This is a genomic window from Mitsuaria sp. WAJ17 (genome assembly GCF_014174515.1).
Lineage (GTDB): Bacteria > Pseudomonadota > Gammaproteobacteria > Burkholderiales > Burkholderiaceae_C > Roseateles_B.
Genome location: NZ_JACJUG010000013.1, coordinates 55,390 through 111,369 on the forward strand (window position 1 = coordinate 55,390; position 55,980 = coordinate 111,369).

53 protein-coding genes and 1 tRNA gene (2 of these 54 cut by a window edge) are annotated in these 55,980 nt (G+C 67.4%); 43 read left to right on the forward strand and 11 right to left on the reverse strand.

Annotated elements, in window-relative coordinates; genetic code table 11:
• The 5 genes in view from H5407_RS12295 to H5407_RS12315 are tightly spaced (at most 50 nt apart) and all read left to right on the forward strand, a layout consistent with a single transcriptional unit that may run on beyond the window.
• Nucleotides 1-399, forward strand: the end of a protein-coding gene (locus tag H5407_RS12295; RefSeq protein ID WP_183104741.1) for an acetyl-CoA C-acyltransferase. The gene continues 777 nt to the left of window position 1, outside the view; 399 of the gene's 1,176 nt are visible here — the last part of the coding sequence; the start codon falls outside the window, past its left edge; it ends in the stop codon at nt 397-399.
• Between the two features lie 50 nt (nt 400-449).
• The gene (locus H5407_RS12300; RefSeq protein WP_183104742.1) at nt 450-866 is read left to right on the forward strand and encodes a PaaI family thioesterase; all 417 of its coding nucleotides are present in this window, start codon (nt 450-452) and stop codon (nt 864-866) included.
• 36 nt (nt 867-902) lie between these two features.
• A complete protein-coding gene (locus H5407_RS12305; RefSeq protein WP_183104828.1) occupies nt 903-2,729 on the forward strand; it encodes an acyl-CoA dehydrogenase in 1,827 nt (608 codons plus the stop codon).
• Nucleotides 2,730-2,763: 34 nt separating this feature from the next.
• Nucleotides 2,764-3,555 carry an SDR family oxidoreductase gene (locus H5407_RS12310; RefSeq protein WP_183104743.1) on the forward strand — a complete coding sequence of 264 codons (792 nt, stop codon included), beginning with the start codon at nt 2,764-2,766 and terminating at the stop codon, nt 3,553-3,555.
• Between the two features lie 24 nt (nt 3,556-3,579).
• Nucleotides 3,580-4,041, forward strand: a complete 462-nt coding sequence (locus tag H5407_RS12315; protein WP_183104744.1) for a PaaI family thioesterase — start codon at nt 3,580-3,582, stop codon at nt 4,039-4,041.
• Between the two features lie 41 nt (nt 4,042-4,082).
• Here H5407_RS12315 and H5407_RS12320 read toward each other — a convergent pair whose 3' ends face one another.
• Nucleotides 4,083-4,940, reverse strand: coding sequence for an ABC transporter substrate-binding protein (locus H5407_RS12320; RefSeq protein ID WP_183104745.1), 858 nt, complete (start codon nt 4,938-4,940; stop codon nt 4,083-4,085).
• Nucleotides 4,941-5,456: 516 nt separating this feature from the next.
• Here H5407_RS12320 and H5407_RS12325 point away from each other — a divergent pair.
• The 25 genes from H5407_RS12325 to H5407_RS12445 all read left to right on the forward strand — a co-directional run bounded on the left by H5407_RS12325 (nt 5,457) and on the right by H5407_RS12445 (nt 32,998).
• Nucleotides 5,457-6,473 (forward strand): NADP-dependent oxidoreductase, encoded by a 1,017-nt coding sequence (locus H5407_RS12325; RefSeq protein ID WP_183104746.1) that lies wholly within the window; start codon nt 5,457-5,459, stop codon nt 6,471-6,473.
• Nucleotides 6,473-6,949, forward strand: coding sequence for a GNAT family N-acetyltransferase (locus H5407_RS12330; protein WP_183104747.1), 477 nt, complete (start codon nt 6,473-6,475; stop codon nt 6,947-6,949). Before H5407_RS12325 ends, H5407_RS12330 begins: the two co-directional genes overlap by 1 nt.
• Nucleotides 6,950-6,953: 4 nt before the next feature.
• Nucleotides 6,954-7,850 carry an SDR family oxidoreductase gene (locus H5407_RS12335; protein WP_183104748.1) on the forward strand — a complete coding sequence of 299 codons (897 nt, stop codon included), beginning with the start codon at nt 6,954-6,956 and terminating at the stop codon, nt 7,848-7,850.
• A gap of 68 nt (nt 7,851-7,918) precedes the next feature.
• Nucleotides 7,919-9,199: a TIGR03862 family flavoprotein gene (locus H5407_RS12340; protein WP_183104749.1), complete on the forward strand. Its 1,281-nt coding sequence runs from the start codon at nt 7,919-7,921 to the stop codon at nt 9,197-9,199.
• A gap of 83 nt (nt 9,200-9,282) precedes the next feature.
• Nucleotides 9,283-11,613: a Tex family protein gene (locus H5407_RS12345; RefSeq protein ID WP_183104750.1), complete on the forward strand. Its 2,331-nt coding sequence runs from the start codon at nt 9,283-9,285 to the stop codon at nt 11,611-11,613.
• 134 nt (nt 11,614-11,747) lie between these two features.
• Nucleotides 11,748-13,946, forward strand: a complete 2,199-nt coding sequence (locus H5407_RS12350) for a TonB-dependent siderophore receptor (RefSeq protein ID WP_183104751.1) — start codon at nt 11,748-11,750, stop codon at nt 13,944-13,946.
• A 37-nt stretch (nt 13,947-13,983) separates the two neighbouring features.
• A complete protein-coding gene (locus tag H5407_RS12355) occupies nt 13,984-15,069 on the forward strand; it encodes a patatin-like phospholipase family protein (RefSeq protein WP_183104752.1) in 1,086 nt (361 codons plus the stop codon).
• Between the two features lie 95 nt (nt 15,070-15,164).
• Entirely contained in the window at nt 15,165-15,692 is a 528-nt protein-coding gene (locus tag H5407_RS12360; protein WP_183104753.1) for a glycine zipper 2TM domain-containing protein, read from the forward strand.
• A gap of 261 nt (nt 15,693-15,953) precedes the next feature.
• Nucleotides 15,954-17,861, forward strand: a complete 1,908-nt coding sequence (gene thrS, locus H5407_RS12365) for a threonine--tRNA ligase (RefSeq protein WP_183104754.1) — start codon at nt 15,954-15,956, stop codon at nt 17,859-17,861.
• Nucleotides 17,862-17,932: 71 nt separating this feature from the next.
• Complete coding sequence (gene infC / locus H5407_RS12370) at nt 17,933-18,478, forward strand: translation initiation factor IF-3 (protein WP_183104829.1); 546 nt, start codon at nt 17,933-17,935, stop codon at nt 18,476-18,478.
• A gap of 312 nt (nt 18,479-18,790) precedes the next feature.
• A complete protein-coding gene (rpmI, locus tag H5407_RS12375; RefSeq protein ID WP_183104755.1) occupies nt 18,791-18,994 on the forward strand; it encodes a 50S ribosomal protein L35 in 204 nt (67 codons plus the stop codon).
• A gap of 24 nt (nt 18,995-19,018) precedes the next feature.
• Nucleotides 19,019-19,375 carry a 50S ribosomal protein L20 gene (gene rplT / locus H5407_RS12380; protein WP_058934277.1) on the forward strand — a complete coding sequence of 119 codons (357 nt, stop codon included), beginning with the start codon at nt 19,019-19,021 and terminating at the stop codon, nt 19,373-19,375.
• Nucleotides 19,376-19,505: 130 nt separating this feature from the next.
• Complete coding sequence (gene pheS / locus H5407_RS12385) at nt 19,506-20,549, forward strand: phenylalanine--tRNA ligase subunit alpha (RefSeq protein ID WP_183104756.1); 1,044 nt, start codon at nt 19,506-19,508, stop codon at nt 20,547-20,549.
• Nucleotides 20,550-20,611: 62 nt separating this feature from the next.
• Nucleotides 20,612-23,035, forward strand: coding sequence for a phenylalanine--tRNA ligase subunit beta (gene pheT, locus H5407_RS12390; RefSeq protein WP_183104757.1), 2,424 nt, complete (start codon nt 20,612-20,614; stop codon nt 23,033-23,035).
• A gap of 14 nt (nt 23,036-23,049) precedes the next feature.
• Complete coding sequence (locus H5407_RS12395; protein WP_255501217.1) at nt 23,050-23,418, forward strand: integration host factor subunit alpha; 369 nt, start codon at nt 23,050-23,052, stop codon at nt 23,416-23,418.
• Nucleotides 23,419-23,452: 34 nt separating this feature from the next.
• The gene (locus H5407_RS12400; RefSeq protein ID WP_183104758.1) at nt 23,453-23,923 is read left to right on the forward strand and encodes a MerR family transcriptional regulator; all 471 of its coding nucleotides are present in this window, start codon (nt 23,453-23,455) and stop codon (nt 23,921-23,923) included.
• Nucleotides 23,924-23,952: 29 nt separating this feature from the next.
• Nucleotides 23,953-24,029: transfer RNA gene (locus tag H5407_RS12405), tRNA-Pro, on the forward strand.
• A gap of 668 nt (nt 24,030-24,697) precedes the next feature.
• Nucleotides 24,698-25,672, forward strand: coding sequence for a DUF5694 domain-containing protein (locus tag H5407_RS12410; RefSeq protein WP_255501218.1), 975 nt, complete (start codon nt 24,698-24,700; stop codon nt 25,670-25,672).
• A 57-nt stretch (nt 25,673-25,729) separates the two neighbouring features.
• Nucleotides 25,730-26,134 carry a 50S ribosome-binding protein YggL gene (locus tag H5407_RS12415; protein WP_183104759.1) on the forward strand — a complete coding sequence of 135 codons (405 nt, stop codon included), beginning with the start codon at nt 25,730-25,732 and terminating at the stop codon, nt 26,132-26,134.
• Nucleotides 26,135-26,303: 169 nt separating this feature from the next.
• Nucleotides 26,304-26,735, forward strand: a complete 432-nt coding sequence (locus tag H5407_RS12420) for a cytochrome c (protein ID WP_183104760.1) — start codon at nt 26,304-26,306, stop codon at nt 26,733-26,735.
• Nucleotides 26,736-26,750: 15 nt separating this feature from the next.
• Nucleotides 26,751-28,202: a cbb3-type cytochrome c oxidase subunit I gene (locus H5407_RS12425; protein ID WP_183104761.1), complete on the forward strand. Its 1,452-nt coding sequence runs from the start codon at nt 26,751-26,753 to the stop codon at nt 28,200-28,202.
• A gap of 25 nt (nt 28,203-28,227) precedes the next feature.
• Entirely contained in the window at nt 28,228-29,043 is an 816-nt protein-coding gene (locus H5407_RS12430) for a CbbQ/NirQ/NorQ/GpvN family protein (RefSeq protein WP_183104762.1), read from the forward strand.
• A 119-nt stretch (nt 29,044-29,162) separates the two neighbouring features.
• Nucleotides 29,163-30,236, forward strand: a complete 1,074-nt coding sequence (locus H5407_RS12435; RefSeq protein ID WP_255501219.1) for a 4Fe-4S binding protein — start codon at nt 29,163-29,165, stop codon at nt 30,234-30,236.
• A complete protein-coding gene (locus H5407_RS12440) occupies nt 30,236-32,095 on the forward strand; it encodes a nitric oxide reductase activation protein NorD (RefSeq protein ID WP_183104763.1) in 1,860 nt (619 codons plus the stop codon). The genes H5407_RS12435 and H5407_RS12440 overlap by 1 nt, the downstream gene beginning before the upstream one ends.
• 204 nt (nt 32,096-32,299) lie before the next feature.
• Entirely contained in the window at nt 32,300-32,998 is a 699-nt protein-coding gene (locus H5407_RS12445; protein WP_183104764.1) for a Crp/Fnr family transcriptional regulator, read from the forward strand.
• On the opposite strand, the gene cobA is transcribed toward H5407_RS12445, so the two are convergent.
• Nucleotides 32,983-33,816 carry a uroporphyrinogen-III C-methyltransferase gene (cobA, locus tag H5407_RS12450; protein ID WP_183104765.1) on the reverse strand — a complete coding sequence of 278 codons (834 nt, stop codon included), beginning with the start codon at nt 33,814-33,816 and terminating at the stop codon, nt 32,983-32,985. The two genes, H5407_RS12445 and cobA, sit on opposite strands and share 16 nt — an antisense overlap.
• Nucleotides 33,817-34,026: 210 nt before the next feature.
• Here cobA and H5407_RS12455 point away from each other — a divergent pair, with 210 nt between their 5' ends.
• From H5407_RS12455 to H5407_RS12495, 9 genes are all read left to right on the forward strand, one after another.
• Entirely contained in the window at nt 34,027-35,760 is a 1,734-nt protein-coding gene (locus tag H5407_RS12455) for a nitrite reductase (RefSeq protein WP_183104766.1), read from the forward strand.
• Between the two features lie 78 nt (nt 35,761-35,838).
• On the forward strand, nt 35,839-36,144 hold the full coding sequence (locus tag H5407_RS12460; RefSeq protein ID WP_183104767.1) for a c-type cytochrome: 306 nt from the start codon (nt 35,839-35,841) through the stop codon (nt 36,142-36,144).
• A gap of 6 nt (nt 36,145-36,150) precedes the next feature.
• Complete coding sequence (locus H5407_RS12465) at nt 36,151-36,519, forward strand: cytochrome c (protein ID WP_183104768.1); 369 nt, start codon at nt 36,151-36,153, stop codon at nt 36,517-36,519.
• Nucleotides 36,516-37,736 (forward strand): cytochrome D1 domain-containing protein, encoded by a 1,221-nt coding sequence (locus tag H5407_RS12470; RefSeq protein ID WP_183104769.1) that lies wholly within the window; start codon nt 36,516-36,518, stop codon nt 37,734-37,736. The genes H5407_RS12465 and H5407_RS12470 overlap by 4 nt, the downstream gene beginning before the upstream one ends.
• The gene (locus H5407_RS12475) at nt 37,733-38,800 is read left to right on the forward strand and encodes an Lrp/AsnC family transcriptional regulator (RefSeq protein ID WP_310737642.1); all 1,068 of its coding nucleotides are present in this window, start codon (nt 37,733-37,735) and stop codon (nt 38,798-38,800) included. Before H5407_RS12470 ends, H5407_RS12475 begins: the two co-directional genes overlap by 4 nt.
• Nucleotides 38,793-39,299 carry an Lrp/AsnC family transcriptional regulator gene (locus H5407_RS12480; RefSeq protein WP_183104770.1) on the forward strand — a complete coding sequence of 169 codons (507 nt, stop codon included), beginning with the start codon at nt 38,793-38,795 and terminating at the stop codon, nt 39,297-39,299. The genes H5407_RS12475 and H5407_RS12480 overlap by 8 nt, the downstream gene beginning before the upstream one ends.
• On the forward strand, nt 39,296-39,829 hold the full coding sequence (locus H5407_RS12485) for an Lrp/AsnC family transcriptional regulator (protein WP_183104771.1): 534 nt from the start codon (nt 39,296-39,298) through the stop codon (nt 39,827-39,829). Before H5407_RS12480 ends, H5407_RS12485 begins: the two co-directional genes overlap by 4 nt.
• A 2-nt stretch (nt 39,830-39,831) precedes the next feature.
• Entirely contained in the window at nt 39,832-41,079 is a 1,248-nt protein-coding gene (nirJ, locus tag H5407_RS12490) for a heme d1 biosynthesis radical SAM protein NirJ (RefSeq protein WP_183104772.1), read from the forward strand.
• Entirely contained in the window at nt 41,076-42,674 is a 1,599-nt protein-coding gene (locus H5407_RS12495) for a nitrite reductase (protein ID WP_183104773.1), read from the forward strand. Before nirJ ends, H5407_RS12495 begins: the two co-directional genes overlap by 4 nt.
• Before the next feature lie 137 nt (nt 42,675-42,811).
• Here H5407_RS12495 and H5407_RS12500 read toward each other — a convergent pair whose 3' ends face one another.
• The 3 genes from H5407_RS12500 to H5407_RS12510 all read right to left on the reverse strand — a co-directional run bounded on the left by H5407_RS12500 (nt 42,812) and on the right by H5407_RS12510 (nt 46,671).
• Complete coding sequence (locus tag H5407_RS12500) at nt 42,812-43,294, reverse strand: hypothetical protein (RefSeq protein ID WP_183104774.1); 483 nt, start codon at nt 43,292-43,294, stop codon at nt 42,812-42,814.
• A 135-nt stretch (nt 43,295-43,429) separates the two neighbouring features.
• Complete coding sequence (locus tag H5407_RS12505) at nt 43,430-44,281, reverse strand: J domain-containing protein (RefSeq protein WP_183104775.1); 852 nt, start codon at nt 44,279-44,281, stop codon at nt 43,430-43,432.
• Between the two features lie 164 nt (nt 44,282-44,445).
• Nucleotides 44,446-46,671, reverse strand: coding sequence for a sodium-translocating pyrophosphatase (locus tag H5407_RS12510; RefSeq protein WP_183104776.1), 2,226 nt, complete (start codon nt 46,669-46,671; stop codon nt 44,446-44,448).
• 272 nt (nt 46,672-46,943) lie between these two features.
• On the opposite strand from H5407_RS12510, the gene ppa reads away from it, so the two are divergent.
• A complete protein-coding gene (ppa, locus tag H5407_RS12515) occupies nt 46,944-47,483 on the forward strand; it encodes an inorganic diphosphatase (RefSeq protein WP_183104777.1) in 540 nt (179 codons plus the stop codon).
• A 76-nt stretch (nt 47,484-47,559) separates the two neighbouring features.
• On the opposite strand, the gene H5407_RS12520 is transcribed toward ppa, so the two are convergent.
• Complete coding sequence (locus tag H5407_RS12520; protein ID WP_183104778.1) at nt 47,560-48,744, reverse strand: GNAT family N-acetyltransferase; 1,185 nt, start codon at nt 48,742-48,744, stop codon at nt 47,560-47,562.
• A 97-nt stretch (nt 48,745-48,841) separates the two neighbouring features.
• On the opposite strand from H5407_RS12520, the gene H5407_RS12525 reads away from it, so the two are divergent.
• The gene (locus H5407_RS12525; RefSeq protein WP_255501220.1) at nt 48,842-50,887 is read left to right on the forward strand and encodes an NAD(+) synthase; all 2,046 of its coding nucleotides are present in this window, start codon (nt 48,842-48,844) and stop codon (nt 50,885-50,887) included.
• A gap of 55 nt (nt 50,888-50,942) precedes the next feature.
• Entirely contained in the window at nt 50,943-51,281 is a 339-nt protein-coding gene (locus H5407_RS12530) for a P-II family nitrogen regulator (protein WP_183104780.1), read from the forward strand.
• Nucleotides 51,282-51,344: 63 nt separating this feature from the next.
• On the opposite strand, the gene H5407_RS12535 is transcribed toward H5407_RS12530, so the two are convergent.
• From H5407_RS12535 to H5407_RS12555, 5 genes are read right to left on the reverse strand one after another with little or no spacing between them, the layout of a single operon-like run.
• Nucleotides 51,345-51,722, reverse strand: a complete 378-nt coding sequence (locus H5407_RS12535; RefSeq protein ID WP_183104781.1) for a diacylglycerol kinase — start codon at nt 51,720-51,722, stop codon at nt 51,345-51,347.
• Entirely contained in the window at nt 51,719-52,234 is a 516-nt protein-coding gene (locus H5407_RS12540; RefSeq protein ID WP_183104782.1) for an RDD family protein, read from the reverse strand. The genes H5407_RS12535 and H5407_RS12540 overlap by 4 nt, the downstream gene beginning before the upstream one ends.
• Nucleotides 52,235-52,237: 3 nt before the next feature.
• Nucleotides 52,238-53,113, reverse strand: a complete 876-nt coding sequence (locus tag H5407_RS12545) for a DUF3106 domain-containing protein (RefSeq protein WP_183104783.1) — start codon at nt 53,111-53,113, stop codon at nt 52,238-52,240.
• On the reverse strand, nt 53,073-53,543 hold the full coding sequence (locus H5407_RS12550; protein ID WP_183104784.1) for a DUF3619 family protein: 471 nt from the start codon (nt 53,541-53,543) through the stop codon (nt 53,073-53,075). The genes H5407_RS12545 and H5407_RS12550 overlap by 41 nt, the downstream gene beginning before the upstream one ends.
• Nucleotides 53,540-54,106, reverse strand: coding sequence for an RNA polymerase sigma factor (locus tag H5407_RS12555; RefSeq protein ID WP_183104785.1), 567 nt, complete (start codon nt 54,104-54,106; stop codon nt 53,540-53,542). The genes H5407_RS12550 and H5407_RS12555 overlap by 4 nt, the downstream gene beginning before the upstream one ends.
• A gap of 263 nt (nt 54,107-54,369) precedes the next feature.
• Here H5407_RS12555 and H5407_RS12560 point away from each other — a divergent pair, with 263 nt between their 5' ends.
• A protein-coding gene (locus tag H5407_RS12560; protein WP_183104786.1) for an acetolactate synthase 3 catalytic subunit crosses the window boundary here: on the forward strand, nt 54,370-55,980 show its 5' portion. Its footprint extends 180 nt past the window's final position; 1,611 of the gene's 1,791 nt are visible here — the first part of the coding sequence; it begins with the start codon at nt 54,370-54,372; the stop codon falls past the right edge of the window.

The following is a 55,980-nucleotide window of genomic DNA, read 5'->3' on the forward strand; positions in this document are numbered from 1 at the left end:
GAGCGCTACGCCCAGCAGCAGGGCCTCCAGCCCCTGGGCCGCTTCCTCGGTTTTGCGGTGGCTGGCTGCGAGCCCGATGAAATGGGCATCGGCCCCGTCTACGCCATCCCCAAGGTGCTCAAGCGCCTGGGCCTGGGCGTGCACGACATCGACCTCTGGGAGCTCAACGAGGCCTTCGCCGTGCAGGTGCTCTACTGCGCCGATACCCTGGGCATCCCCATGGAGCGGCTGAACGTCAATGGCGGTGCCATCGCCGTGGGTCACCCCTACGGCATGTCGGGCCAGCGCCTGACTGGCCATGCCTTGCTGGAAGGCCGCCGACGCGGCGCCAAGCGGGTGTGCGTGACCATGTGCATCGGCGGCGGCATGGGCGCCGCGGGCGTCTTCGAAGTGCTCTGACGCCCCCCTGATGCCTCGGGACCGCGCGGACGGCCCGGACTGGAGCTGCCATGGAACTGGACCTCGCCACGCTGCAGGGCTTCATCGCCCGCTCTCCCTTCATGGTCGAGCTGGGCGTGCAAGCCGTGGCCGTGGAGCCCGGTCGCGTGCGTACGCGCCTGGCCATCCGCGAGGGCCTGTGCCAGCACACGGGTCTGGTGCATGCCGGCGTGCTGGCCTCGCTGGCCGACCACAGCATGGGCTCGGCCGCCCAGACCCTGGCGCCCGCAGGCCAATGGGTGCTGACGGCCGAGCTCAAGACTAGCCTGCTGCGCGGCGCCCGCGGCCTGGAGCTGGACTGCGAGGCCTGGGTGATCAAGGCCGGACGAACGTTGAGCTTCACCGAGGCCGAGGTCCATGCCGTGGACGGCGAGACCCGCACCCTCGTGATGAAGGCCTCGGCCACCATGGCGCTTACCGCGGCCTGAGCCGCTGCTCGCACCGCATCGCAACGACTGCCGGAGATCGCCATGCGCGACACCCTCGACTTCCTGCTCTACGACTGGCTCCAGGCCGAGACCCTCAACCAGCGCCAGCGCTTCTCGGACCACAGCCGCGAGACCTTCGATGCCGTGCTGGACACCTGCGAGCGCATCGCCCGCGAGAAGTTTGCTCCCGTCAACCGACTGCTTGATACCCAGGAGCCCCACTTCGACGGAGAGCGCGTGCACCTGCCCGAGGCCACGCGCGAGGCGCTGGATGCCTATGTCGAGTCCGGCATGCTCAGCGCCGCACAGGACTACGGGCACGGCGGCATGCAGCTGCCCTGCACCGTGGAGATGGCCGCCAATGCCTTCTTCAGCAAGTCCTGCATCGCCCTGGGCGCCTACGCCATGCTCACCAACGGCAACGCCAATCTGCTGATGGCGCATGGCACGCCGCGCCAGCGCGAGGTCTTCGCGCGGCGGGAGTTCGAGGGGCGCTGGTTCGGCACCATGTGCCTGTCCGAGCCGCAGGCGGGCTCCTCGCTGTCCGACGTGGCCACGCGGGCCGAGCCCGATGGCATCGACTTCGAGCACGATGCCTTGGGCCCGCGCTACCGCCTGCGCGGCCACAAGATGTGGATCTCCGCTGGCGAGCATGAGCTGCGGGAGAACATCGTCCACCTGGTTCTGGCCAAGATTCCCGGCCCCGATGGCAGGCCGGTGCCCGGCGTGCGTGGCATTTCGCTGTTCATCGTGCCCAAGTGGCTGGTCGATGCCGGAGGCCAGCTCACCGGTGAGCGCAACGACGTGGTGCTGGCCGGCCTCAACCACAAGCTGGGCTACCGCGGCACCACCAATTGCCTGCTGAACTTCGGCGAGGGCCGCCACCAGCCGGGAGGGCAGGGCGGGGCCATCGGTTATCGAGTCGGGGCGCCCGGCGAAGGCCTCAAGGCCATGTTCCACATGATGAACGAGGCCCGCATCGGCGTGGGCCTGGGCGCCACCATGCTGGGCTATGCCGGCTACGAGGCCAGCCTGGCCTACGCCCGCCAGCGGCCGCAGGGCCGGCCCATGACGCCAGCGGGCAAGGACGCCGCCTCGCCCCAGCGGCCCATCATCGAGCACGCCGACGTCAAGCGCATGCTGCTCGCACAGAAGAGCTATGTGGAGGGGGCGCTGGCCCTGGAGCTGTTCTGCGCCCGCCTGGTCGATGAGCAGCACACGGCCGAGGCCGAGACCGCGGGCCGTGCGCGCCTGCTGCTGGAGGTGCTGATCCCCATCGCCAAGAGCTGGCCCAGCGAGTGGTGCCTGGAGGCCAACTCGCTGGCGATCCAAGTGCTGGGCGGCTACGGCTACACGCGGGACTTCCCGGTCGAACAGCACTGGCGCGACAACCGCCTCAACATGATCCACGAGGGCACGCACGGCATCCAGGCCCTGGACCTGCTGGGCCGCAAGGTGGTGATGGAGGGCGGCACGGCGCTGATGGCGCTGGCCCGGCGCATCAATGAGACCATCGCCGCGGCCGGTCAGGTGCCAGGTCTTGCCGAGGCCGCGAACCAACTGGCCCAGGCCCTGGCCCAGGTCGGTGCCGCCACCAAGGCGGCCTGGTCCACCGGTGAGCCCGAGGCTGCGCTGGCCAATGCCACGCCCTATCTGCAGGCCTTCGGCCACACGGTGCTGGCCTGGATCTGGCTGGACGTGGTGCTGGCCCTGGCGCCTGACGACACCAGCGACTTCGCCCAGGGCAAGCGCGCCGCCCAGGCCTATTTCTTCGCTTACGAATTGCCCCGCATCACGGCCTGGCTGGCCGTGGTGCAGCGGCGCGAGGCGCTGTGCAGGCAGATGCAGGACGCCTGGTTCTGAGCGTCCTCGATTCCAGACGACAAGGAGATTTCCCATGAGCACCAAGGTGCAGAACTTGTTTGAGCTCAGCGGCCAGGTGGCCCTGGTTACCGGCGGCTCGCGCGGCCTGGGGCTGCAGATCGCCGAAAGCCTGGGCGAGGCCGGCGCGAAAATCATGCTCAGCTCACGCAAGGCGGCTGACCTGGAGGTAGCCGTGGCGCATCTGCAGGCCCGCGGCATCGATGCCCGCTGGATCGCCGCCGACGCCGCCGACGAGTCCCAGGCCCGTGGCATCGTGGACCAGACGATGGAGCGCCTGGGCCAGATCGATATCCTGGTCAACAACGCCGGCGCCACCTGGGGGGCGCCGGCCGAGGACCACCCGCTGGAGGCCTGGGACAAGGTGATGAACCTCAACATCCGCAGCCTCTTTGTGATGAGCCAGGCGGCGGCCAAGGCCAGCATGATCCCGCGCCGCCACGGTCGCATCATCAATGTGGCCTCCATCGCGGGCCTGGGCGGCAACCCTGCCCTGATGAAGACCATCGCCTACAACACCAGCAAGGGCGCGGCCGTGAACTTCACCCGCGCGCTGGCCGGCGAATGGGGGCGCTACGGCATCACGGTGAACGCGCTGGCTCCGGGCTTCTTCCCCAGCAAGATGACGCAGGGCCTGCTGGCCGCGGTGGGGGAGGACAAGCTGGCCGAGGCCGCTCCCCTGCACCGCCTGGGCGACGAGGACGACCTCAAGGGGGCGGCCCTGCTGTTCGCCTCTCGCGCCGGCAAGCACATCACCGGGCAGGTGTTGGCGGTGGACGGCGGCGTGTCCGCCATCCATGGCGCCTGAATCGGCCGCCGCTAGACTGCGCGCATGAAACGCACGCCGCCCTTGTCCTTTCCCGTCCGCATTCCCTTCGTCGAGCAACTGGGCTTCGAGCTTCACAGCCTGGGCGACGGTCGCGCGGAGCTGCGGGTGGACGTCCGTGAAGGCCACCTCAATTCCTGGGAGGTGGCGCATGGCGGCGTGCTGATGAGCCTGCTGGACGTGGCCATGGCCCATGCCGCGCGCAGCATCCACATGCACCAGGAAGGCATGGGCCCGGGGGTGGTCACCATCGAGATGAAAACCAGCTTCATGCGCCCCGCCGAGGGCGAGCTGCGCGCCCAGGGCGAGCTGCTGCATCACACGGCCACCATGGCCTTCTGCGAGGGGCGGGTGCTGGGCGAGGACGGCCGGCTCTGCGCTCACGCCACCGCCACCTTCAAGTACCTGCGCGCTCTGCCGGGGCAGGGGCGCCAGCTCAAGTCTTTGCAGCGCCGCCAGGCGGACTGAGGGCGGGGCCGCTCGCTCCAGGAACCGGCGCGCGACGGCCTTCAGCGCGCCAGCGCTGGCGGCGTCATCTCCGGCCAGGGAGATTTGAGCTCCAGCACGCGGCGGCGCTCGATGGCCGCACGGGTCCAGTCGCGGCCCTGGTGCTGGTCCAGCAGCCGGCGGAAGCTGCCATCCTGCTGCGCGAGCTGCAGGCCGCGTTGCAGGCGTTGCAGCAGTGGCTGGCGGTCTCGGCGCGCCATGAAGTAGACGGGCCAGGCGTAGTGCAGGGCCAGGCGCGGCTCCACCATGAGTTCGTCCGAACCGCCGAAGCTGGCCAGCTCTGCATAGGCCTCGGAGACGCCGCGCTGCAGGTAGTCGAATCGCTGGGCGCGCAGCATGGCCAGCAGGGCCTCGGTGCCTGGCCCGGCGACCACGGGCAGTCCATTGGCCTCAAACACGGCCAGGTCGGCCCACTGGCGGCCAAAGCCGCCCACGAGGTCACGCAGCTGATCCAGGGACTGGACGCGGGCGAAGCGCGCAGCGTCCGCCTTGCGGATCAGCAGCAGGCGGTAGCCCAGGCGACCGGCATGCAGGTCGAAGGGCAGGGCGGCGAATTCCGCCAGCCGAGCTGGGCTGGGCGGCAGGTAGACCAGGTCCACCTCGCCATTGCGCAGCAGCTCCAGGCAGCGCTCCTGCGAGGGGTCCGCGCCCTGGCCATGACGGACCAGGGCAATGGGTTCGCCGCGCTGCGCGGTCTTTTCCAGCAGGAGCCGGGTCAGCGCGAGCCGGTAGTCGTAACGCGGGGATTCGGTCTGGCAAAGGCGCAACTGCTGGGCCTGGGCCTGCAGCAGGGCCAGGCCCAGCAACACAGCCAGCCCTAGACGCAGGGGCCGGCATCGAGTCAAGGCAGGGAGCAACACGGCCGGCAGTCTATGCCAGGGCCGCGGGCCCTGCGCGTTGAGCAATCGATTCCAAGGCCGCGGGCGGCCGGCGATCCGTGACGGAAGCCGCAGGCAGGCGGCCAGGGATGGGGCCTGCCGCAGCCCTACGCCTCACCTGGCGGGCCAGCGGCACGGCGCCGCCCAGACGCAAGGCAGCGCAGGGACGGCGAGGGTGCTCGACGGGGCCTCCTGCCACGGCTAACAGAGCCCTGGCCAGCCTGGTGCCCAGGAGGCGCATGCCAATCTTGAAGTACGTGAACGGCATGGTCTCTCCAGCGCGGACACTCGGTGCGCCCCTTGCTCCACGGCATGGGTGCCTTGGGCTCTCGGTACTTTCCCTGATGTTTGTAATCCATTGCAAGTGATTTTTCTAGGAGTGGATGCGAACGATCGTTCGTTTTTGTCGCCACTGAGACGAGCGTCACGAATGGGCCATGATTCAATCCGTTCCATCGGGGCCCATGCAGGGCCTGTCCAACAGACAAAGAGGAAGCCATGAGCATCAACCGCCAAATCCACCTGGTGTCCCGCCCCACCGGCGAACCCTCGACGGACAACTTCCGTCTGGTCGAGGCACCCCTGCCTGCCGTGCAGGACGGCCAGGTCCTGGTGCGCAACCACTACCTGAGCCTCGATCCCTACATGCGCGGACGCATGAGCGACGCCAAGAGCTACGCGGACCCCCAGCCCCTGGATCAGGTCATGATGGGTGGCACCGTGGGGGAGGTCGTGGAGTCTCGCAATGCGGCCTTCAAGGTGGGTGACCAGGTTGTGGGCATGGGCGGCTGGCAGGAATACCAACTGGTCGATGCCGGTCAGCGCGGCGTCCTGCAAAAGGTTGATACCACCCACATCCCCCTGGCGGCCTACCTGGGCGCCGTGGGCATGCCGGGCGTGACGGCCTGGTACGGCCTGACCCAGATCATCAATCCCAAGGCAGGCGAGACCGTGGTGGTCAGCGCCGCCAGCGGTGCCGTGGGTGGCGCCGTGGGTCAGCTTGCCAAGGCGCGTGGTGCGCGCGCCGTGGGCATCGCCGGCGGCCCCGACAAGTGCCGCTACGTGGTCGAGGAACTGGGCTTCGATGCCTGCATCGACTACAAGGAGCACCGTGAGCTGAAGTCCCTGCTTGCTGCGCTGAAGCAGGCCTGCCCGCAGGGCATCGACGGTCACTTCGAGAACGTGGGCGGCATGATCCTGGACGCCGTGATGATGCGTGCCAACGCCTTCAGCCGCGTCGCCATGTGCGGCATGATCTCCGGCTACAACGGCGAGCCCATCCCGATGATGGCGCCCCAGCTGATCCTGGTGAACCGCATGAAGATCGAGGGCTTCATCGTCTCCGAACACATGCAGCTGTGGCCCGCGGCCCTGAAGGAATTGGGCATGATGGTCGCCACCGGCAAGCTCAAGTACCGCGAATCCATTGCCGACGGCCTGGCCGCCGCGCCCGAGGCCTTCCTGGGCCTGCTCAAGGGCCGCAACTTCGGCAAGCAACTGGTGAAGCTCGTCTGATGGGCCCGCTGTTCTGGTCCTGCCTGCCTCTGCAGGCCCTGGATGCCGAGGGCGTCTACGAGATGCTGGCGCTGCGCAACGAGGTCTTCGTCGTCGAGCAGCGTTGCCTCTACCAGGACACCGACGGCCGCGACCGCGACTGCCTGCACGTCATGGGCCGCGACGCTGCGGGGCGCCTGCTGGCCTATGCCCGCCTGCTGCCGCCAGGGCTCAAGGGGCCGCAGCAGCGGCGTGTCGCCATCGGCCGCGTGCTGACCTCGTCGGCCTTGCGCGGCCAGGGCCAGGGCCGGCCCCTGGTGCGTCAGGCCCTGCGCGAGTGCGAGCAGCGCTGGCCCGGCGTCGGCCAGGAGCTCAGCGCCCAGGCCCATCTGCAGGACTTCTATGCCAGCCTGGGTTTCCACGCTGTCTCGCCGGTCTACGACGAGGACGGCATCCCCCATATCGACATGTGCCGCGACGCGGCGCCCGTGGAGTGAAACGATGAAGCAGTACCAAGGCCGCACGGCCGTGATCACCGGCGCTGCCTCGGGCTTTGGCCTGGAGGTCGCCCGCCTGGCCGCGCAGCGCGGGATGAACCTCGTGCTCTGCGATGTGCAGGCCGACGCCATGGACCGGCTGCATGAGGAGTTCGGCGCCCATCCGCTGCTGCTGCGCCAGGTCGACGTGGCCAAGGCCGACCAGATGGAAGCCCTCGCCGGGGCGGTGCAGGCCCGCTTCGGAGCCCCGCATTTCGTCTTCAACAACGCCGGTGTGGGGGCGGGCGGGCTGGTCTGGGAGAACAGCCTGTCCGATTGGGAATGGGTGCTGGGCGTCAACCTGATGGGCGTGGTGCACGGCGTGCGCCTGTTCACTCCCATGATGCTGGCCGAGGCCGAGGCCGATCCTGCCTACGAAGGCCACATCGTCAACACCGCCTCCATGGCCGGCATGCTCAACCCGCCGAACATGGGCGTCTACAACGTCAGCAAGCATGCGGTGGTGAGCCTCAGTGAGACGCTCTATCAAGACCTGACCCTCGTCACCGACCAGATCCGCTGCTCGGTACTGTGCCCCTACTTTGTGCCCACCGGCATCTCGCAGAGCCACCGCAACCGCACGCCGGACCATCCCATGGACAAGCCCAGCAAGAGCCAGTTGGTCTCCCAGGCCATGACCGACAAGGCGGTGAACGCGGGCAAGGTCACGGCGACCGATGTGGCGGCCCTGGTCTTCCAGGCCATGGACGAGGAGCGCTTCTACATCTTCAGCCACCCCCAGGTGCTGGGCGGCGTGCAGACGCGCCTGGAAGACGTGCTGCAGCAGCGCAACCCGACCGATCCCTTCCAGGACAAGCCGGCCCTGCGCGAGCAGCTGGTGGCGGCGCTGCGCAAGGCCTGAGGCAGGGCCGGGCCCGCGTGGCCGGCCACTTCTGGCACACTGCCGGCCCCGCCTGCTGAAGTCCCGCCATGTCCTCCAAAGCCTCCACCCCTGCACAAGCCCTGGTCATCGGCGGAGGCCCCGCGGGCCTGATGGCGGCCGAACGCCTGGCAGCGGCGGGCCTGCGCGTCGATCTCTATGACGCCATGCCCACCGTGGGCCGCAAGTTCCTGCTGGCCGGCAAGGGCGGGCTCAACCTGACGCATTCCGAGGCGCGCGAGGCCTTCGAGCAGCGCTTTGCCGAGCGCGCGGACGCTGTGCGGCCCTGGCTGGATCGCCTGGATGGCCCGGGACTGCGCCAGTGGGCGGCGGGACTGGGGATCGACACCTTCGTCGGCAGCTCCGGCCGCGTTTTCCCAACCGACATGAAGGCCGCGCCCCTGCTGCGGGCCTGGCTGCAGCGGCTGCGGGCTGCGGGCGTGCGCTTGCACATGCGCCAGCGCTGGCTGGGCTGGGACGCTGAGGGCGCGCTGCGCTTTGCCGCGCCCAATGGAGAGCACACCGTGCCGGCACCGGCAGCGTTGGTGCTGGCCCTTGGCGGCGCCTCCTGGCCGCAGCTGGGCTCCACCGGACAGTGGCAGGGCCTGCTCCGCGAAGCCGGGGCCGAAATCGCCCCACTGCGCGCGGCCAACTGCGGCTTCGACCTCGGCCGGCGCCGCGAGGGCGTGGCCGAGCCGGGCTGGTCGTCCTTCTTCATCGAGCGATGGGCTGGCCAGCCTGTCAAGCCCGTGCGCCTTGTCTTGGAAGGCCGCAGCGGCCGCCGCTTCGAGCGCCAGGGCGAGTTCGTGATCACCACCAGCGGCATCGAGGGCTCCCTGGTCTATGCCGCCTCGGCCCTGTTGCGTGAGGAGATCACCGAGTTCGGCGAGGCCCTGCTGCACCTCGACCTGCTGCCCAACCATAACGAGGCCCAGGTGCTGGCCGAGGTGCGGCGCCCGCGTGGCCCCCGCTCGCTCTCCACGCACCTCAAGAGCCGCCTGGGCATCGAGGGCCTGAAGGCGGCCCTGCTGCACGAGGTGCTGGACAAGAGCGAGATCCAGGATGCCGAGCGCCTGGCCCGCACCCTCAAGCGTCTGCCTTTGCGCCTGGTCGCCGCTCGTCCGGTGGCGGAAGCCATCAGCACCGCTGGCGGCGTGCGGCTGGAGAGTCTGGACGAGCACCTGATGCTGTCCCAGCGTCCCGGCGTTTTCTGCGCCGGCGAAATGCTGGACTGGGAGGCGCCCACTGGCGGCTACCTGCTGACGGCCAGCATGGCCAGCGGCTGGGTGGCGGGCGAGGGTGCCGCGGCCTTTGTGATGCGAGCTGCCTGACCCTCGCTGAAACGCACCGAAACGCGCCCGTACGGGGCCTGTGGCACACTCGCGCGCTTTCAGCATTTCCCTCTCCAGACGTCTTGGACAAGATCCTGCTTCAGATTGCCGCCGAGCTGAATGTGCGCCCGGCCCAGGTCAACGCGGCCGTGCAACTGCTCGATGGCGGCGCCACCGTGCCCTTCATCGCCCGCTACCGCAAGGAGGTCACCGACGGGCTGGACGACAGCCAGTTGCGCGAGCTGGAGTCCCGGCTGGGCTATCTGCGCGAGCTGGAGGATCGCCGGGCCGCGGTGCTCAAGAGCATCGAGGAGCAGGGCAAGCTGAGCCCCGAGCTGCGCGCTGCCATCGAGGCAGCGCCCACCAAGCAGGAGCTGGAAGACCTCTACCTGCCCTACAAGCCGAAGCGCCGCACCAAGGGCATGATCGCCCGCGAGGCCGGCATCGAGCCCCTGGCCGACAAGCTCTTCGCCGACCCGTCCCTGGATCCGCAGGCCGAGGCCCAGTCCTTCATCAACACCGAGGCCGGCTTTGCCGATGCCTACGCGGTGCTGGACGGTGTGCGGGACCTGCTCTCCGAGCGCTGGGCCGAGGACGCCGTGCTGATCGGCAAGCTGCGCGAGTGGCTGTGGGAAGAGGGCCTGTTCAAGTCCAAGCTGATGGAAGGCAAGGACGAGACCAACGCCGATGTCGCCAAGTTCCGCGACTACTTCGACTACGCCGAGCCCATCAAGACCGTGCCCTCGCACCGCGCGCTGGCCGTCTTCCGCGGGCGCACGCAGGAGTTTCTGGACGCCAAGCTGGTGCTGGACGAGGAGATCCTCCCCGGCCAGCCCTCCCTGGCCGAAGGCCGCATTGCCCGCCACCTGGGCTGGAGCCATGGCAAGCGCGCATCCGACGAGCTCATCCGCAAGACCGTGGCCTGGACCTGGAAGGTCAAGCTCTCCATGAGCCTGGAGCGCGACCTCTTCGCCCGCCTGCGCGAGGAAGCCGAGAAGGTGGCCATCAAGGTCTTCGCCGAGAACCTGCGCGACCTGCTGCTGGCCGCGCCGGCCGGCAAGCGCGTGGTGATGGGCCTGGACCCGGGCATCCGCACTGGCGTGAAGGTGGCCGTGGTGAGCGACACCGGCCGCGTGCTGGATACCTCCACCGTCTACCCCCATGAGCCGCGCAAGGATTGGGAAGGTTCCATCCACACCCTGGGCCGCCTGTGCGCGACGCATGGCGTGAACCTCATCGCCATCGGCAACGGCACGGCCTCGCGCGAGACCGACAAGCTGGCCGCCGACCTCATCAAGCGCATTCAACAGCTGGCGCCGGGCACCCACATTGAGAAGGTCGTGGTGAGCGAGGCTGGCGCCTCGGTCTACTCGGCCTCGGAGTTCGCCTCCAAGGAACTGCCCGAACTGGACGTGAGCCTGCGGGGCGCCGTGTCCATCGCCCGCCGCCTGCAGGACCCGCTGGCCGAGCTGGTGAAGATCGACCCCAAGAGCATTGGCGTGGGCCAGTACCAGCACGACGTCAACCAGAGCGAGCTGGCCCGCACGCTGGACGCGGTCGTCGAGGACTGCGTGAACTCGGTGGGCGTGGACCTCAATACCGCCTCGGCGCCGCTACTGTCGCGCGTCTCGGGCCTGTCGGCCACGGTGGCCGGCTCCATCGTGCGCTGGCGCGATGCCAACGGCGCCTTCCGCAACCGCCAGCAGTTGCTGGACGTCACCGGCCTCGGCCCCAAGACCTTCGAGCAGGCGGCCGGCTTCCTGCGTATCCGCGACGGCGACAATCCGCTGGACCTCTCCGGCGTGCACCCGGAAACCTACCCGGTGGTGCAGCGCATCCTGGAGAAGGTGGACCGCCCGATCACCGAGGTCCTGGGCAAGTCGGACGTGATCCGCGCCCTGCGCCCAGAGGCCTTTGCCGACGAGCGCTTCGGCGCCATCACCGTCAAGGACATCCTGGCCGAACTGGAGAAGCCCGGCCGCGATCCGCGACCGGATTTCAAGGTGGCGCGCTTCAACGAGGGGGTCGAGGACATCAAGGACCTGGCCGAGGGCATGATCCTCGAGGGCACGGTGTCCAACGTGGCGCAGTTCGGCGCCTTCGTGGACCTGGGCGTGCACCAGGATGGCCTGGTGCACGTGAGCCAGCTGTCCAACAAGTTCGTCAACGATGCCCGCGAAGTGGTCAAGACCGGCGACATCGTCAAGGTCAAGGTGCTGGAGGTCGATCTGGCCCGCAAGCGCATCTCCCTGACCATGAAGCTGGACGCTGCCGCGCCGCGCGGTGCGGGCAAGGCGGACAACAGCTTCCGCCCTCCGGCCCGCAACGAGCGCCCGGGCCGTGCTGCGGCTCCTTCTGCACCGGCCGGCAATGCCATGGCCGCGGCCTTCGCCAAGCTGCAGAGCAAGCGCTGATTCCGGCATTTCGGCACCGGCACTGACGAGTGGCGACATTGAAACCGCCGCTGGTCGCAGCGGGGCTGACAGTGCGCGCCAACGCCGCTATCGTGCGCTCAGTCCGAAGAACAGGACGCAGCCCAGGAGTTTTCGTGCGCCTTCACCCCATTGCCGCCGCTGCGGCACTTGCCCTTGCCTCCCTGGCGACCACGCCCTCGCTGGCCCAGGAAATGCCTCAGGGAGCGGATCCCCAGGGCCGCCCCCAGCAGGGCAACAAGCTGGAGCGCGTCGAGATCAACGCCCGCCCGCAAAGTGACACCGAGCTGCGCCGCCGCGCGCCCGTGGCCAAGCAGATCTATGGCCGCGAGGAGATGGACAAGTACGGCGACAACAACCTCGCCGACGTGCTCAAGCGCCTGCCTGGCGTGGACATGCAGGGCGGCGGGCCCCGCATGCGCGGCCTGGGTGCGGGCTATACCCTCATCCTGATCAACGGCGACCCCGCCCCCCCGGGCTTTGACTTCGCACAGCTGAACCCGGCCCAGGTGGAGCGCATCGAGGTCACCAAGGGCCCCACCGCCGACCAGAGCGCGCAGGCCGTGGCCGGCGCCATCAACATCATCCTGAAGGAAGCGCCCAAAACCACGCAGAAGGAGCTGCGCGTGGGCTTCGGCTACACGGCGGTGCGGCCCACGCCGGGCGCCAGTTTCACCTATGGCTCGCGCCAGGGCGGCTTTGCCTATTCGCTGCCGGTGTCCTTGTTCGAGTGGCGCGGCCAGAACAGCGCCCGCAATGCGCGCCACATGCCTGGCGCCGACGGTTTCAGCTCGGACTCGCTGCAGGACAACGAGCAGGCCTTCTGGGGCCATGGCTTCAACACCGCCCCGCGCATCAACTGGAAGATCTCCGACGAGGAGAATGCCAGCCTGCAGGCCTTCATCCAGAAAGGCTTCTGGAACAACCGACAGACCTATGTCACCGAGTCGGCCACGCCCAACGCGGTGCTGGATGACGATGCCCTGAACAAAGGCACCTGGCACAACATCCGCCTGAATTCGCAGTGGTCGCGCCGCTTCAATGACACGCAGAAGCTGGAGCTCAAGCTGGGTGCCGGTGATTCCGGCGGGGACTTCCGCAGTCAGACTTACCGTGACCGCGCCGAGCGCCGCCTCATCACGGGCACCAACGAGGACCGCAGCGTGACCCAGGCCGGCAAGTTCGGCCAGCTGATCGGGGATGCCCACAGCCTGACCCTGGGCTGGGACCTGGAATGGCGCCGCCGCGACGAGGAGCGCACGGTCTCCGAGTTGGGCCATCCGCAGCTGCCGGACTTCGATGGCCAGGCCTTTGGCGCCCGCATCCAGCGCCAGGCCCTGTTCATCCAGGACGAATGGGAGCTGTCACCGCAGTGGTCCACCTATCTGGGCCTGCGCAACGAGCGCATCGTCACCGAGAGCCGCGGCCTGGACAGCACCATCCGCAACACGAGCTCAGTGCTGACGCCTCTGTGGCACCTCAACTACAAGCTGGACCCCAAGGGTCGCGACCTGATCCGGGCCAGTCTGACCCGCAGCTACAAGGCGCCCGAGCTCAGCGCCATGCTGGCGCGGCCCGGCATCAGCAGCCTGTTCCCGGATGTCAGCAAGCCCAATACCGAGCTCTCGCCAGACCGCCTGGGCAACCCCCTGCTCAAGCCCGAGCTGGCCACCGGCCTGGACCTGGCCTACGAGAAGTACTTCACCGGCGGCGGCATGCTGAGCATCGGCGTCTTCCACCGCGAGGTGAAGGACCTGATCCGCAATGTGGTTTCGCTGCAGACCGTCAGCTGGGCCGGTGTGCCGCGCTGGATCTTTCAGCCGGTCAACATCTCCAAGGCCCAGAGCAGCGGCCTGGAGCTGGAGCTCAAGGGCCGCGCGGGCGAGCTCTTCCCGGCGTTGTTCGATGCCAAGCTGCCGCTGAACCTGCGCAGTGCGCTGAACATCTACCGCTCCAAGGTCGAGGCCGTCGAGGGGCCCAACAACCGCCTGGAAGGCCAGCAGCCCTGGTCTGCCAACCTGGGCTTCGACTACCGCTTCAGCAGCCTGCCGCTCACCACCGGCGCCAGCCTGGCCTACACGCCAGGCTACGCCACGCAGCAGACGGCCAGCCAGGGTGTGGAGCAGTCGCGCAGCCGTTCGCTGGACGTGTTCGCGCAGTGGAGCTTCAATCGCACGACCTCGCTGCGCATCGCGGCCAACAACTTCGTGCCGGTGGACACCTGGAGCAGCACGACGCTCAGCAGCGGCTATGGCAGCCGCAGCGATCGCCTGGGCCGCACCAACCTCAATGTGGGCCTGGAAATGAAGCTCTGATCCGCTCGGGCTTTCGTCAGCGGTTCTAATCGAGTCCATGACGACAGCACTGCAGATCTACGCGGGCCCTCGGGCCCGCGCCCGTTTGGCGCGGCAGGGCTTGCAGCCGGAGGACGTTCAGGTCATCCCGGCTGCGGCTGGCGGGCCCAAGGGTCTGATCCTCAACCCTCTGGATCAATACATCTTCGGCGACTGGCTGGCTGCCAGCCGCCAGGAGGTGCACCTGTTGGGCGCCTCCATCGGTGCCTGGCGCATGAGCACGGCCTGCCTGGCGCACCGAGCTGCGGACGCCGTGCCGGAATTCCAGCGTCTGGCCGAGGAGTACATTCACCAGCAATACGAGAGCCAGCCTGGCAAGTCACCTACGGCGGCCGTCGTCTCGCGGGGCTTTCGCCAGAAGCTGGATGAGGTCTTCGGCGGACGGGAGGCTCAGGTGCTGAGCCACCCCCGCTGGCGCCTGCACCTCTTCACCTCGCGCGGCCAGGGGCTGCTGGCGCGCGAGCACCGATGGCGCACCCCCATGGGCTATGCCGCCGCCTTCGCCGCCAATGCCCTGTCGCGCCGGGCCATGGGGCGCTGGCTGGAGCGCGTGGTGTTCTCGGACCTGCGCTCGCCCCTGCCCATGGACCTGCGCGACTACCGCAGCCGCCAGGTCGGCCTGAATGCGCGCAATCTGCAGGCGGCGCTGCTGGCGAGCTGTTCCATCCCCTTTTGGCTACAGGCCGTGCACGACATTGCCGGCGCGCCGGCCGGTGCCTACTGGGACGGGGGCATTACCGACTACCACCTGCACCTCAACTACGCCGCCATGGTGGGGGAGGGTGTGGTGCTGTATCCGCACTTCCAGCGCCAGGTGGTGCCGGGCTGGCTGGACAAGGCGCTCCGCCACCGCCACCGCCCCACCGCTTTCCTGGACAACGTGGTGCTGCTGGCCCCGCATCCCGACTGGGTGCGCAGCCTGCCCAACGCCAAGCTGCCCGACCGGGCGGACTTCCAACGCTATGGCGACGACGTGGCCGCCCGTGCGGCCGCCTGGCGCCGTGCCATCGATGAAAGCCAGCGCCTGCGCGACGAGTTCGCCGAGGCCTGCAGGCAGGACGCGATCCAGGCGATGCCGCTATGACCTTGTAACAAGATGCCGCGGCATCAACCAAGTCCGGGGCTCGCGCGTTGTTGAGATGTCCTGACTTCCCAGTGGGTGCGCCTATGCCTTCCTTCATGCCCCGTTCCTGGTCCTTCGCCCTGGCCTTGTCGGCCTTGTTGGTGCTGACGCTGACCGGCTGCGCCCATGAGCGCCGCCGGGATTGGGACGATGGCCAGGTCTACGGCGACGGCCGCTACGAGGATCGGCGCTACGACGAGCGCCGCTACACCCCGCCGCCCAGTCGCTATGGCGGCGATCGCGTGCTGTATGGCACGGTGGGGCGCATTGAGGCCTATGGCCGTGGCGGTGCGCGCGGCAGTTCGGGTGCGGGCGCGGTGGCGGGTGGCGTCATCGGCGGTGTCATCGGCCACGAGATGAGCGATCGCCGCGACCGGGGTGTCGGCACGGCTATCGGCGCAGTCGTGGGCGCCGTGATCGGGAACGAAATCGAGCGTGACGGCAACCGGGGCGGCGGCACTCGCTACCGCGTGTGGGTGCACCTGGAGCGCGGGGGCGAGCAGGCCTTCGACTTCGAGCGTCTGGACGGCCTGCGCAGCGGGGATCGCGTGCGCATCGTCGATGGCCGGCTGCAGCGCTATTGAGCGGGCCCAGTGCGTTGTGGCTACAATCGGGGCCTCTTTGACCAACAAGGGCTGAGAAAGGCGAGATGGTTATGACACCGCGAACTACGACCTCCACCGGAGCATAGTCGGCCGCGGCACGTCTCGTCTTTGGGCATCACTTCATCACCTCGATCCGGTGATGCCTCCCGAACAAAGCGCGGCACCGGGCCGCGCTTTTTCATTTCCGGGCTCCGTTCCGATCCCCACGAACACCGGAGCCCTTGCGATTCGGAGCATCCCATGATTTCCATCCAACTGCCTGACGGTTCCAAGCGCGAATTCCCGCAGGCCGTCACCGTGGCCGAGGTGGCCGCCTCCATCGGCGCCGGCCTGGCCAAGGCTGCGCTGGCCGGCAAGGTCGATGGCAAGCTGGTCGATACCAGCCATCTGATCCAGGCCGACGCCCAACTGGCCATCGTCACCGAGAAGGATGCCGACGGCCTGGAAGTCATCCGCCACTCCACGGCCCACCTGCTGGCCTATGCGGTCAAGGAGCTCTTCCCCGAGGCGCAGGTCACCATCGGCCCGGTCATCGAGAACGGCTTCTATTACGACTTCAGCTACAAGCGTCCCTTCACGCCAGACGACCTGGCCGCCATCGAATCCAAGATGGCCGAGCTGGCCAGGAAGGACGAGAAGGTCACGCGCTCGGTGCTGCCGCGCGACGAGGCGGTGTCCTACTTCAAGAGCATCGGTGAGGCCTACAAGGCCGAAATCATCGAATCCATCCCGCAGGGCGAGGATGTGTCGCTGTACGCCGAGGGCGGTTTCACCGACCTCTGCCGCGGCCCGCACGTGCCCTCCACGGGCAAGCTCAAGCACTTCAAGCTGATGAAGGTGGCTGGCGCCTACTGGCGCGGCGACCATCGCAACGAGCAGCTGCAGCGCATCTACGGCACGGCCTGGGCCTCCAAGGACGACCTGCAGAAGTACCTGACCCTGCTGGAGGAGGCCGAGAAGCGCGACCACCGCCGCCTGGGCAAGGACCTGGACCTCTTCCACATCGACGAGCACGCCCCCGGCGTGGTCTTCTGGCACCCCAAGGGCTGGACGGTCTGGCAAGAGGTGGAGCAGTACATGCGCCGCGTCTACCGCGAGAACGGCTACCTCGAAGTCAAGGGCCCGCAGATCATCGACAAGACGCTGTGGGAGAAGACCGGCCACTGGGACAAGTACCGCGAGAACATGTTCACGACGGAGTCGGAGAAGCGCGACTACGCGCTCAAGCCGATGAACTGCCCCGGCCACATCCTGATCTTCAAGCAGGGCATCAAGAGCTACCGCGACCTGCCGTTGCGCTTTGGTGAGTTCGGCCAGTGCCACCGCAACGAGCCTACGGGCGGCCTGCACGGCATCATGCGCGTGCGCGGCTTCACGCAGGACGATGGCCACATCTTCTGCACGGAAGACATGATCCAGGGCGAGGTCACGGCCTTCACGACCCTGCTGCAGAAGGTCTACAAGGACTTCGGTTTCACCGAGATCCTCTACAAGCTGTCCACGCGCCCCGAGCAGCGCATCGGCACGGAAGAAAGCTGGGACAAGGCCGAGGCCGCCCTGGCCGAGGGCCTGCGCGCCTCGGGTTGCGAGTTCGAGTATCTGCCGGGCGAGGGCGCCTTCTACGGCCCCAAGATCGAGTACACGCTCAAGGACGCCCTGGGCCGCCAGTGGCAGTGCGGCACCATCCAGGTCGATCCCAACATGCCGGAGCGCCTGGACGCCGAGTTCGTGGCCGAGGACGGCAGCCGCCAGCGCCCCATCATGCTGCACCGTGCCATCGTGGGCAGCCTGGAGCGCTTCATCGGCATCCTGATCGAGCAGCACGCCGGCGCGCTGCCCGTCTGGCTGGCTCCGACGCAGGTGGTGGTGGCCAATATCACGGATGCTCAGGCCGATTACGTGGCTGAAATCGTGAAATCGCTGCAAAAACAAGGGCTTAGGGTGGTCGCAGATTTGCGTAACGAGAAGATCACGTATAAAATCCGCGAGCATTCCTTGCAGAAGGTTCCGTACATCCTTGTCGTTGGTGACAAGGAGAAGGCAAACGGAGCCGTTGCGGTGCGCGCCCGTGGCAACCAGGACCTGGGTGTGATGTCGTTGGCCAGCTTCACCGAGAGGCTGGCGGCGGACATCACCAACAAGGCCTGAGTGGTTGGAGTTGGGCGCGCTTTTGCTTATTGCCGGGCCCCTTGCCTTGGGCTCTTTGAAAGGGTGGCACCATCGCTACTTTTGCTGACCGTCGTGCGATTCCCGAGCGTAAGCATCGGCTGAACCGCGAAATCACTGCTCCCGAGGTCCGTCTGAACGGCCCGGAGAACGAACCCATCGGTGTCGTGAGCATCCAGGAAGCCCTGCGCATGGCGGGTGACATGGATGTGGATCTCGTCGAGATCGCTGCCACCGCCAATCCGCCGGTCTGCCGGTTGATGGACTATGGCAAGTTCAAGTACATGGAGCAGAAGCGTGCGGCCGAGGCCAAGGCCAAGCAGAAGGTCATCGAGGTCAAGGAAGTCAAGTTCCGCCCTGGCACGGACGAAGGCGACTACCAGATCAAGATGCGCAATCTGCGTCGCTTCATCGCCGAGGATGGTGACAAGGGCAAGGTGACGCTGCGCTACCGCGGTCGCGAAATCACCCACCAGGACATCGGCATGCGCCTGCTGGAGCGCATTCGTGACGAACTGGCGGATGTGGCGGTTGTTGAGCACATGCCCAAGTTGGAAGGGCGGCAGATGATCATGGTCTTGGCCCCCAAGAAGCGCTGATGTTTGCCCCCGGGCCCGCGAGTACGCGGGCCCACCCCCCGAGGGGGTGCAATCAAAACCGGGCATTGGCCCGGTTTTGATTGCAAGAGGCCGTCCTTGGGGCGGCCCGGCGGACGGCCTGAAAAGGCCTCGCTGGCGAAGAGTCGCCCGTTGGGCGACATCGTTGTCGGTGGTGTGCCGGCGTTGCTAGGGCCTCGGCCCATGGTTCAGGCCCGTCGATCTGGTCGTCGGCGGGCTTATTAGTCTCCCTGAGGCTGGCAAGTGTTGCGAGTCCCGCAACCGCCCCAGGGGACGCATTTAAAAGGAGCAGTCATGCCCAAAATGAAGACCAAGAGCGGCGCCAAGAAGCGTTTCCGCGTCCGTCCGGGTGGTACCGTCAAGCGCGGTCAGGCTTACAAGCGCCACATCCTGACCAAGAAGACCACGAAGAACAAGCGCCAGCTCCGCGGTGCCGTGAACGTGCATGAAACCAACATGGGTCACATCGCTGCGATGCTGCCCTATGCCGGTCTGTAATCCCGCGATTTAAGGAGATACAACATGCCTCGCGTCAAACGTGGTGTTACCGCACGTGCTCGTCACAAGAAGGTCCTGGCTCTGGCCAAGGGCTTCCGTGGTCGTCGTAAGAATGTCTTCCGCATCGCCAAGCAGGCGGTGATGAAGGCTGGCCAGTACGCCTACCGTGACCGCCGTGCCAAGAAGCGCGTGTTCCGCCAGCTGTGGATTGCCCGTATCAACGCGGCAAGCCGTGGCCTGGGTCTGAGCTACAGCAAGTTCGTGGCCGGCCTGAAGAAGGCCCAGATCGACATCGACCGCAAGGTCCTGGCTGATCTCGCCGTCAACGATCCGGCTGGTTTTGCCAGCATCTTCGCCAAGGTGAAGGCCGCTCTCGCCTAAATGTCCCGATGCGGCGCAAGCCGCGTCAGGGCGGCCCCGGTGTCAAGCCGGGGTGCGCACCCCTTGAAGGCCGACACCCTGGTGTTCGGCCTTTTCTTATTGCTTTCCTGCTTACGAGTCCGCCGCTGCGATGAACGATCTCGCCCAATTGCTGCAAAGCGCCCAGGCTGAATTTGCCCAGGCCTCCACCCCTGCCGACCTGGAGAACGCCAAGGCGCGATTCCTGGGCAAGTCCGGCCAGGTGACCGAGCTGATGAAGGGCCTGGCCGCGCTGCCGGTCGAGGAGAAGAAGACCCGCGGCGCCGAGATCAACCAGCTCAAGCAGGGCATCGAGGCAGCCCTGAACGCTCGCCGCCAGGCCCTTCTTGATGCCGAGCTGGAGAAGCAGCTCAAGGCCGAGGCCCTGGACGTCAGCCTGCCCGGCCGCCAGCGCGGCACCGGTGGACTGCACCCCATCACGCGTGCGATGGAGCGCATTGAGGCCATCTTCGGCTCCATGGGCTTCGACGTGGCCGACGGCCCCGAGATCGAGACCGACTGGTTCAGCTTCTCCTCGCTGAATAACCCCGAGAACCATCCTGCCCGCTCCATGCAGGACACCTTCTACGTGGACATGAAGGACGAGGGCGGTCGCTGGTTCAATCTGCGCCCGCATACCAGTCCCATGCAGATCCGCTACGCGCAGGCCCATGCCAAGCGCTACGCCGGCCAGGAGACGATGCCCGAGATCCGTGTGATCGCCCCGGGCCGCACCTACCGTGTGGACAGTGACGCCACGCACTCGCCCATGTTCCATCAGGTCGAAGGCCTGTGGGTCGGCGAGAACATCAGCTTCAAGGACCTGAAGTCGGTCTACCTGAACTTCATCACGGCCTTTTTCGAGACCGACGCGCTGCAACTGCGCTTCCGCCCCAGTTACTTCCCCTTCACCGAGCCTAGCGCCGAGATCGACATCATGTTCGAGACCGGCCCGCTCAAGGGACGCTGGCTGGAGGTCTCTGGCGCTGGGCAGGTGCATCCGCAGGTGATCCGCAACATGGGCCTGGATCCGGAGCGCTACATCGGCTTCGCCTTCGGCTCCGGCATCGATCGCCTGGCCATGCTGCGCTACGGCGTCAATGACCTGCGCCTGTTCTTCGAGGGCGACCTGCGCTTCCTGAGCCAGTTCAAGTAAGCCCGCCTTGCGCGCACTGCAAGCATCGCAAGAACACCACCGAACACGCTGACGAGAATCCCATGCAATTCCCTGAGTCCTGGCTGCGGGCCTTCTGCAATCCGCCCCTGAACACCCAAGAGCTGGCTTCGCTGCTGACCATGTCCGGCATGGAAGTCGAAGCGCTGAGCCCGGCCGCGCCGCCCTTCAGCGGCATCGTCGTCGCCGAAATCCTGGAAGCCGAACAGCACCCTAATGCCGACAAGTTGCGGGTCTGCAAGGTCAATGCCGGTGGGGCCGAGCCCCTGCAGATCGTCTGCGGCGCGCCCAACGCCCGCGCCGGCATCAAGGTGCCCCTGGCCACCGTGGGCGCGGAGCTGCCACCGGGCGAGGATGGCAAGCCCTTCCTGATCAAGGTGGGCAAGCTGCGTGGCGTCGAGAGCTTCGGCATGCTGTGTTCGGCCCGCGAGCTCAAGCTCAGCGACGAGCACGGCGGTCTGCTGGAGCTGCCGCTGGACGCGCCCACCGGCCAGAGCATCCGCGAGTTCCTGAACCTGGACGACACCCTCTTCACGCTGAAGCTCACACCCAACCTGGGCCACGGCCTCTCGGTGCTGGGCGTGGCCCGTGAAGTCTCCGCGCTGACCGGCGCGCCGCTGGCCCTGCCGGCCATCGCGCCCGTGAAGCCGGTGGTCGATCAGACCGTGCCCGTGCGCGTGGAAGCACCGGACCTCTGCGGTCGCTTCGCCGGCCGCGTGGTGCGCAATGTCAACCACAAGGCCCAGACCCCCGACTGGATGGTCCAGCGCCTGGCCCGCTGCGGCCAGCGCTCGGTGTCAGCCCTGGTGGACATCTCCAACTACGTGATGTTCGAGCTGGGCCGTCCCTCGCACATCTTCGACCTCGACAAGATCGACCGCGAGCTGATCGTGCGCTGGGCCAAGGCCGGCGAACAGCTCAAGCTGCTGAATGGCAACACCGTCGAGCTGGATGAGAAAGTGGGCGTGATCGCCGATGCGAGCCGGGTGGAGTCCCTGGCCGGCATCATGGGCGGCGACCACACGGCCGTCTCGGACGACACCCGCAACGTCTACATCGAAGCCGCCTTCTGGTGGCCCGAGGCCGTCATGGGCCGCGGCCGACGCTACAACTTCAGCACCGACGCAGGCCACCGCTTCGAGCGTGGCGTGGACCCGGAAAGCATCGCCGAGCACATCGAGCGCATCACCCAGCTTGTGCTGGAGATCTGCGGCGGCGAAGCTGGCCCGCTGGTGGACCAGCGCGTCAATATGCCCGCCCCCAAGCCTGTGACCCTGCGCGTGGCGCGCGCCGCCAAGGTGATCGGCATGCCGGTGACGCAGGAGGAGTGCGCGAACGTGTTCCGACGCCTGGGCCTGCCTTTCGCACAAGGCGAGGGCACACTGACGGTCACGCCGCCGAGCTGGCGCTTCGACATCGGCATCGAGGAAGACCTCATCGAGGAAGTCATCCGCGTGCTGGGCTATGGCAAGCTGCCGTCCACGCCGCCGCTGGCCCCGGTGGTCGCCAAGACGCGCTCGGAATCGCGCCGCGGCGTGCACGCCCTGCGCCATGCCGTGGCCGCGCGCGACTATTACGAGACCATCAACTTCAGCTTCGTCGAGGAGCGTTGGGAGCGCGAGCTGGCCGGTGAGGAGAACCCCATCCGCCTGCTGAACCCCATCACCAGCCAGCTGTCGGTGATGCGCACCAGCCTGATGGGCAGCCTGCTCAACGTGCTGCGCCACAACCTGGCCCGCAAGGCCGGCCGCGTGCGCGTGTTCGAGATCGGCCGCGTCTTCCTGCGCGATGGCTCGGTGCAGACCGGTGCCGCCAGCGTGGCCGGCATCGCCCAGCCCATGCGTCTGGGCGGCCTGGCCTTCGGCCCGGCGGACCAGCAGCAGTGGAGCCAGCGCGACCGCGCAGTGGACTTCTTCGACGTCAAGGGGGATCTGGAAGCCCTGTTCGCCCCGCGCCAGCTGCGCTTCGTTGCGGCTGAGCACCCGGCCTTGCATCCGGGCCGCAGCGCCCGTGTGGAGCTGGACGGTCAGGCCATCGGCGTGATCGGCGAGCTGCATCCCAAGTGGCGCCAGGCCTACGAATTGCCCCAGGGTGCCGGCGCACCGGTGCTGTTCGAGCTGGAGCTGGACGCCGTGCTGGCCCGCTCCCTGCCGGTGGGGCAGGGCGTGCCGCGCCAGCAAGCCGTGTTGCGCGACATCGCCGTGATCGTCTCGGATACCGTCACACACGAATCCTTGATGCAAACCATCGGCACGGCCGGGGATGCCCTGGTACGCTCGGCGCGTCTGTTCGACATCTTCAAGCCGGCCCAGCCCAGTGGCGAGCTGAAGGACGGCGAGCGCAGCATGGCCATCCGGCTGGAGCTGCTGGACGAAGAGACCACGCTGACGGACGAACGCATCGAGCAGGCGGTGGCCGCAGTGCTGTCGGCCCTGGGTGAAAAGCTGGGTGCGCGGCTGCGCGCCTGAGGAGGAGCTTTCGCATGAGCACAGACGAGATGAAGCCAGCGGCCGGCCCGCTGCTGCTGCCCAGCCTGGAGACGCCCACGCTGACCAAGGCCGAGCTGGCGGAACTGCTGTTTGACAAGCTGGGCCTCAACAAGCGCGAATCCAAGGACATGGTCGAAGCCTTCTTCGACATCATCCATGGCAGCCTGGTCCAGGGTCGAGAGGTGAAGCTCTCGGGCTTCGGCAACTTCAACATCCGCCGCAAGGCACCGCGCCCGGGGCGCAATCCACGCACCGGCGAGTCCATCCCCATCAAGGCGCGCAACGTCGTGACCTTCCATGCCAGCCACAAACTCAAGGGGGTGGTGCAGGGGGATGTTCCCGGCGACGAGGACTTCGAGTAGAGTCTGACCTCCCCACCTGAAGCCCTTGATTTCAATGGACAAAGCGCTTCCCGCCATTCCCGCTAAACGCTACTTCACCATCGGTGAGGTGAGCGAGCTGTGCGGCGTGAAGCCTTATGTGCTGCGCTACTGGGAGCAGGAGTTCACGCAGCTCAAGCCCATGAAGCGGCGCGGCAACCGGCGCTATTACCAGCACCACGAGGTGCTGCTGATCCGCCGCATCCGTGACCTGCTCTATGACCAGGGCTTCACCATCAGCGGAGCCCGCAACCAGCTGGCCGACGGACTGGCTCGTCCAGAGACGGCTGCCAGCTTCCACGACGAGGCCATGGCCGCGGAGGCCCTGGCCCAGGAGCTGCATGCCCTCGAAGCTTCCCACGTCCAGGCCATGGCCGCGGACAAGCACGAGTCCGCACGCCTGAGCGTCAGCGTGGAAAAACTGAGCCTGGAACAGGTGCGAGAAGAATTATTGGCAATTCGCTCGACACTACTTGCACAGCTCTAAAAAATCGTTCTATAATCTTGTTTCTTCGTCGGGGTGTAGCGCAGCCTGGTAGCGCACTTGCATGGGGTGCAAGGGGTCGCGAGTTCGAATCCCGCCACCCCGACCAAAGATAAGCACGAGCCCGGTACTGAAAGGTACCGGGCTTTTTGCTGTGTGGGCTCGCGCCGTGCGCAATGCCAGCTTGCAACTTCGGGCTGTAAATCCGGACCGGTGCTCCGGGCTGCAGCTCCTGAGCCACCGCGCTCCCGCACCTTCCCAAGCCTTTGGGCATCAGCGCCCGCTCCCGATACCGCCGCCAGGCAAGACCTGACCCCGTCGTGTCATGTTCCCGCGGGCGCCCGGCCTTGCGGGCCGCAGCGCTCATGCGCCGTGTATGCCCGTTGGTGCGCAGCCCGCTGCAGTTCGTCTCAAGCGCCTGTGCCGTGCCGCCTCGTCTCAGCGACTATGGCGACATAGCAGCGCCCCGGCGGGGTGGCCGGATCCTCCAGACCGCTGTGCCCTGTGCTGTGTCGCTTCGTCGATGCTGCAGGGCGGGCACAGGCGAGGGGCTGCTGGTCCTTTCCCCGCGGGCTCTGGCTGACTGGTGCCGGGCCATGGGGGGGGAGGCCGTCGAGATGTCATTGCGAGGTAGCGATCATGACGTCCAAGAGAACTCGAGTACTTTCCCTTTTCGCCCTCTTGCTATGGCTTGGCGGCGCGCAGCTTGCTCACGCGCAGCGGGGCGGCCGGCTTTACGAGCCGGCCTTCCAACCCAGCCTGCTCAAGGGGCCGCCCATGGGTGCGGCCAACGAGGTGCTGGTGCTGGGGACGCCCCATCTGGGTGAAATGGACGGTGAACTGCACCAAGACACGTTGCAGCCCCTGCTGCAGCGGCTGCAGCGCTGGCAACCCCAGCTCATTGCCATCGAGCGACTCTCGGGCTTGCAGTGCGACGCGCTGCGTCGCCAGCCGGCACGTTACGCCGATACCGTGAAGTCCTATTGTCCTGAGGCGGCGACCGCGGCCGCAACCACCGGCCTGGACGTGATCCAGGCCCATCTGGAGGCCGAGCGCCTGCTGGACCGCTGGCCTGCTCAGCCTACGGCAGCCCAGCGCCGGCGTCTGGCGGCCGTGATGCTGGCAGCGGGCGAGCCGGTGTCGGCGCTGGTGCAATGGCTCTACCTGTCTGCGGCCGAGCGCCGGGCCGGCGAGGGGCTTGACGAGGCCCTGGCCGCGCGCCTCGAGCGCCTGCGCACGCGCACCAGCGAGGACAGCTGGGTCGCCGCGCCGCTGGCCGTCGAACTGGGCCTGCAGCGCGTCTACAGTGTGGACGACCATACGGCAGACCAGCCCGACCCCGCAGACCCGGCAGCCCAGGAAGCCGCGATCCGCAAGGCCTGGGACAACGAGGCCGCACGCACCCGTGCCGCACAAGAAAAGGCCCTGCAAGCTGGCCTGAGGGAGCCTGGCGGGCTGCTCAAGCTCTACCGGGCCTACAACGCGCCGGATGTGCCGGCCCTGGCCTACCGCTCGGACTTCGGGGCTGCTCTGACCGAGCCTTCGCCGCAAGGCTACGGGCGCAACTATGTCGGCTATTGGGAGACCCGCAATCTGCGCATGGTGGCCCATTTGCGCGAGGTGCTGGGCCTGCATCCGGGCTCGCGCATGCTCGCCATCGTGGGGGCCTCGCACAAGGGCTACTACGAGGCCTATCTCCACCAGATGCACGACGTGCGGCTGGTGGATCCGATGGTCGTGCTGAAGGACTGAACTGAGGGGCGGGGCGGGGGCAGGCGGTGCAAGGTCCGGATCCGTACAATGCCGCGCATGACTCAACACACCGTTCCCTCGCTGTCCAAGCGCCGCCTGTCCCGCTTGAACCGTCGCCAGCGCAAGAAGCTGCGCGTCGGCGAATTCCAGGAGCTGGGCTTCTGGGTAGAGCTGAAGTTCAAGTCCGCCCTGGACGACGCTGCCCTGGATGCCTTCTGCGACGCGGTCTATCCCGCCCTGGCGGGCCAGGGCCTGCAGATCGGCGGGCTGGGTGGCTGGCTGCCCCTGGCCGAGACCGACGGTTTCGTCGGCACCCTGGGGCGTGGCTCGGTCACCGAGGCCCAGCGTGCCGCCGCGGCCGCCTGGCTCAAGGCCTATCCGGCCGTCGAGCAGGTGCGCGTGAGTGGCTGGGTGGATGCCTGGTACCCCCGCGAGGAAGAGCTGCAGATGCAGGACGCCTGAGGGTCGGAAAACCATGAGAAAGCCGCCGCTGTGCGGCTTTTTTATTTGTCAATAGTTATATCTTGACTGTATCTTTCGGAATTGGCGGGTTCTTGAATTGGTTCAAGGATTCTTGCCCTTCGGGCGCCTAGTCTTGCGCCCATCTGTTTGATCCACGCAAGGAGGCCCCATGAGTCAGGGCAGCGGTTTCACCAAGCAGATGGCGCGAAACATGTTTTGGGGCGGTTCTGTATTTTTCGCCCTGCTGTTCGCGGCCATCGTGTTTCACACGGAGCAGCGCATCCCGCAGCGCTCCAATGCCCAGGCCATCACGCCTGCGGTGGTGGCGGGCAAGAAGATCTGGGAGACGCGCAACTGCATCGGTTGCCACACGCTCCTGGGCGAGGGCGCCTATTTCGCGCCGGAGCTGGGCAATGTCTACAAGCGCCGCGGCGGCGAGTTCATCAAGGCCTGGATGAAGGCCCAGCCCACGCATGCCGAGGGCCGTCGCCAGATGCCCCAGTTCAACCTGGACGAGCAGCAGCTCAATGACCTGGTCGAGTTCCTCAAGTGGACCGGCGAGATCAACACCGAGCAGTGGCCCCCCAATATCGAAGGCTGAGGAGGCGCACCCATCATGATCACCCTCAAGTACAAATCCCAGGCGGTGGCGAAGTACTACTTCATCGCCGCGCTCCTGCTGTTCACGGGCCAGATCCTCTTCGGTCTGGGCCTGGGCCTGCAGTACCTCGTCGGGGACTTCCTGTTCCCCTACATCCCCTTCAACCAGGCACGGATGGTCCACACCAACCTGCTGATCGTGTGGCTGCTGTTCGGCTTCATGGGGGCGGCCTACTACATGGTGCCGGAGGAGTCCGAGACCGAGTTGCACAGCCCCAAGCTGGCGCTGGCCCTGTTCTGGATCTTCCTGGTCGCCGGTGCGCTCACCATCGTGGGCTACCTGGCCGTGCCTTACGCCAAGCTGGCCGAGCTGACCGGCAATGACCTGCTGCAGACCATGGGGCGAGAGTTCCTGGAGCAGCCGCTGCCCACCAAGCTGGGCATCGTGGTTGTGGCCTTGGGCTTCCTCTACAACATCAGCATGACCGTGTTGAAGGGTCGCAAGACGGCCATCTCGCTGGTGCTGCTGATGGGCCTGTGGGGCTTGGCGCTGATGTTCCTGTTCAGCTTCGTCAATCCGCACAACCTGGTGCGGGACAAGATGTACTGGTGGTTTGTGGTCCACCTCTGGGTGGAAGGCGTCTGGGAGTTGATCCTGGGTTCGCTGCTGGCCTATGTGCTGATCAAGACCACCGGCGTGGACCGCGAGGTGATCGACAAGTGGCTGTACGTGATCATCGCCTTTGCGTTGATGACGGGCATCCTGGGCACCGGCCACCACTTCTACTTCATCGGCCTGCCTGGCTACTGGACCTGGATCGGCAGCATCTTCTCGGCGCTGGAACCCATCCCCTTCTTCATGATGACGGTCTTCGCCTTCAACATGGTCCAGCGCCGTCGCCGTGAGCACCCGAACCAGGCCGCCGTGCTGTGGGCCGTTGGCACCTCGGTGATGGGCTTCCTGGGCGCAGGCCTCTGGGGCTTCATCCACACCCTGTCGCCGGTCAACTACTACACCCACGGCACCCAGGTCACCGCGGCCCACGGGCACCTGGCCTTCTACGGCGCCTATGTGCTGGTGGTGATCACGCTGATCAGCTATGCCATGCCCATCCTGCGCGGCCGCATCGCCAACAGCCAGCGCGCGCAGAACATGGAGATGTGGAGCTTCTGGATCATGACCGTCTCCATGGGCGTAATGGTGCTGGCCTTGACCGGTGCTGGCATCTTGCAGGTCTGGCTGCAGCGCATGCCCACCGAGGGCGCCATGAGCTTCATGGCCACCCAGGACCAGCTGCGCTTCTTCTACTGGGTGCGACTGGCCGGCGGCGTGGGCTTCCTGCTGGGTCTGCTGGCCTATCTGTCGAGCTTCTTCATCGGCGGCGAGCCGGTGACGCAGGCCGATGCCGACGCCCGTGGCGGCGGCATGCTGCGCGGCCAACCGGCCCAGCGTGTGCGCGATCTGTGATTGACCTGTGAACGAGGAGGACCCGGTGGACAGACTCCAGGCGACCGCCGCCCAACTGGGGCAAGGTGAACTGCCCTTCTACGCGGAGCAGGGAGAGGAGTGCCGGGTCTTCGCTCATGCGCATGCCCAACGCCTGCCCCTGCTCATCAAGGGGCCTACGGGCTGCGGCAAGACTCGCTTCGTCGAGCACATGGCGGCCCGCCTGGGCCGCCCCCTCATCACGGTCAGCTGCCATGACGACCTCACGGCAGCGGACCTGGTGGGCCGCTTCCTGATCCAGGACGGCGCCACCGTCTGGAGCGACGGGCCGCTGACGCGGGCCGTGCGCCAGGGCGCCATCTGCTACCTCGACGAGGTGGTGGAGGCGCGCCGCGACACCACGGTGGTGCTGCACCCGCTGGCGGACGATCGCCGCATGCTGCCCATCGAGCGCACCGGGGAGCAGATCGCCGCGGCTCCCGGCTTCATGCTGGTGATTTCCTACAACCCCGGCTACCAAAACCTGCTCAAGAGCCTGAAGCCCAGCACACGGCAGCGCTTTGTCGCGCTGCAGATGGGCTATCCGGCGCCTGAGGTGGAGCAGCGCATCGTGCAGACCGAATCGGCTTGCGAGGAGCACCTGTCCCAGCAACTGGTACGCCTGGCCTCCGCGCTGCGCCGTCTGGGCGAGCATGATCTGGAAGAGACCGTCAGCACCCGGCTGCTGGTCGCCGCGGCCCGCTTGGCCGTGGCTGGACTTCCCCTGCGCCTGGCGGTGCAGACGGCCATCGTGGACGCACTGACTGACGAGGCCGACACCGCGTCCGCGCTCGCCGAGGTGGTCGGTGCGGTGCTGGACTGACATGAATTGGCCCCTCGCCCAGTCTCGCTCCGTGAACGCGGGCATGGCCCGCCAGTTCGGGCCGGCTTGGGAGCGGCCCGGCGCTCGGTCCGAGACTTCGGGAGGCATGGGTGACTGACATGGACCGGCCTCCCTCCGCCATGCTGACGCCCGCCGGAGGCAGCGGCCGCTCGGCACCTTCGCAACGCCTGCGCCGCAGCCTGCAGCTGGGCTTCTTCCTGCTTTTCGTCTCGGCGCCGCTGCTGGACCTGCTGCGCTTTGATCTCCATGAGACGCAGCTGTGGCTCTTCGGCCAGCCCTGGCATCTGGGCCTGGACGCCGTCCAGCACGGCCGGGCCAGTGGCGCCGACGCGGCGCTGAACCTGCTGCTGAAAGCCTTGCTGCCCATCGCCTTGGTGGTGGGCAGCTTCCTCTTCGTGGCCTGGCGTTATGGCCGGCTCTACTGCGGCTGGCTGTGCCCGCATTTCTCCATCGTGGAGCTGCTCAATGAGCTGCTGCACCGCGCCATCGGCAAGCTCTCGCTGTGGGACCGCCTGCCCGTCAAACGCGCGGGACGTCGTCCGGACGGCCGTTGGTGGCCGGTGTTCGGCCTGGCCTGCGTGACGATGGGCTTTGTCTGGGCCATCACGCTGGCCAGCTATCTGCTGCCTCCCAAGGAATTGTGGAGTGGCCTGTGGAGCGGCACACTGACGCCCAACCAGGCCCGCTTCATTGGCATCGGCACCCTGGTGTTCAGCGCCGAGTTCGCCTTCGCCCGCCATCTGTTCTGCCGCTTTGGCTGCGCCGTGGGCCTGTTCCAGAGCCTTATGTGGATGGCCAATCCCAAGGGGATGGTGGTGGCCTTCAAGCGCGAGCAGGCCCGCGATTGCAAGTCCTGCGACATCGCCCCCGGCCTGTCTGGCTCGGCCTGCGATACCGCCTGCCCCATGCGCCTGAACCCGCGCAACATCAAGCGCATGATGTTCTCCTGCGTGCAATGCGGCCAGTGCCTGGATGCCTGCGAAAGCTCGCAGGGCCGGCGTGACAGGGCCCCGCTGCTGGAGTGGCAGGTCGGCATTGAGGCCGTGCGCGAGACCCTGCGCCAGAAGAAGCTGGAAGCCTTGCAGCAGTCGCAGGCCAGTCCGCTGAGCAGTGAGCGCGAGCGCAATGGTCCTGCCACCAACGATGCCCCGCCGGACCGGGAGGCCGCCTGATGGAAGAGTGGGTGGGCAAGACCTGGCACCGCTGGGTGACCCGTGCCGCTGAGCAAGGCTATCCGGACGCCGCTGTGGAGCTGGTCCAGGTGCAGCGCGCCCTGGGCCTGCTGTTCCGCGCCGGAGGCGGTTCGCATGCCCTGCGCCTGGCCGAGGCTCAGGCCCTGCGCCATGGGGGACCGCGTGGCTGGCTGCAGCGCCTGGCCGGCAGCGAGCAGCGCGCCGCGCAGGCCCAGCTGGGGCCCGATGTGCTGGCGCTGCCCGCACGGCTGGATGTGTTTGCCGACCCCGCGCTGAACCGCGGCCTCTACCTCTGGCTGGCGGCGGTGTCGTCCTGCTGGGAGCCTGCTGATGCGGATGCGGCAGGGCAGGGCGGCTGGCTGGCCGCCAATGTACGTGCCACGGCCCTGGCGCTGCAGCGCTTCCCGGGGCTTGCCGAGCTTCATGAACGTCTGCTGGACGCCCACCTGCGCCAGCGGCCTGACCCGGACACCGTGGGCGCTGACGCGCCTGCCGAGCGCCTGCTGCGCCAGGCCCTGCAGGCCCGCGGATGCCTGAAGGCCGTGCCGGCGGCCGCGCTGGCCCTGCAGCCCGAGACCTTGGCCGCCGTGTGGCTGTGGTTGCAGCCGGCCCCGGCGACAGCAGCGCTGCCAGCCCGCAAGGAGGCCGCGGTGCCCGCCGCCGGCAGCAAGGCCGCCCAGGACCGTCAGCGCCGCAGCGCCAGGCGCAACGAGGACAGTAGCAGCAAGCACGGCCTGATCCTGATGTTCCGCGCCGAGTCGGTGCTGTCCTGGTCGGAGTTCGTCAAGGTCAACCGCGCCGGTGATGACGACCCCGACAGCGACGCCGCCGCCGTCGCCAACGACATGCGCCAGCTGGACATGGCCGAGGGCGGCGAGACCCTGGCCTCCCGGGTGCGCTTCGACCTGGACCTGCCCAGCGCCGCCGCGGACGACGCCCCCGTCGGCTTGCCCGAGCGCCTGCCCGAGTGGGACTGGAAGGCCCAGCAGCTGCGCGAGGACTATTGCGGCCTGCAGCGCTTCGTCGCTGCCCGCCCCGAGCCCTGGCTGCCGCCGCCGGCCCTGCGCCTGCTGGGCCACCGCATGCGGCGCCGCCTGGAAGTGCTGCGTGCCGCGCCCCGCTGGCAGAAGAACCTGCCGCAGGGGGATGAACTGGACCTGGACGCCTGGGTGCGCCATGCCAGCGAGTCGCGCTTGCAGGGCGGCCGGCGCTCAGCCGAGTCGCCGCCCGTCTTCCAGCAGCCGCAGCGCCAGGACCGCAGCCTGGCCTGCCTGCTGATGGCCGACTTGAGCCTGTCCACCGATGCCTGCGTGCAGGGCGAGATGCGGGTGATCGATGTCATCCGGGACGCGCTCTACGTCTTCGGTGAGGCCCTGGCCGGCCTGGGCGATCCCTTCGAGATGCTGGGCTTCTCCTCGGTCAAGCGCCAGCAGGTGCGCATCCAGCAGCTCAAGGGCTTTGAGGAACGCTGGGGGGCGATGTCCCGCCACCGCGTAGGTGCCATCAAGCCGGGCTTCTACACCCGCATGGGTGCGGCCCTGCGCCATGCCACCGATCGCCTGGCCGAGCGGCCCGAGCGCCAGCGCTTGCTGCTGCTGCTGACCGACGGCAAGCCGAATGATCTGGATCATTACGAAGGTCGCTGGGGCCTGGAGGACACCCGCCAGGCCGTGCTGGCCGCGCGCCAGGCGGGGCTGAGCCCCATGTGCATCAGCATCGACGAAGGCCCGGCCGATTACCTGCCCTACCTGTTCGGCCAGCAGGGCTTCGTGCATCTGCGGCGGCCGCAGGAACTGGTCAGCAGCCTGCCCAGGCTGTATGCGCGACTGGCTGCCTGAATGCCGGGGGGGGCGGCCTCATGCCGTCCGGATGCGCGAAAAGACCTGGTACGTCCGAGGAACTAGGGCGCCACAGAACCCCCATCGTTCGGAAGAACTAGGCGCCCGTCGTGCTTGATCCGCCTCAAATCGGCGGCCCCTGCGCTCCACAGAATCGCGTCCGTCAGGCCTGCAAAGGCCGCCAGCATTTTCTGGGAGTCCTCCATGCCAGTCACCTTCGATCTGCCCCGCTATCTGTCGGTCCTGCCCCTGTTCGGCGACATGCAGCCCAACGAGCTGCAGGCGCTGGCCCAGCAGGGTTGCCAACTGCACCGCATGGGCCGCGGCGAGACTGTGTTCCGTGTGGGCCAGGCCTGCGATGCCTTCCATGTGGTGGTGACGGGCCAGGTCAAGCTCTATGCGCTCGCGCCCAGCGGCGCCGAGAAGGTGATCGAGCTGGTGGGGCCGGGCAACAGCTTCGGCGAGGCCCTCATGTTCACCGACCGTCCGCACATCGTGAATGCGCAGACGCTTTCGGAATGCCTGCTGCTGTCCATCAGCAAGGCCGCGATGATGGAGGAGATTGCCCGCGACCCTCGCTTCGCGTTGCGCATGCTGGCTGGCGTCTCGCGCCGCCTGCATGGGCTGATCCGCGATGTGGAGTCCTACTGCCTGCACAGCGGCATCCAGCGCGTGATCGGCTTCCTGCTCAGCGAGCAGGAGGAGGACGATTACGAGGGCGGCGACACGCTGACTGTCTCGCTGCCGGTCAGCAAGGCCACGATCGCCTCGCGCCTGTCGCTGACGCCGGAGTATTTCTCGCGCGTGCTGCACGAGCTGGAGGCGGAGGGATTGATCCAGATCGATCGCCGCGACATCCGCATCCTCAACACCCGAGGCCTGGCCTCCTATCCTTTGCAGTGAGTGGCCTTCATGGCGGGCGCCAGCTGCTCGTGCAGCGCGGCAACCTCGCCGATGATCAGCAGGGCCGGTGGCTTGACGCCGTGCAGCTTGGCCAGCACCGGCAGGGTCTGCAGGCTGCCGCGAAGGCAGCGCTGCTGCGGCGTGCTGGCCTTCTCGACCAGCGCGGCCGGCGTGTCCGGTGACAGACCGTGGCCGATCAGCTGCTCGCTGATGATGGGCAGGCTGCCCAGGCCCATGTAGATCACCACCGTCTGGCGGGGGCGGGCCAGCATGTCCCAGTCCAGGTCCACCGAGCGCGGCTCGCCTTCGACGGCCTCGCGCAGGTGGCCGGTGGCGAAGACCAGGGAGCAGGCGTGGTCGCGATGCGTCAGCGGAATGCCCGCCAGCGCTCCCGCGGCCTGCGCGGCGCTGATGCCGGGAATCGTCTCGAAGGGAATGCCGGCAGCCGCCAGGGCCTGCGCCTCTTCGCCGCCGCGGCCGAAGATGTAGGGGTCGCCGCCCTTGAGCCGCAGGACCGCGCGGCCGCTGCGGGCCAGGCGGATCATCAGCTCGATGATGCCCTCCTGGGTGAGCGTGTGGTGGCCAGCTTCCTTGCCGACATAGATCAGGTCCGCGTCCTCTCGGATCAGCTTCAGCACGTCCTTGGACACCAGGTGGTCATAGAGCACCAGCGTGGCCTGGCCGAGCGCGCGTGCAGCCTTGACCGTCAGCAGATCGGGGTCGCCAGGTCCTGCGCCGACCAGCGTGACCGGCGCCGGCTGTGCGGCATTGGCGCTGGTGTGGGTCGAGAAATACAGCGGCTCGTCGAGTCGGCTCATGAGGCTCTCCTTGGATGAGCCCATTGTGGAAAGGGGCTCTTGTGGCGTCCTTGAACCAGTTCAAGGACGCCGGGGGCTGGCGGCGGGACGATGGCTTCGCTCGGACCAGGCACAAGCAGCCCCTGCCGAGCCCAGCAGAGTCTGGACGACGTGCTGCCTCTGGGGCGCCGCTCAATTTTTGTCGGGCCTCGCCCCTGTCGGAGTGGAGTGATGAAGACACCGCAAAGTCCCCGGTTCGCCGTGATCAGCCTGGCCGCCCTGGCCCTGCTGGCCAGCCTGAATGCTCAGGCACAAGATGCCAAGAAGAGCGTGACCCCCGCGGAGGTGAACTACCAGGCAGGCTCGTCGCCCCTGGCCAGTGAGCCCATGTACCAGAGCAGCAACCCCAAGGCGCCCGCGATGACGCAGGCGGAGTTCGAGCAGGGTCGCAAGATCTACTTCGAGCGCTGCGCTGGCTGCCACGGCGTGCTGCGCAAGGGCGCCACCGGCAAGCCGCTGACGCCGGACATCACCCTGGCCAAGGGCACCGACTACCTGAAGATATTCATCGCCTACGGCTCGGCTGCCGGCATGCCCAACTGGCTGACCTCGGGCGAGATGAACGACAAGGAAGTCGATCTGATGGCCCGCTACATCCAGCAGGACCCGCCCATGCCCCCGGAGTTCGGCATGGAGCAGATGAAGGGCACCTGGAAGGTCCTCATCGACCCGGCCAAGCGCCCGACGAAGAAGATGAACAGCTACAACATCGACAACATCTTCTCGACCACGCTGCGTGACAGCGGCGAGGTCGCGCTGATCGATGGCGATACCAAGAAGATCATCAGCATCGTCAAGACCGGCTACGCGGTGCACATCTCCCGCACCTCGGCATCCGGCCGCTATCTCTACGTGATTGGTCGTGACGCCAAGGTCAACATGATCGACCTGTGGATGGAGAAGCCCGACAACGTGGCCGAGATCCGCGTGGGCCTGGAGGCCCGTTCGGTGGACACCTCCAAGTACAAGGGCTACGAGGACAAGCTCGCCATCGCCGGCAGCTACTGGCCGCCCCAGTACGTGATCATGAAGGGCGACACGCTCGAGCCGCTGAAGATCGTCGCCACCCGCGGCATGACGGTGGACAAGCAGGAATACCACCCCGAGCCCCGCGTGGCCTCCATCGTGGCCTCGCACTTCAAGCCCGAGTTCGTGGTGAACGTGAAGGAGACCGGCAAGACGCTGATGGTCGATTACTCCGACCTCAACGCCCTCAAGACCACAGAGATCGGCACCGCCCGCTTCCTGCATGACGGTGGCTGGGACTCCAGCAAGCGCTACTTCATGGTGGCCGCCAACCAGAGCAACAAGATTGCGGCGGTGGACGCCAAGGAAGGCAAGCTGGCCGCGCTTGTCGATGTGGACAAGATCCCCCACCCCGGCCGGGGCGCCAACTTCGTGCACCCGAAGTTCGGCCCCGTCTGGTCCACGGGCCACCTGGGCTCCGAGGCCATCTCCCTGATCGCCACCGATCCCAAGGGCCACAAGCAGTACGCCTTCAAGCAGGTGGCGGTACTCAAGGGGCAGGGCGGCGGTTCGCTGTTCCTGAAGAGCCACCCCAAGAGCCAGCACTTGTACGTGGACACGCCGCTGAACCCGGATCCCAAGCTGTCCCAGTCGGTCGCCGTGTTCGATATCAAGAACCTGGACAAGGGCTACACCGTGCTGCCCATCGCCGAGTGGGCGGACATCAAGGACGGCGGCGCCCAGCGCGTCGTGCAGCCCGAGTTCAACAAGGCGGGTGACGAGGTGTGGTTCGCCGTCTGGTCCGCCAAGGACAAGCAGTCCGCACTGGTGGTCGTCGATGACAAGACGCTGAAGCTCAAGGCCGTGATCAAGGACCCGCGCCTGATCACGCCGACGGGCCACTTCAACGTCTACAACACCCAGCACGACGTGTACTGAGTGAAGCAGGCAAGACCTGACCCCAGCCGTCGAGCGAGGGCTGGGGGGGTCTTCAAGGCAACAAGCCAAGGAGCACACATGAAAGCGTTGTTGATCACCCTGAGCCTCGGCCTGGCGGCCGTGACCGCGCATGCCAACGTGGACGAGGCCATGAACAAGGCCGGCTGCATGGCCTGCCACAGCAAGGACAAGAAGGTGGTGGGTCCGTCCTTCAAGGACATCGCGGCCAAGTACAAGGGCCAGGACGTCACGGCCAAGCTGATGGAGAAAGTCCGCAAGGGCGGCGCCGGCACCTTCGGCCCCATCCCCATGGCACCGGTCGGTCCGGACAAGATCAGCGATGGCGACCTCAAGGCCGCCGTCGAGCAGATCCTGAAGAGCTGAGCGGCCATGCGCGGCGCGGTCTGCCTGCTCCTGCTGGCCCTGGCCTGGCCGGTCTCCGGCCGGGCCGCGCCCCCGCAGGTGCCAGCGCTTGAGCGCCAGACCGTGCTGCTGCGCATGCTCAGGCAGGACTGCGGGTCCTGCCATGGCATGCGGCTCACCGGTGGCCTGGGGCCGGCCCTCACGGCCGATGCGCTGCAGGGCAAGCCCTGGCAGAGCCTCAGCGCCACCATCTTCCATGGCCGGCCCGGCACGCCCATGCCGCCCTGGAAAAGCATGCTGAGCAGCGAGGAGGCCGACTGGCTGGCGCTGCAGCTGCTGAGCCCGCCGCAAGGCGGGGCAACGCCTGCCGAGGCGGTGCCGAGGAGACAACCATGAACAAGAAGCGCCCCTGCCCGAGGGGACTGTGGCTGGCCGCGTCCGCGCTGGTGCTGACCCTGCTGGGCGCCTGCGCCTCCGGGCCTGCGCCGTCGGCACCTGCCGAGCGCTGGCTGGGCACCGGCGACCTCGGCCTGGTGGTCGAGCGCGCCGACGGCCGCCTGCAGGTGGTCAATACCAGCAGCCGAAGCGTGCTGGGCCGCATCGAGGGCCTGGGCGACCTGTCCCATGCCTCCATCGTCTACGCGCGTGACGGCCTGCATGCCTATGTCTTCGGCCGCGACGGCGCCCTGAGCAAGGTGAACCTGGGAGAGCGCCGCATCGTGGCCCGCGTGCAGCAGGCCGGCAACTCCATCGGCGGGGCAATCTCGCAGGACGGCCGCCTCGTGGTGGCGCAGAACTACCAGCCCGGTGGCATCAAGGTCTTCGATGCCCAGACACTGCAGCCCCTGGCCGACATCCCCGCTGAATACGCTCCGGGCAAGTTCTCGCGCGTCGTGGGCCTGGCGGACCTGCCGGGCCAGTGCTTCATCTATGCGCTCTTCGATGCTGACGAAATCTGGGTCGCCGACCTGTCCGACCCGCGCGCGCCCAGGCTGCAGAAGTTCCGCAACATCGGCCGCCAGCCCTATGACGCGCTGGTGACGCCCGACGGCCGCCACTACATCGCCGGCCTGTTCGGCGAGGACGGCCTGGCCAAGATCGACCTCTGGGCCGCAGAGCCCCGCGTGGAGCGAATCCTGGGGGGCTACGGTCGCGGCCAGGAGCCGCTACCCGTCTTCAAGATGCCGCACCTGCGCGGTTGGGCGGTGGCCGGCCGCCATGCCTACCTGCCGGCCATCGGGCGGCATGAGGTGCTGGTGGTGGACACCGAGAGCTGGCGCGAGGTCGGCCGCATTCCCGTGCAGGGCCAGCCCGTCTTCGTGATGGCGCGGCCGGACGGCCGTCAGGTCTGGGTCAACTTCGCCGTGCCCGACTATGACCGCGTGCAGGTCATCGACACCCAGACCCGCCAGATTGTGCAGACCCTGAGCCCCGGCAAGGCCGTGCTGCACATGGAATTCACGCCGCGCGGGGAGGCCGTGTGGATTTCCTCGCGTGACGCCAACCGTGTCTCGGTGATCGACACCGCCAGCTTCGCGACGCTGGCGACGCTGGAGTCCACCTCGCCCAGTGGCATCTTCTTCACCAGCCGGGCCGGCAAGGTGGGCCTGTGAACGCGAGGACCGCCTGCCCCTCGGTGTGCCCGTCAGCGGGTGCTTCACCGCTGCGCGAAGCCCTGCTGAACGACTGGCAGCAACGCCTGCCGCTGGTCAGCCAGCCCTTCGAGGCCATGGGGCGGCGCTATGGCTGCAGCGAGCCGGTGGTGATCGAGCAACTGGCGCAGGCGGTGGAGCAGGGTTCGGTGTCCCGCCTGGGCGGCGTGTTTGCGCCGGGCTCGGGCGGCGCGGGCCTGCTGTGCGCACTGGCCGTGCCACCCGATCGCCTGGAGGCGGTGGCGGCCCTGGTCAATGCCCTGCCGGGCGTCAACCACAACTACGAGCGCGAGCATGCGTACTCGCTGTGGTTCGTGATCACCGGGCCCTCGCTCGAATGGATCGAGCGGCGGCTGGCAGAACTGGAACAGGCCTGCGGCCTGCCGGCCCTGCGCCTGCCCATGGTGCGGCCCTATCGCATCAACCTGGGCTTTGACCTGCGTGCCCGTGGCCCTGCGCCCGTGCCTGCAGGCGCCGCCCAGCCGGCGCGCGTGCGGGCCATCCCGCCGGCGCAGCGCCCCCTGGCGGCTTTGCTGGAGCAGGGCCTGCCCCTGCAGCCCCGTCCCTATGCCGCCTGGGCGCAGGCCCTGGGCTGGACGGAGACCCAGGTGCTGGCCACGCTGCAGGCCTGGCTGGACGAGGGCGTGCTGCGGCGCTTCGGCGTCATCGTGCGCCACCATGAGCTGGGCATCGCCAGCAATGCCATGTGCGTCTTCGACGTGCCGGACGAGGAGGTCGATGCCCACGCCAAGGTGCTGGCCCAGCAGCCGGGTGTGACCCTGTGCTATCGCCGCGAGCGCGGCGAGGGCTGGCCCTTCAACCTCTTTTGCATGATTCATGGCCGCGAGCGCGACAGCGTGCGTGCGGCCCTGGCCGCCGCCCGAGAAGCCGCTGGCCTTCATGCCTTTCCCCAGGCCCAGCTGTTCAGCCGCCGGCGCTTCAAGCAGTGCGGCTCGGGCTATTTCGTCGATGCTCTGCCGGCCTTGACCATCAGCCCATCGACCCAGGAGTGTGCCCATGCATGAGCCTTCCGCCGCGCGCCGCAGCCTGGCGCGCCTAGACGCCCTTGACGCGGCGCTGATCAACCGCCTGCAGGGCGGGCTGCCCCTGGTGCCGCGGCCCTTTTTCGTTGTGGCCCAGGATCTGGGATGCAGCGAGGACGAGCTGCTGGAGCGTCTGCATCGCCTGCTGGGCGAGGGCACGCTCACTCGTTTCGGCCCGCTGTTCCAGATCGAACGCGCCGGCGGCCGCTTTGTGCTGGCCGCGCTGCAGGTGCCGCAAGAGCGCTACGAGGCCGTCACGGCCCTGGTCAACGCCCATCCCGAGGTGGCCCACAACTACCGCCGCGAGCATCTGCTGAACATGTGGTTCGTGCTGGCCACCGAGCATGAGGCCGACATCCCGCGCGTGGTCCATGCCATCGAGACCGAGACCGGCCTCAAGGTCTGGGCCTTTCCCAAGGAGCGTGAGTACTTCGTGGGCTTGCATCTGCCGGCCCGCGCCACCACGGAGGCCCGCGCATGAATCCCGCACAGGCACCGGCGCAGCTCAGCGCGCTGGAACGACACCTCATCGCCGCCACCCAACAGGGTCTGCCCCTGGTGGCCAAGCCTTACGAGGCGCTGGGCGCGCTGCTGGGCATCACCGAGACCGAGGTCCTGCACCTGATGCAGGACATGCAGGACCGCGGCCTGATCCGCCGCATCGGTGCCGTCCCCAACCACTACCGCCTGGGCTACCTGGCCAACGGCATGACGGTGTGGGACGTGGACGATGCCCTGGTCGATGAGATCGGCGAGCGCATCGGCAGCCTGGCCTGCGTCAGCCACTGCTACCGCCGGCCGCGCCACCTGCCGGTCTGGCCCTACAACCTCTTTGCCATGCTGCACGGCCGCAGCCGCGAGGAGGTGGAGGCGCAGGCGCAGGAGATCCGGGTCCTGCTGGGCGATGCCTGCCACGCCAGCGAGATCCTCTACAGCAGTGCCATCCTGAAGAAGACCGGCCTGCGCCTGGCCACAGGGCCCGGTGCCGTCAACGCAAGCACGGAGGACTGAGCATGCTGCGCATCAGCCAATACCTGCGCGAGATCGCCCGAGCCGAGCGCGAAGGTGCCTATCCCAGCCCCCGCCGCGCGCACGCGGGCGGTGAGACGCGCCCGGTGGTCATCTGGAACCTGACCCGGCGCTGCAACCTCACCTGCAAGCACTGCTACGCCCTGTCGGCCGACCACCACTATCCCGGCGAGCTGAGCTACGACGAGATCTGCACCGTGATGGACGACCTGCGCGCCTACGGTGTGCCGGTGCTGATCCTCTCCGGTGGCGAGCCCCTGCTGCATCCGCAGCTCTTCGAGATCGCCAGCCGCGCGCAGTCGCAGGGCTTCTACACGGCGCTCTCCAGCAACGGCACGATGATCGACGCAGCGATGGCCGACCGCATCGCGGCGCAGCACTTCGATTACGTGGGCGTCAGCATCGACGGCAGCCGCGACACGCACGACCGCTTCCGCCGCAAGGAAGGGGCCTATGAGCAGTCCATGGCCGGCATTCGCCTGCTGCACGAACGCGGCGTCAAGACCGGCCTGCGCTACACCTTCACCGACCTCAACGGCCAGGACTTTCCCTTCCTGCTGCAGCTGATGAAGGACGAGGGCGTGGACAAGTTCTACTTCTCCCATCTCAACTACGCCGGCCGCGGCAACATCCACCGTGGGCGTGACGCCCACTTCGAGGCGACTCGCCAGGCCCTGGACCTGCTCTTCGAGACTGCCTGGGCCGATGCCGAGGCCGGCAGCAGCCGCGACTACGTCACCGGCAACAACGATGCCGACGCTGCCTACCTGCTCGCCTGGGTGGGCCGCCGCTGGCCGCAATGGCAGGCGGCCCTGCGCGCCCGCCTGGTGACCTGGGGCGGCAATGCCTCGGGCGTGGGCGTGGCCAATATCGACAGCCAGGGCGAGGTCCACCCCGACACCATGTGGGGTCACCACCAGCTTGGCAATGTGCGTCAGCGGCCCTTCTCCGAGATCTGGAGCGACCGCAGCGATCCGCTGATGGACGGCCTCAAGAGACATCCCCGTCCCGTCAAGGGCCGTTGCGCCGAATGCCAGCACTTTGCGCTGTGCGGCGGCAATACGCGGGTCCGCGCCCACCAGCTCACCGGCGACTACTGGGCCGAGGACCCGGGCTGCTACCTCGACGACGACGAGATCGGTCTCTCGCCCGAGGCCGCGAGCCGGCTGGCTCGCGTCGAGCTTGCGCCCTTCAGCGGCAAGCGTCGCATCATCGAGGTGCTGTCGGCATGAACGAGTCCTTCAAGTCCATTTGCAAGCTGCTGCTGGCCCTGGGCCTGGTGATGACCGGTCTGGACTACGCCCGCGCAGCGGACGATGCGCCCAGGCCGCCGGCCGCCGCGGCGCTGTACCAGCAGCATTGTGCGAGCTGCCATGGCGCCGAGCGCACCGGCGGCATGGGCCCGGCCCTGCTGCCCGAAAGCCTGGAGCGCCTGCGCAAGCCCGAGGCCCTGGCCGTGATCCGCGGCGGCCGTGCGGCCACGCAGATGCCGGCCTTCGGCGCGCAGCTCAGCGAGGCCGAGATCCAGGCGCTGCAGGCCTTCGTCTACGCGCCCCAGCTGCCCGTGCCGCGCTGGAGCGATGCCGACATCCGTGCCTCCCGCAGCTTCGAGCCCGACAGCGCCCGCTGGCCGGCCAAGCCGCAATGGAAGGCCGACCCCATGAATCTCTTCGTGGTGGTGGAGGGCGGGGATCACCACGTGAGCCTGGTGGACGGCGACCGCTTCGAGGTCCTGCACCGCTTCGCCAGCCGCTTCGCCCTGCATGGCGGCCCCAAGTTCACGCCGGACGGCCGCTATGTCTTCTTCGGCTCGCGTGACGGCTGGATCAGCAAGTACGACCTCTGGAACCTCAAGCTGGTGGCCGAGGTGCGTGCGGGTCTGAACATGCGTAACGTCGCCGTCAGCGCCGATGGCCGCTGGGTCATGGCGGCCAACTACCTGCCGCGCACCGCCGTGCTCTTTGACGCTGATCTTCAGCTGGTGCGCACCTACCCCGCGCAGAGCCGCGACGGGGCGCAGAGCTCGCGGGTCTCGGCGGTGTATGACGCCACGCCGCGCAAGAGCTTCGTCGTGGCCCTCAAGGACCTGCCTGAGCTGTGGGAGATCAGCTACGACCCCAAGGCCGAGCCCATCCACGAGGGCTATGTGCACGACTACAAGATGGGCGAGGCCTTGCCCACGCCCGGCTACCAGAACATCCGCCGCACCCTGCTGGAGGAGCCGCTGGACGACTTCTTCTTCGACGACAGCTACGCCCATGTGCTGGGCTCGGCCCGGCCCCGCGAGGGCGGCGGCAGCCTGGGCCAGGTGGTCAACCTGGACGTGCGCAAGAAGATCGCCGAGCTGCCCATCCCGGGCCTGCCGCACCTGGGTTCGGGCATCAGCTTCACCCGCGAAGGCCGGCGCCTGCTGGCCAGCCCCAACCTCAAGGACGGCCGCATCAGCGTGGTCGATCTCAAGAGCTGGCAGCTGGTCAGGGAGATCGTCACCCCCGGCCCCGGCTTCTTCATGCGCAGCCATGCCCAGAGCCCCTACGCCTGGACCGACTCCATGATGAGCCCCACGGCCAAGGACACGCTGAGCATCATCGACAAGCAGCGCCTGGAGGTCGTCGCCCAGGTGCGCGAGCCGGGCAAGACGCTGGCCCACGTCGAGTTCACCAAGGACGGCCGCTATGTGCTGGCCAGCCTCTGGGAGATGGACGGCGCGCTGATCGTGTATGACGCCCGCAGCTTCAAGGAACTCAAGCGCCTGCCCATGAGCAAGCCGGTGGGCAAGTACAACGTCTGGAACAAGATCAGCCGCGAGGAAGGGACCTCGCATTGAGCCTTGCGCGCGAGGAGAGACAGCTGGGCGCCTTACACGCGGACGATCCGAGTCACGCAGACCGGGCCCGCCGGACTTTGCGCCGTCAGTGCTCGCTGACGGCGACCAGGGACGTCATCGGCGCTTCAGGACGGACGTTAGTCCAGGCAGCCGGGCGCCAGCTCAACCAGAGCCTTGCGCAGGGGGAACCAGACGCTGGGAATTTCTGGATGCGAAGCCAGGCTCCCGTCGATGGCTGGGTACGCCGAGTAACCGCGGGAGGTGACGGCGGCATCGGCATAGCGGACCTCAAGCCTCCACAGCTGGCCATCCATCACCTCGACGCCCTGCAGAGAATACGACGGGCGCCAGCGCCATACATTCGCATCCTCCAGGACCTGTCTGAGACGACGCCAGTCTTCGGGCGTCGGCTGGCGCATCTTGGGGCGAATCGTCGAGCCGCGGTCATGGCGCGTGCACTTCAGGCGCCCGCCGACGATTTGCAGCTCATTGCTCGTCCCCATGTGACTGACCGAGAAGAGGAAGCGGCTGGGCGGGCCTGCGGGCTTTCCGTTCGCCATTCCACAGATGGGGGCGAGCAGCAGCGTTATGAGCAGGCTGAAGGGGCGAACACGTCGCATAAGGATTGCTTTCAATGAGTGCCGTCGCAGGCGCGGAGCCGCCACCATGGGCATCTAGCCGATGGGCGTTTTGCAAGGCAACGGTGAAGTCTGTGGTGCCAGTGCGGTGGCTTGGCGCCCGGACTTTCGTTGAGGTCAGCAGGCCGAAGCGCCCAGGCGCTCCACGCGCTGGGTGAGGAAGGCCACCGCCAGCTCGGACTCCGGCTGCAGGCGCTGGCCGATGTAGAGCTCCTGGCGGCGCTGGCTGATCTGGGTGCGCAGGCGGCTCTGCATGATCTCGAAGGGGGCCAGGCCGCGGCCCTCGGCGCCCTCGATGGCCTGCATCAGCTGGTGCATGGGATGGGCCTGCAGCGAGATCAGATGGGCCTGCACCACGCGCAGCCGGCCCTGCACGGCCAGCTCACTGCGGCGCAGCCACTCCAGCACGGCATCGCCATTGCTGCCAGTGACCTTCAAGGGATCCTCGCCGGCCTCCAGCAGCAGGCGCTCCAGCAGGAAACGATTGCCCTCGGCGTAGGCCTTGTTGGCGTCCATCATCGCCTGCTCGCGCTGGCGGCGCTGGGCCTCGTTGGGTGCCAGGTCGGGGTGCAGGCGCATGGCCGCACGGCGGTAGAGCTGCTTCAGCGAGGGCGGTTCGACCTCGATCACCCCACCCCCCTCCGGCTGGCACGGCAGCGGGGCCGCATCCGGCAGGCGAGGGATCCGTGGCAGGTCGGTGGCGCGCGGCGGCGTGGGCAGGGAGACTTCCACGCCGTTGCGGCGCAGGGCCTCGGCCAGGTAGAGGCTGGCGGCATGCAACTGGGATTCCAGCGCATCCAGTTCCAGGTAGAGTGGGCCCAGCAGGGCGGTGTAGCGGTCCACGAAGGCCTGCAGCGCGGTGTGTAGCAGGTGGAAGCTCTGCTCCTGCTCGGCGACATAGCGTTGCAGGTCCGCCATCTGCTGGCGGCGGCGTTCGAATTCGTGGCGAGTGAGCACAGGGCGGCGCATGGCGGATCCAGGGAAGGCGTCAGGTGTCACGACTCGCAAACATACTGGGCACTATTGTGGCTCGCCACCGGCGGCCGCCAATGAAAAAGAGCCCGCGGATGCGAGCTCTTTTGCCCAGATTCGGGTAATCCTGGGCAGGAAGGCGCTTCCTGTCCCGCCGCCGTTCAGGGCTTGGCCGCTGAGGCACCGTCCGCCGCGGAAGCCGGGGCAGCCATCAGCGGGGCCGAGGCCATGCTCGCACCCTCGGTCGCCGCCTGCGCCGGAGCGCTGACAGGGGCCGGGCTGGCCTCCACCGGCTTGGCTGTGCCCTGCGTCATGGGCAGCAGGGGCACGATCAACAGGGCCACGATGTTGATGATCTTGATCAGGGGATTCACGGCCGGGCCGGCAGTGTCTTTGTAGGGATCGCCCACGGTGTCGCCGGTGACGGCGGCCTTGTGCGCTTCGGAGCCCTTGCGGTGCACGACGCCCTTGTCGTCGGTGAAGCCTTCCTCGATCAGCTTCTTGGCGTTGTCCCAGGCGCCACCGCCGGTGCACATGGAGATGCCCACGAAGAGCCCGGTCACGATGGTGCCCATCAGGACGCCGCCCAGGGCTGCTGGGCCCAGCGTCATGCCCACCACGATGGGGGCGATCACCGGCAGCAGGGACGGAATGATCATTTCCTTGATGGCCGCCGAGGTCAGCATGTCCACGGCCGCGCTGTAGTCCGGCTTGGCCGTGCCTTCCATGATGCCGGGGATCTCCTTGAACTGCCGGCGCACCTCGACCACCACCGAGCCCGCAGCGCGGCCCACGGCTTCCATGGCCATCGCACCGAAGAGGTAGGGAATCAGACCGCCGATGAACAGGCCCACGATGACTTTGTGGTCGGAGAGATCGAAGCTCAGGTGCATGCCCCGGGCTTCCAGGGCATGGGTGTAGTCGGCGAACAGCACCAGGGCGGCCAGGCCGGCGGAGCCGATGGCATAGCCCTTGGTCACGGCCTTGGTGGTGTTGCCCACGGCGTCCAGTGGGTCGGTGATGTCGCGCACGCTGTCGGGCAGGTCGCTCATCTCGGCAATGCCGCCTGCGTTGTCGGTGATGGGGCCGTAGGCGTCCAGGGCCACGATGATGCCGGCCATGGACAGCATGGACGTGGCTGCCACGGCAATGCCGTACAGGCCGGCCAGGTGGAAGGCGGTGTAGATGGCCGCGCACACGAAGATCACGGGCCAGCCCGTGGACTTCATCGAGACACCCAGGCCGGCGATGATGTTGGTGCCATGGCCGGTGGTCGAGGCCTGCGCCACATGCTGCACGGGGGCGTACTGGGTGCCGGTGTAGTACTCGGTGATCCACACCATGGCGGCGGTCAGGACCAGGCCCACGGCGCAGGCGCCGAACAGGGACATGGCATTGGCCTTGAGGCCGCCCGCCAGTTCAATCTCGCCGGGGAACATGGCCGTGGTCACGAAGTAGAAGGCGACGAGGCTCAGCACGCCGGCCACGATCAGGCCCTTGTACAGCGCCGGCATCACGTTCTTCATGCCCTCGCTGGCCTTGACGAAGCCGCAGCCGATGATGGAGGCGATGATGGACACGCCGCCCAGTGCCAACGGGTAGACCACGCCGGCATGGGTGGCCGCGCCACCCACCATCAGCGCCCCCAGCGCCATGGCGGCGATCAGGGTCACGGCGTAGGTCTCGAAGAGGTCGGCGGCCATGCCGGCGCAGTCGCCGACGTTGTCGCCGACGTTGTCGGCGATCACGGCCGGGTTGCGCGGGTCGTCCTCGGGAATGCCGGCTTCGACCTTGCCCACCAGATCGGCACCGACGTCAGCGCCCTTGGTGAAGATGCCGCCGCCCAGGCGGGCGAAGATGGAAATCAGCGAGGAACCAAAGGCCAAGCCCAGCATGGGCTTGAGGGCCTCGCTGCTGGCGCCGGTGCCGCCGGTGATGGCGTAGTAGAAGCCGCCCACGCCGATCAGGCCCAGGCCGACGACCAGCATGCCGGTGATGGCACCGCCCTTGAAGGCGACGTTCAGTGCAGGGCCCATGCCCTTGGTGGCGGCCTGCGCGGTGCGCACATTGGCCCGCACCGAGATGTTCATGCCGATGAAGCCGCAGATGCCCGAGAGCACGGCCCCGATGACGAAGCCCACCGCAGTCTGCAGGCCCAGTCCGGGCACCACCGCGATGGCGATGGCCAGCACGACGCCGACCACGCCGATGGTGCGGTACTGCCGCCCCAGATAGGCCGCCGCACCTTGCTGGATCGCCGCGGCGATCTCCTGCATCCGGGCATTGCCGGCGTCCTGGCTCAGGATCCAGCTGCGTTGAATGAAACCATACAGAACCGCGGCCAGGCCGCAGGCCAGCGCGAAATACAGCGCCACACTCGTCGACATGTACATGTCTCCTTCGTTGTCTCTGCCGTTTGAAAAAGATGCCTGCTTCTCAACGTCAGTCCTGCACGCCGTTCAACAGGTCCGTCGGGGCATGCTATGCGAGTGGAAGTGCCGAAAGATTGATCGTTTACCAGTGGTTGCCAGAAATCCCTTGACGCCCCGCGCGCGGGCCGTCGGGGCGGCTGTGTCAGCCTGAGATCAGGGGCGCCGGTAGAATCCGGGTTTCCCCGTGACGCGAGCGCGGACCCCTTTCGTTGACTAATGACAAGACCATGAGCCTGCACAACGTGACCCCCGGCCCCAAGGCGCCCGAGCAATTCAACGTGATCATCGAGATCCCGATGAACGCCGACCCGATCAAGTACGAGGTCGACAAGGAAAGTGGTGCCCTGTTCGTGGACCGCTTCATGACCACGGCCATGCACTACCCGTGCAACTACGGCTACATCCCCCAGACCCTGTCCGATGACGGCGACCCCGTGGATGTGCTGGTGATCACGCCCTTCGCCCTGACCCCGGGCGTGGTGGTGACCTGCCGCCCGATCGGTGTCCTGAAGATGGACGACGAAGCCGGCGGCGACGCCAAGCTGCTGGCCGTGCCCACCAGCAAGATCCTCCCGATCTACGACCACTGGAACAAGCCCGAGGACATCAACCCCATGCGCCTGAAGGCCATCCAGCACTTCTTCGAGCACTACAAGGACCTCGAGGCTGGCAAGTGGGTCAAGGTGCAGGGCTGGGAAGGCCCCGAGTCCGCCAAGGCCGAGATCGTGGCCGGCATGGAAAACTACGCCAAGTCCCTGCAGAAGTAAGCCGGGCAAGAACTGACCCCGCGTCGGTTCCGCCACCAGACGACGCCGCCCAGGGCCCAGGCCCCGGCGGCGTTTTTCATGAGGCGTCTGGTGTGCCGGCCGACGGGCGCTTGAAGGGTTGGTGGGTGCGCAGATCCTCGGCATAGCTGGCGATGGCCGGGCCCTCGCGGGCCAGGTAGTCCGCCACCGCGTCCCGGAAGTCCGGGTGGGCCAGCCAGTGCGTGGAATGGGTGTCGATGGGCATCAAGCCTCGCGCCAGCTTGTGCTCGCCCTGAGCACCGCCCTCGAAGCGCCGGTAGCCCCGGGCCATGCACCAGGCCAGGGGCTGGTAGTAGCAGGCGTCGAAGTGCAGGCAGGAGATGTCCACCAGGCTGCCCCAGTAGCGGCCGTAGGCCACACCCTGGTCCGGGTCTAGGGCGATCAGCGAGCAGGCGACGGGCTCGCCCTGGAGCTCGGCAATGAACAGCAGCCAGTGCCGGGCCATGCCATCGGCCATGAGTCGGAAAAAGTCCCGGCTGAGGTAGGGCGTGCTGCGGTGCTCGGCATAGGTCTGGCGGTAGCAGCGGTGGAAGAAGTCCCAGTCCTGCGCCCGGATCTCGTCGCCCTGCAGCACGCGGTAGCTGACGCCGGCCTCGCGCACGCGGCGCTGCTCCTGCTGGATCTTCTTGCGCTTGTCCCGCTGCAGACTGGCCAGGAAGGCCTCGAAGCCGGTCGGTGGCGTCGGGCTCGCCTCCCAGTGGAACTGCACGCCGCTGCGGCCCAGCCAGCCGGCGCCGATCAGGGCCCGCTGCTCCTGGGGCGTCGGGAACAGGACATGGGCCGAGGACAGCTTCAGGGCCTCTGCATGCGCGCGAAGGGCCTCGATCAAGGTGGCTTGGGCTCCGGCGTCGCGCGCCAGCAGCCGGCTGCCCGGCACGGGCGTGAAGGGCACGGCCACCAGCAGCTTGGGGTAGTAGGCCAGGCCGTGGCGGGCATGGGCCTCGGCCCAGGCCCAGTCGAAGACGTACTCGCCGTAGGAATGCGTCTTGAGGTAGGCCGGGCAGGCCGCCACGAGCTCGGGACCATCCCAGGCGCTGAAAAACTGTGGCGCCCAGCCACTTTTCTCGACGGCCGAGCCCGAGTCGTGCAGGGCCTGCAGGTACTCCAGCCGCATGAAGGGCGTGGGATGCGGGCTGGCGGCCAGCAGGGCGTTCCAGGCGGCGAGGGGCAAAGCGCCCGGGTCGTCGTCGATCCGGACCTCCAGGGGTGGGTGAGGGCTCATCGTGGCCGGGATCTTAGGGCGAGGAGCGCAAGCCGCGATGGCGCGGGGCGGTACGCCGGGATTTGGGGCCAGGGCAAATGATGGCAGGATGAGGGTCATGGAATTCCACAATCTCTACAACCATCAACTGGCGCGCATTGCCGTGGGCGTGCCGCAGTGCCGCATCGCCGATCCCGCCTTCAATGCGCTGCAGACCGCGGCGCTGATGCAGCAGGCCCACGAGGCCGGTGCGGCCGTGGTGGCCTTCCCGGAACTGGGCCTCTCGGCCTACAGCTGCGACGACCTCTTTCATCAGCGAGCCTTGCTGGATGCCTGCGAGGAGGCCCTGGCCGAGCTGCTGCAGCAGTCCCTGGCTTTGATGCCCATCGCCATCGTCGGCCTGCCGCTGCGTCTCGAGCACCGTCTCTTCAACTGTGCCGTGGCACTGCACCGCGGCCGCCTTCTGGCGGTGTGGCCCAAGACCTACCTGCCCAACTATGCCGAGTTCTACGAGGCCCGGCAGTTCAATGCCGCAGATGAGCTGCTGAGCCGCGAGATCGAGCTGCTGGGCCAGCGCGTGCCGACGGGCAGCGATGTGCTGGTCGAGGCGCAGGACGTGCCGGGGCTGGTGCTTCATGCCGAGATCTGCGAGGACGTCTGGACGCCCATCCCGCCCTCGTGCTATGCGGCCCTTGCTGGTGCGACCGTGCTGGTCAACCTCTCGGCCTCCAATGTCACCGTGGGCAAGGCGGCCTATCGCCGGCAACTGGTCTCGCAGCAGGCGGCGCGCTGTCTGGCGGCCTATGTCTACACCTCGGCCGGTGCGGGCGAGTCCAGTACCGACCTGGCCTGGGACGGCCAGGCCCTGATCAGCGAGAACGGAGACCTGCTGGCCGAGTCGCAGCGCTACCACCGTGGCTCGCAGCTGATCTTTGCTGACGTCGATCTGGAGCGCCTCGCCCGCGAGCGCATGCGCCAGACCAGCTATGGCACCTCGGTGCGCCGCCATGCTGCCCAGCTGCAGGGCTTCCGCCGCGTGGGGCTGGAACTGGCGCCGCCGCGCGAGCAGGCCCTGGGCCTGCGCCGCCGCGTGGACCGCTTTCCCTATGTACCCGCCGACCGCAGCCGCCGCGACGAGCGCTGTCACGAGGTCTTCAACATCCAGGTGCAGGCCCTGGTGCAGCGCCTGGAGTCCAGCGGCATCCGCAAGCTGGTGCTGGGCGTTTCCGGCGGACTGGACTCCACGCACGCCCTGCTGGTTGCCGCTCGCGCGATGGACCAACTGGGCCTGCCGCGTCAGCACATCATCGGCGTGACCATGCCCGGCTTTGCCACCAGCACCCGCACGCGCGACCAGGCCTGGCGCCTCATGCAGGCCATCGGTTGCGAGGCGCGCGAGATCGACATCCGCCCCAGCTGCACCCAGATGCTGCAGGACCTCGGCCATCCCTTCGCCGCAGGGCAGACGGTCTACGACGTCACTTTCGAGAACGTGCAGGCCGGCGAACGCACCAGCCATCTTTTCCGCCTGGCCAACCACCTCGGCGCCCTGGTGCTGGGCACGGGCGACCTGAGCGAGCTGGCTCTGGGCTGGTGCACCTATGGCGTGGGCGACCACATGTCGCACTACAACGTGAACGCCAGCGTGCCCAAGACCCTGATTCAGTACCTGGTGCGCTGGGTGGCCGAAACAGACCAACTGGACCATGACAACGGTCCTGCCAGCGGACGTGAGGTGCTGCTGGACATCCTGGCCACCGAGATCAGTCCCGAGCTGGTCCCGGGCCAGGCCCTGCAGAGCACAGAGAGCCACATCGGGCCCTACGAGTTGCAGGATTTCAACCTCTTCTACACCCTGCGCCACGGCTTTGCGCCGGCCAAGATCGCCTTCCTGGCTCTGCAGGCCTGGGGCGACCGGGAGCTGGGCGAATGGCCTGATGGCGAGCATGTGAAGCGCAACGAATACGAGCTTGCCGAAATCAAGAGGGTGCTCAGCATCTTCGTGAAACGCTTCTTCCAGGGCAGCCAATTCAAGCGCAGTTGCGTGCCCAACGCTCCCAAGGTGGGCAGTGGCGGATCGCTGTCGCCGCGGGGTGACTGGCGGGCGCCCAGTGACGGTGAAGCAGGTGTCTGGCTGGCCGATCTGCAGCGGATTCCGGCCTGAGTTCCATGCTTAAATCGGGGGCAACAGCCTTTATCAATCCGCTTTGGAGTCCCCGATGAAACAGATCACCGCCATCATCAAACCCTTCAAGCTGGACGAGGTCCGCGAGGCCCTGGCCGAGGTGGGCGCGTCCGGTCTGACCGTCACCGAGGTCAAGGGTTTCGGCCGCCAGAAGGGCCACACGGAGCTCTACCGCGGCGCCGAGTATGTGGTGGACTTTCTGCCCAAGGTGAAGGTGGAGGTCGTGGTCAAGGATGATGACGTCGAGCGCTGCATCGAGGCCATTCTCAAGGCAGCCAAGACCGGCAAGATCGGTGACGGCAAGATCTTCGTGACCCCGGTGGAGCAGGTCATCCGCATCCGCACCGGCGAAGAAGACGAGGCAGCGGTCTGACCCCTCGGTCCGCCATGAAGCAGGGCGCCTCGCGAGGCGCCCTTTTCTTTGGGGCCGAGGAATTCAGAGAAAGCGATGCCAGGCCGCGGCGCCCCAGACGCCGGCGCACAGCAGCAGGGACAGCAGCACGGCCGCGCTGGCCAGGTCCTTGGCTCGCTTGGAAAGCTCGTGCAACTCGAAGCCCACGCGGTCGATGGCGGCCTCGATACCCGAGTTCAGCAGCTCGACGATCAGCACCAGCAGCAGGGAACCCAGCAGCAGGGCGGTCTCCACCCAGCCCTGCCCTAGCCAGAAGGCCAGGGGCACGGCCAGCACGCACAGCCAGACCTCTTGGCGGAAGGCGCTCTCGCCGCTGTAGGCTGCCTTCAGGCCGGCCCAGGAGTAGCCCGCTGCATGCCGGATGCGATCGAGGCCCCTGCGGCCTTTGTGCGGGTTGCTCATGGCTTCTTGCGCGCGGGCGGCAGCTGCGTGATCACGCGGGTCCGGCACAGCAGGTCGTGCAGGAACTGGCGCGAGGGATGCAGTCGGGCCAGCAGCACATAGCCCAGCACGCCGGCCAGCAGGGCACCGAAGATGGCGCCACCGTCATGCAGTTCGGCGAAGTGGACCGAGGCCAGGGCTGGCAGGAACCACAGCCAGGACAGCAGGTAGCGCGCGAGGGCGCGCCCTTGGCGCAGGGGGGCGCCGTGCTCATCGACCACGCGCAAGTGCCAGGCCTTCATCGCGACGGTCTGGCCGCCGTGGGTCCAGAACCATATGAAGTAGATGCCCAGCACCACGAACTCGAAGGCCTGTAGGCCGCTCTTGCCGATGAGGGCGCTGCGCTGCTGCGTGAGTGCGGCGTAGAGATAGCCCGATATGAAGGTGACCCCAAAGAGCAGCACGCCTTCATAGAGAAAGGACGCCATGCGGCGCCACAGGCTGGGCGCCTGCCCGGGGAACTGCGCTTCCATCGTTCAGCGCGCGGGCGTCGAGGCCGCGGCGGGTGCCTGGGGAACGCGGGGCAGCAGGGTCTTGGGATCGACCAGGGCCGGATCGACGACCAGCTTGCGCCGGGCTGGCAGCGCGCGGCCGGCCTGCGGTACGCCCTGCGTGATCAGCACCGTGCTGACGCCCGGGCGGGCCTGTAGCACCGAGGGGGCGACAGGGACGGGCGCAGCGGCCTGCTTTGGAGGCACGAAGGCGGACTTGGCACCGCTCAGTGGCTTCTGGGCCTGGGCCGCGGCTTTGGGATCGGCACGCTTCTGGGCGGCCTTCTCAGCACCCTTCTGGGCGAGGGCCTGACGCTCCTCCGGCGTGAGGGCCTGGTAGGCCTCCCACTTGGACTGGAGCTTTTCCGACTGCAGCTTCTCGTCGCGCAGCTGGGGATTGGACTGGAAGCCCACACGCGCCTGCTGGCGCTCGGCGGGGCTCATGCGGGTCCAGGCGATCATGCGCTCGCGCAGGCGGGCCTGCTGCTCGGGCGTGAGGGTGTGGAAGCGGGCGGCGATCTCCAGCCACTTGCTCTTGCGCGCGGCATCGAGGCCGTCCCACTCATCGGCCAGGGGCGCCAGGACGGCCTGTTGGGCCGGCGTGAGGGTGGACCACCGCTGCGCCCCCACCAGGCTGGCGGTGGGCAGGGGTTTGGGAGCCGGGGGCAGGGCGGGAAGGGCTGCCGAGGCCGGCGCCGCGGCGCTGGCGGCCGCGGCAGGCGCTTCGCTGGACTGGGCGTGGGCGATGCCCAGCAGTGCCGGAATCAGCAGCAGGGCAAGCAGGCGGCGGACGTTCAGCGCAGGCGTCATGGGCGGGCGGTCACTCTTCGTGTCGTTCTTGTTGCTCGTCCGGATTCTCATCCAGGTATTCCTTGAATCCCGCATCGCTGTAGGCGGCGGGCGGCAAGGGCTTGGCCAGCATGGCGGTGTCCACCTCGGCGGCGGCCAGGATCTGCTGGTACCACTGGCTGTGCTGGATCAGCAGCAGGCCGGCCAGCAGCAGGAGCAGGGGGGCCAGCGAGGCCAGCTTGAACCAGCGCGCCGGGCGATCACCGCCCTGCAGGGCCAGGGTGCTGCCCATGCGAAGGGTCTGCTCCGCGGTGACGGGCACAGCCACGCGGGCTTCCTTGGCCTTGCGCAGGGCCTGTTCGCGCGCGAAGCGCAGGCGCTCGGTGATGTCGGCGGGCAGTTCGTCGCTGGCCTGGCTGAGGCCGACGGCCAGGCGCTTGCCATAGGCCGATACGCGGGCGTCAACCGCCGGGTCCAGGGTGGACGTCGTGTGCTTGTTCATAGTGTGATCCCCTTGCCTTTGAGCGCCTTGGCCAGTGCGTGAACGGCCCGTGAGCAGTGCGTCTTCACACTTCCCTCCGAGCAACCCATGACGCTGGCCGTCTCGGCGACGTCCAACTCTTCCCAGTAACGCAGCAGGAAGGCTTCCCGTTGACGTGTCGGCAGTTGGCTCACCTCGGCGTCGATGGCCTGGAGGATCTGGCTGCGCGACACCTCGTCTGCCGCGCTGAGCGTACCCAGGCCGCCGTTGCTGCTGGTGAGCGTTTCCAGCAAGTCGAAGTCGTCGTCCGGATCAGCGCCTTCGACGTCCGACATAGTGAACATGACGGCGTTGCGGACCTTCTGGCGCCGGAACCAGTCCATGGTCGCATTGGACAGGATACGCTGGAAGAGCAAGGGCAGTTCGGCTGCTGGGCGGTCGAAGTACTTCTCGGCCAGGCGGATCATGGAGTCCTGGACGATGTCCAGGGCGGCATCGTCGTCGCGGACCATGTAGACGGTGCGCTTGAAAGCCCGCCGGTCCACGCTCTTCAGGAAATCGTTGAGTTCTTTGTCTGTCGCCAAGATGCATCCAGTGCGCCCGGGCCGGTGCGCCGGCGGGAAAACGTCGCGGATTATGGCACTGCCCTCGGAATTGGAGTCCAGACCCCAGTCAGGGCGCCAATTCCATGCATAATGCTGCTTCGCACAATGAGTTCCCAAGGTCTCAAGCTGGTGCCCGACCGGGGTGCCGAGTTTTTTGACCGCGCACGTTCCGAATCCGCCTCACAAGGGTGTGAAGAGGAGCACCGATGGTTTTTCGTCAGAGAAATTCACAGAGGTTCGACATGGATATGTCTGCCGCGGACGTCAAACGTGCAGCGACCGATGGTCGTGCACAACCGCATTCTTCTTCCCATACCGCTTCGGAGCTCAATGGCTCCGAGATCCTGGTCCGTAGCCTGCAAGCAGAGGGTGTCAAGTACCTCTGGGGCTATCCGGGCGGCGCTGTCCTCTACATCTACGACGCGCTCTACAAGCAGGACTCCATCCAGCACGTTTTGGTGCGCCACGAGCAGGCTGCCGTGCATGCCGCTGACGGCTATGCCCGCGCCACCGGCGAAGTCGGCGTGGCCCTGGTGACCTCGGGTCCCGGCGTCACGAATGCCATCACCGGCATTGCGACCGCCTACATGGACTCCATCCCCATGGTGATCGTGACCGGCCAGGTGCCCACGCCGGCCATCGGCCTGGATGCCTTCCAGGAGTGCGATACCGTGGGCATCACCCGCCCCATCGTCAAGCACAACTTCCTGGTGAAGGACGTGCGCGACCTCGCCAGCACGCTCAAGAAGGCCTTCCACATCGCCCGCACCGGCCGTCCCGGCCCCGTGGTGGTGGACATCCCCAAGGACGTCTCCCTCAATAAGACCCACTTCAGCTACCCGGCCACGGTCGAGATGCGCTCCTACAACCCGGTCAAGAAGGGGCACTCGGGGCAGATCCGCAAGGCGGTGCAGCTGTTGATGGCTGCCAAGCGCCCCTACATCTACACGGGTGGCGGCGTCATCCTGGGCGAGGCCACGGCCGAGCTGCGCGAGTTGGTCAACCTGCTGGGCTATCCCTGCACCAACACGCTGATGGGCCTGGGCTCCATGCCCGGCACCGATCCGCGCTTCCTGGGCATGCTGGGCATGCATGGCACCTACGAGGCCAACATGACCATGCAGCACTGCGATGTGCTGCTGGCGGTGGGCGCGCGCTTTGATGACCGCGTGATCGGCAACCCCAAGCACTTCGCCCAGGTGGAGCGCAAGATCATCCACGTGGACATCGACCCCTCATCGATCTCCAAGCGCGTGCGCGTGGATATCCCCATCGTCGGCGACGTCAAGGACGTGCTGCAGGAACTGATCCATCAGATCAAGGAAGCACAGGCCCGGCCAGACAGCGCTGCCATCAACGCCTGGTGGAGCCAGATCAATGAGTGGCGCCGCAAGGACTGCCTGTCCTACAAGCGCGACAGCGAGGTCATCAAGCCGCAGATGGTCGTCGAGACCCTCTGGAACCTGACCCGCGACCGCGACACCTACATCACCTCTGATGTGGGCCAGCACCAGATGTGGGCCGCGCAGTTCTACAAGTTCGATGAACCCCGCCGCTGGATCAACTCCGGGGGCCTGGGCACCATGGGCGTGGGCCTGCCCTATGCCATGGGCATCAAGCTGGCCAAGCCCGAGTCGGATGTGTTCTGCATCACCGGCGAAGGCTCCATCCAGATGTGCATCCAGGAGCTCTCGACCTGCCAGCAGTACAAGACGCCGGTCAAGATTGTCTCCCTCAACAACCGCTACCTGGGCATGGTGCGGCAGTGGCAGGAACTCGACTACGAGGGCCGCTACTCCCACAGCTACATGGATGCGCTGCCCAACTTCGTCAAGCTGGCGGAGGCCTACGGG

Coding starts and splice junctions, on each gene's coding strand:
- H5407_RS12300 (WP_183104742.1), top strand. CDS start 450: ATGGAACTGGACCTCGCCACGCTGCAGGGCTTCATCGCCCGCTCTCCC.
- H5407_RS12310 (WP_183104743.1), top strand. CDS start 2,764: ATGAGCACCAAGGTGCAGAACTTGTTTGAGCTCAGCGGCCAGGTGGCC.
- H5407_RS12315 (WP_183104744.1), top strand. CDS start 3,580: ATGAAACGCACGCCGCCCTTGTCCTTTCCCGTCCGCATTCCCTTCGTC.
- H5407_RS12325 (WP_183104746.1), top strand. CDS start 5,457: ATGAGCATCAACCGCCAAATCCACCTGGTGTCCCGCCCCACCGGCGAA.
- H5407_RS12330 (WP_183104747.1), top strand. CDS start 6,473: ATGGGCCCGCTGTTCTGGTCCTGCCTGCCTCTGCAGGCCCTGGATGCC.
- H5407_RS12335 (WP_183104748.1), top strand. CDS start 6,954: ATGAAGCAGTACCAAGGCCGCACGGCCGTGATCACCGGCGCTGCCTCG.
- H5407_RS12340 (WP_183104749.1), top strand. CDS start 7,919: ATGTCCTCCAAAGCCTCCACCCCTGCACAAGCCCTGGTCATCGGCGGA.
- H5407_RS12355 (WP_183104752.1), top strand. CDS start 13,984: ATGACGACAGCACTGCAGATCTACGCGGGCCCTCGGGCCCGCGCCCGT.
- H5407_RS12360 (WP_183104753.1), top strand. CDS start 15,165: ATGCCCCGTTCCTGGTCCTTCGCCCTGGCCTTGTCGGCCTTGTTGGTG.
- thrS (WP_183104754.1), top strand. CDS start 15,954: ATGATTTCCATCCAACTGCCTGACGGTTCCAAGCGCGAATTCCCGCAG.
- rpmI (WP_183104755.1), top strand. CDS start 18,791: ATGCCCAAAATGAAGACCAAGAGCGGCGCCAAGAAGCGTTTCCGCGTC.
- rplT (WP_058934277.1), top strand. CDS start 19,019: ATGCCTCGCGTCAAACGTGGTGTTACCGCACGTGCTCGTCACAAGAAG.
- pheS (WP_183104756.1), top strand. CDS start 19,506: ATGAACGATCTCGCCCAATTGCTGCAAAGCGCCCAGGCTGAATTTGCC.
- pheT (WP_183104757.1), top strand. CDS start 20,612: ATGCAATTCCCTGAGTCCTGGCTGCGGGCCTTCTGCAATCCGCCCCTG.
- H5407_RS12395 (WP_255501217.1), top strand. CDS start 23,050: ATGAGCACAGACGAGATGAAGCCAGCGGCCGGCCCGCTGCTGCTGCCC.
- H5407_RS12400 (WP_183104758.1), top strand. CDS start 23,453: ATGGACAAAGCGCTTCCCGCCATTCCCGCTAAACGCTACTTCACCATC.
- H5407_RS12410 (WP_255501218.1), top strand. CDS start 24,698: ATGGGTGCGGCCAACGAGGTGCTGGTGCTGGGGACGCCCCATCTGGGT.
- H5407_RS12415 (WP_183104759.1), top strand. CDS start 25,730: ATGACTCAACACACCGTTCCCTCGCTGTCCAAGCGCCGCCTGTCCCGC.
- H5407_RS12420 (WP_183104760.1), top strand. CDS start 26,304: ATGAGTCAGGGCAGCGGTTTCACCAAGCAGATGGCGCGAAACATGTTT.
- H5407_RS12425 (WP_183104761.1), top strand. CDS start 26,751: ATGATCACCCTCAAGTACAAATCCCAGGCGGTGGCGAAGTACTACTTC.
- H5407_RS12435 (WP_255501219.1), top strand. CDS start 29,163: ATGGACCGGCCTCCCTCCGCCATGCTGACGCCCGCCGGAGGCAGCGGC.
- H5407_RS12440 (WP_183104763.1), top strand. CDS start 30,236: ATGGAAGAGTGGGTGGGCAAGACCTGGCACCGCTGGGTGACCCGTGCC.
- H5407_RS12445 (WP_183104764.1), top strand. CDS start 32,300: ATGCCAGTCACCTTCGATCTGCCCCGCTATCTGTCGGTCCTGCCCCTG.
- cobA (WP_183104765.1), bottom strand. CDS start 33,816: ATGAGCCGACTCGACGAGCCGCTGTATTTCTCGACCCACACCAGCGCC.
- H5407_RS12455 (WP_183104766.1), top strand. CDS start 34,027: ATGAAGACACCGCAAAGTCCCCGGTTCGCCGTGATCAGCCTGGCCGCC.
- H5407_RS12460 (WP_183104767.1), top strand. CDS start 35,839: ATGAAAGCGTTGTTGATCACCCTGAGCCTCGGCCTGGCGGCCGTGACC.
- H5407_RS12465 (WP_183104768.1), top strand. CDS start 36,151: ATGCGCGGCGCGGTCTGCCTGCTCCTGCTGGCCCTGGCCTGGCCGGTC.
- H5407_RS12470 (WP_183104769.1), top strand. CDS start 36,516: ATGAACAAGAAGCGCCCCTGCCCGAGGGGACTGTGGCTGGCCGCGTCC.
- H5407_RS12480 (WP_183104770.1), top strand. CDS start 38,793: ATGCATGAGCCTTCCGCCGCGCGCCGCAGCCTGGCGCGCCTAGACGCC.
- H5407_RS12485 (WP_183104771.1), top strand. CDS start 39,296: ATGAATCCCGCACAGGCACCGGCGCAGCTCAGCGCGCTGGAACGACAC.
- nirJ (WP_183104772.1), top strand. CDS start 39,832: ATGCTGCGCATCAGCCAATACCTGCGCGAGATCGCCCGAGCCGAGCGC.
- H5407_RS12495 (WP_183104773.1), top strand. CDS start 41,076: ATGAACGAGTCCTTCAAGTCCATTTGCAAGCTGCTGCTGGCCCTGGGC.
- H5407_RS12500 (WP_183104774.1), bottom strand. CDS start 43,294: ATGCGACGTGTTCGCCCCTTCAGCCTGCTCATAACGCTGCTGCTCGCC.
- H5407_RS12505 (WP_183104775.1), bottom strand. CDS start 44,281: ATGCGCCGCCCTGTGCTCACTCGCCACGAATTCGAACGCCGCCGCCAG.
- H5407_RS12510 (WP_183104776.1), bottom strand. CDS start 46,671: ATGTCGACGAGTGTGGCGCTGTATTTCGCGCTGGCCTGCGGCCTGGCC.
- ppa (WP_183104777.1), top strand. CDS start 46,944: ATGAGCCTGCACAACGTGACCCCCGGCCCCAAGGCGCCCGAGCAATTC.
- H5407_RS12520 (WP_183104778.1), bottom strand. CDS start 48,744: ATGAGCCCTCACCCACCCCTGGAGGTCCGGATCGACGACGACCCGGGC.
- H5407_RS12525 (WP_255501220.1), top strand. CDS start 48,842: ATGGAATTCCACAATCTCTACAACCATCAACTGGCGCGCATTGCCGTG.
- H5407_RS12530 (WP_183104780.1), top strand. CDS start 50,943: ATGAAACAGATCACCGCCATCATCAAACCCTTCAAGCTGGACGAGGTC.
- H5407_RS12535 (WP_183104781.1), bottom strand. CDS start 51,722: ATGAGCAACCCGCACAAAGGCCGCAGGGGCCTCGATCGCATCCGGCAT.
- H5407_RS12540 (WP_183104782.1), bottom strand. CDS start 52,234: ATGGAAGCGCAGTTCCCCGGGCAGGCGCCCAGCCTGTGGCGCCGCATG.
- H5407_RS12545 (WP_183104783.1), bottom strand. CDS start 53,113: ATGAGAATCCGGACGAGCAACAAGAACGACACGAAGAGTGACCGCCCG.
- H5407_RS12550 (WP_183104784.1), bottom strand. CDS start 53,543: ATGAACAAGCACACGACGTCCACCCTGGACCCGGCGGTTGACGCCCGC.